Source organism: Pseudomonas sp. Pse1, assembly GCF_024519635.1.
GTDB lineage: Bacteria > Pseudomonadota > Gammaproteobacteria > Pseudomonadales > Pseudomonadaceae > Aquipseudomonas.
Genome location: NZ_JALJRO010000001.1, coordinates 173,015 through 230,180, shown reverse-complemented (window position 1 = coordinate 230,180; position 57,166 = coordinate 173,015). Strand labels below are relative to the sequence as shown.

The window sequence follows — 57,166 nt, the reverse complement described above, 5'->3', positions numbered from 1 at the left end:
GGGCGATCATGGGTAGCAGCGTCATCGCCGTATCGTAATTGCCGGCACTGACATCCAGCGCATCCACGTGGGGTTCGAGCATTTCGCAAAACGCCAGCCCGTCTTCCAGTGACAGGCCGCCTTCATAGGGTTCGACCACGCTCAGCCGATACAGGACGGGATAGTCAGGCCCCACCTCCTCGCGTATGCCACGAACCACATCAAGGGCAAAGCGTGCGCGGTTCTCCAGCGATCCTCCCCAGTTATCGGTGCGCTTGTTGGTGAACGGCGACAGAAACTGACCCAGCAGGTAACCGTGGGCTCCGTGCAACTCCACGGCATCGAAGCCTGCTGCAACCGCGCGACGAGCGCCTTGGACGTACTTGTCGATCAAACCCGGAATCTCGTGCTCCTCGATCGCACGCGGAGGCGTACCAAAGGCGCTGGTGATACCGGCAGTGGGCGCCAATGGCGGCTCATTACGCTCAGTGTTGCCTTGCGAGTTCTGCCGCCCGGTGTGATGCAGTTGCACGGCTATCTTCGCGCCTTCGCCATGTACTGCATCCACCAAATTGCTTAACCCACCAATGAACCGGTCGTGATCGATCCGAATCGGATGCCCGGCAGTGCGGCCCACTTCCCAGTCGATGGAGGTATTTTCAGTGATGATCAGACCGACTCCGCCTCGGGCCCGGGCGCGGTGATAGTCAATCAGCTTGTCGTCAACTTCGCCGAACGTACTCGCAAACTGGGTGAAGATAGGCGCCTGAACGAAGCGGTTACGCAGCTGCATCTTGCCGATCCGCCCCGGCTGGTAGAGTGCCGCAGCAGGCCCATCAGACATCACCAGAGTTGTATCGCTTGAAAGGACCATAAGCTCTCTCCTCACACTATCGTTTTTATTTTTGAGGCTTAATCATGGGAGGCAGAAGCTCAGGGGTATTGAATATTCATCGCGGTCCGTTGAAGGAAATGACTTTTCCAGCGCACCCGAATGCAAAGCCGCTCGCAGCAACATGAATGGAAGAAGCGTTCTATCGGCCAGCAGAATTATTCAATACCGCATGAATGCCAGCACATGAAACTCGTGGCTCACAACAAAAACAACAGCGACGAGGAATGTTATGAAGATGCTTGAGATCTACACCGGTCTGTTTGCCCTGACCACCTTACTGACTGGCTCCGCCTATGCGGCACCGACGCCTGAAATCAAGGCAAAGGTGGCTATTAAAGAAGTCGCTTCTTGGGAGGGGACTCCCTATAAGTCCTATCCCGCAGGTCAGCCACAGCTAACCATTCTCGAAATCACCATACCGCCCCACACTGCGTTACCTTGGCATCAGCATCCGGTTCCTAATGCCGCGTACGTAGTCTCTGGTGATTTGACGATAGAGGATAGAACGTCCGGAAAGTCTCACCAGGTAACCGCCGGGCAGGGCTTCGCCGAGTCGGTGAACTCGAGTCATCGTGGCGTGACCGGAGATAGACAGGCGGTGGTCATAGTGACCTACTCGGGGGCAGAGGGGACACCTTTGTCAATTCCTGACAAAGGAGAGAAGGCCGAGTTCGAGCATTTGGAATAACTCTAGAATCCGACAATCAATGCGACTATGAAGTGAAGCCATCAGCGACGGGTAAGAAAGCGAAAGCGCTTGTTGGCAGGATCTGACCGCTCTTCAACGCAGAGGAAAACCGATAGCGACGAGTTACGGTCGTCACTATCGGCTATCTGCTGCTGCAAGTGCACCACAGGAATGTCAGGAATTTTGGCTCAAACCGAACAGTCAGCCTTTGATCCAGCTTCCATCTTCCTGAGCATCAATTGGAATATTGAAAGTCTTGATATAGGCAGCAAGCATGCGGTAGTAGCCAATGACAATAAGGGCGTCACTCAATTCTTCTAACGAGAAGTGTTGCTGGGCATGTTTGAAAAGCACGCCGGAGGCCATTCCTTTATCAATGACGGATTTGCCGAAACGCAACAGGAGGCGCTCTGCTTCAGTGAAGGCTTGAGTGTCATCGATGCAGCCTTCGCCGATGGCCACGAACTGATCAGGTCTAACGCCGGCTACTTGAGCGATGGACACGTGCTGCTCCCACTCATAAGCCACGCCTTCATGCGCGGCGAGCAGCAGTACCAATATTTCCTTGTGGTAATCAGAGATCGTCAGGTCGCGAAAGATGGCGTTGGTCAGGTCAATGGTGGGAATAAATGCACCCGCACTGTAACCCAACATTCTAAAAAAATTAACCTTGGTGGGCAGACCCTCGAATTTCTCGCGTACCGCTACGGGCAGCTTTCTGAAATCAGGATAATCGATAGCCACTTCAGAACTGATTTTATTATTGGCGCGGGACAAACTTGACATAAGAACCTCCTAAGGTTTTCGGCGATTTAGAACTTATTACCTCAACTAATATGATGTATCCCAGCAATGAAAATTCATTTCAGGAAGAAGCGTTTCATAACCAAATTACCATTTGACCTGAACAAATATTCAGACCTTAACGTATTAAATGATGCAAGGCTGTCGACGAAAAAATCCGAAGTGTATGGTCGGCATTTCACACTTGAATGGGCACAGCTCGCGGACGAATAAATGCCATGTTAACGATGATGCACGCCAACAGGACGCCCACACATACCTGCATGGAAACCGACATCCCGCTGGCGAACGCACTGGGCTCATCCTGCGAAATCAAAATTCCAAAAACCGCTACTCCGATAACACCGCCAAGTTGTCGGGCCGACGACATCAATCCAGATGCCATGCCCGCATCGCTTTGGCTGACCGCCGCCAGCATCGAATTATTCATGGAAGGGACTGTCGAGGCGCTACCGATGCCGACGATGACCAATGCTCCATTGAGCAACCAAGCGGAGCTATCGGGTCCCACCTGGGAAAGGAGTAGAAAGCCAACGACTTGTAAGGCCAGCCCTGAAGTCATGATCTTCAGCGCGCTCACGTGCCGAGCAACGCGCGCGGATGCAAGAGAGGAAACTGTCATCACTGCGGTCAGGGGAATAAAGGCAAGCCCAGTGCGAACAGCATCGTAATGCAGGATGGTCTGAAAATAGATGCTCAGGATAAAGACCACACCGTAAAAAGTGAGGTTGATGACCCCACCCGTGAACATCATGGCTAGCAGAACATTATTGCGAGATAGCCGGGCCGGCAGCATCGGCGCGCTTACCTTGGCTTCAAGCAGCATAAACACGCACAGTGCCAGCGCCGCCAAACCCATACTGGACAGAGGGATCGCGGTCCATCCCAGACCGCTCGCCTCTGTCAATCCATAGGTCAGCAAAGACAGGCAAGTAGCGATGCTGACCTGACCGTAGACGTCGACTTTGTTATCCGTGCGCGGTGACGCAGAGGTGAAGCGCAAGGTCAGAAAGATAGCCAGCACGCCCAATGGAATATTGACGAGGAACACGCTGCGCCAGCCCAGATACTGAATCATAACGCCCCCCAACACCGGACCTGCAGCCAACGCAATACCGCCGCAGGCCCCCCACAGAGCGACTGCCGAACGGCGTTTGTCCGGATCGCTGAAATTCTGACGGATAAGCGTCAGTGAGGTCGGAATCAGGAACGCTGCACCCAGGCCCTGTACGCAACGCATGATGATGAGCATCGGCATGCTAGTCGCCAGACCACAGCCGAGGGAGGCAAGGGTAAAAACAGCAAAGCCGAACACGAATACACCCTTCGCCCCCCATTTATCGCCAAGACCTCCGCCGAGAATAAGCAATGCCGAAAACACCAGCGCGTAGCTGTTGATCACCCATTGCAGGCCGGTAAGGTTCGTACCGAACGCAGACTTCAGAGCGCCAAGGCCAACGTTGACCACGCTGACGTCCAACTGGACTACGAAAAACCCCAAACACGCCGCGATCTGAATAGCGACCAAATTCACTTTTTTTTGCATTTCAAATGCCGACACTTGACTGTAGGGGACCCATGCTAGACGTTGACTTGATATGCGTAAATCCGTAAAAGTGCAGGTATACCATGCAGATACGCATAGATCATGAACTGGGAAGACTTACGTTACTTTGTGGCAATTGCCAGCGCCGGAACGTTGTCCGGGGCCTCGCGGCAATTGGGCGTCGATCAAGCGACTGTTAGCCGCCGGCTGGCGGCGCTTGAGACAGACCTGGGTGCCCGTTTGGTCGATCGCCAACCGCGAAAGGCATTTCTTACCCCGCTGGGTCAGGAAGTCCTGACACACGCTCTGAAAATCGAAGACAGCGTATTTGCGGTCAAACGGCTTTCGCTGAGTGCGAGCAGCCAATCGCGTGCCAAAATCACAATCTCCGCTCCTCCGATCCTCGCCCGACATTTTTTCGCACCGCAACTGCTGGTTCTATCCCAGCGCCTGCCTCAGGTTCAGGTGTCGGTATTGAGCGAATCGCACGTTGCGTCCTTGTCCAAGCTGGAGGCAGACCTAGCCATTCGCCTGACGCCAGGTACCGCGGATTCAGACATTGTAAAAAGAATCGGTGAAATGCAATTCGGACTCTACTCGACCCCCTCCTACGCGAATGTCGCAAACCCGCAGCAATGGGAATTCATCGGCTATACCGAGTATCCGGTCGCTTTTGATCATAAAAACTGGTTGTACCAGACCATTGGCAACCGCCGTGTAGTCTGTGAGGTTGCCGACCTCAGCAATCAATATGAGGCCGCTTGTACGGGGATTGGAGTTGCTGGATTACCCTGCTTCCTAGCCGATCAAGATGAACGACTGCTAAGACTGTCGAGTTCCCAGAAGATGTTGAGCCTAGGAATCTTCTTGGCCCTCCACCCTGATCGTCGCAATGATCAATTAGTACGCGACACCAGTGCCGTTATCATGGAACTGATAACTGATCTTGGGCTGACTTGATAACGCTGTCTCAGCATCATCGCTTCTATCAATCCTACCTTCCTCAGTTGAGCTGGGCATTCAGATGGGAGAATCTTCCACCAATTTTACCCAGCAATCGGCGCCCAACCGGATCAGCTCATCATTGAAGTCGTAGTCGGGTTGTGCACAGAGCAGCCATGAAACTCGCCCTCACCATTGCCCAGCAAGAAATAGCATCTCGGCACTTCTGTGAGCATCCAGGCGAAGTCCTCGGTGGCCATGACCTTCGGTCCGCGGCTTTGCAGGTGACCTGGCGCAAACAGCGACTCAAGACTTTCGCACACTCAATCCCCGTTTTTTGCTTCCCATGTGGCAAGCAGAAAAAGGGCACTCGAACCTGCCAGGTTCACTGCCAGCTCTGCATGACGGGGAGCGGCCTTCACCCCGCCTTTACCTTTGCCATGTGCATCGCTCAAACGATTCCGAAGCGCCCCTAAACCCTCGATAACTGCTGTGCACCCTCCAAGGATTTGCTTGAACACAACTTCTTCATGCTGTGCCTTCGTTAGGTTTAGAAGCGTAGCGGTTTGTTTGTAGAGTTTATTTAGGTCAGGAGTCGTCTCATGATCGCCCGTTCCTGCTTCGTCAAGAATATGTTTGCATACCGATTCCAGGAGACTACGAGCCATGGTGATAGCGCCCTCGGGATCAGTTGAGCGCCTTTCAAGCGCCTTAGTCCAAGCGATACGAACGTGCTCAGCGTCAATGCGGTCCAGCGCTTCAGAGACAACGACATCTGAAGGGTGCTCCCCACCCGACTCAGCGAAGTCAACAAGTGACCTAAACTCTTCCCAAATGAATTTCCTACGCTCGGCGTAGCTTTGAAATTTTGGCTGGATGAACCCCCAAAACTGATCCAAGTTCCTGTAACGACGCACCCACGCGGGAACTAGTGAAGCTATACGAGGGTTATCAAGAACACTCTGCCGATAAAGAGGGTAATCCCGCTCATCATCGTCATTTCCGTTCCCGGTGGCACGATTGATGTAAATCGATTGCAAGCTGTCAACGTCATCAATGAGAGCCATGAATTTCGCACCTTCACCGTCTTGTATTACCAACTCGTTATAGCAGCCCGCACACGTTTGTGACCGGTCGCCGACGATCATTGGTATCAGTCGGCAAAGCCCTCGGCAATGTCAGGAATTAAGGGCCATAGCTGCTTGCCCCTCCGTCTCAAACTGACATGGAGTGAAACAGGCGCCGTGGGATTGCGCTCAGTTTTATTCGCCATCCCGCTCGTTTCTGGTATCTGAGGCTCAACCCGGCCAGCTCGACCTTGGTTTATCCATCCACTCACCTGCAACACGCGCGGCATCTGGCTCCGGTCTCTTTCAGCCCGATCAAAGCCAAGGGCCACTGAGCCCCTACACTCTCAGAGTCTTCCACATTTTTACTGACGGTTTTCACCAAGCGAAGGCGGTGTCTGATTAACAGGCCTGTACGGCCCGGTTGGCTCTTTCGTACCTACATACGAAACTGTGAGCATCCCGTATTCATAGCTACCTTCAACACCTCCAATTTCAACCTGCTCCCTACCGTTGATGAAGCCGTTGAACAGAACTACTGGATTGCCGTTGCGCGGGGTGATTGTCACCTTGGTTTTGCCTGAAGGTCGGCACGTCGTGTGCAGAAGAGCGTTCGTGTATACGAGTTCGTCACCAAAATCATACAACTTGTAATCACTGGCGCCGCCTGGCTTGAGGCAATCGATCCCCCTCAACGCGACCCCCATCACCTCGCCAGAGCGAGGTGTTCCGGACTTCTTGGCAACGAAGAAGTGGGCCTGTGCAACGATTTGTTGGTCAGCTGGCATCGGTAGAAGGTGGTCTTGAGTCCATTCCACCATCGATGTCAGAAATGGTCCAACGTATCCCGTGATTATGCTTGTGTAAGCCCCCAAGAAAACGCCACCGGTTGCAGAAACTACTGCGAGACGAGCCTTTTTAAACAGCCCAAAATCATCTGGTTTGCTGGCAGTATCCTGCTGGGTTTTCCTATTTCTACGTCTGGCCACGTTATATGTCTTCTGGTCTGTTCAATGGAGGTCATGAGGCTGAAAAGACTGAGAGTTTGACATCCTAGATCTTCATCGAGCAGCTTTCTAGGTCATCGACTATCTGGATTTTACCGTCCAGGCTTATAGCAACTCCTTCAAGCCTGAGCGCCACGCTTTGCACCGGACAACTTTTTTAAGACAATAGAGGTAACATTTCCGAAAAACTGAAAACCTTTTGAGTCTTCCATTTCTGTCATGTAGCGCTATCGCTCCGTCGCCGATGGAGATTGAATGCGCATCAAGCAGCGCCTGAGGCTGTCCGATGTTGCCCCCAAGGTAGCCGCGGTTTGTGCCACCGATTGTAGGGTTTACGGGAGTTGGACATTCACCGCGCCGCCAAACCCGTTACGGGCATCCCTAACAGCGCGGGCCAACTCGGCACCCAGATCGGGACGTTCTTCTGTCAGGCGGTTGAGCACTGAGCTTCGATTCTAGGACAGATGCGTGCTGGCATAGTGGCCGACGCGGGCCGGGGCCAACAGCGCGCGGTGCTTCCACGCCAATCCGCGCCCCAGCCCTTGAGCGGCGGCTCTATCGGAGAAGAGCGACCAGATGAGTTCCAGATCGGCTCCTACCTGCAGCCGTACGCTCAATACTGGTTCGACGTCGGCACGCGGCTCATCCTCCAGCAGCCCTGTATTCGCATCAAACCACGCAGAAAATCGCCGTAGGTATAGAGATTCAACAGGTCATCGGGCATAGCCCAGACGGTGACGGTGATCACAATCGGGTGAGCAACATCTATCAGATGAAAGTCGGTATCGGTAAAGCGAGCGCTGCGTCTCCTGTCCGAGCGTGGTCGCTACTTAGCTGAAATCAACCTACTCAAATCGCAAAAGAACATCGTTGTTGCCGGCATCCAAATCAAGAGGGGGTATGTTCGCCGAGCGAGTCCGTCCAGTTGCTGCCCTCGCTCAAAGGAGTGCTCAGCGAGATGGATATAGCGGCTCTGAAGGCTGCAGCTTCCGACGATTTGAAGCAAGGCTGGACGGTAACTAAAGCTGGCCAAGTGAAAGGTGACAACGGCGAGATTTACAAGCATAGATATGTGCTTGCGCTTAAGAAAATTCTGATGGGAATCAACTGAGCTGCTCCGCTAGTGAAGGGACGGCTTTTAGTACAGTATCCTAGTACATATACTAACCGCCCTCGCAGCTGTAACTACCAACTTTGCTGGGCTATATACATTTAGTACATTATGTGATCCTAACTGAAACTATTTAGTTGAGTTATATATAACGCCCCCTCAAGCCCACTCTGCCCTCGTCGCTAACCCAAACAACTCCCGCAGCCCTCCAATCCCCAACTTGCGATACAAACGCTTGATATAGGTGCTCGCACTCATCGGCTTCACGCCCAACTGTTCTGCAATGTCTTCCACCTCAAGCCCGCACATGATCAGCCGCAGTAGCTCCTGTTCGCGGTAGGTCAGTTCCACGTGCTGTTGTCGGATCACCCTTTCCGTCAGCAACAATGGCAGTTCATTGGCTTGCAGATAAGCGTGGTAATGCAGGCGCACGGCCTGGATCAGCAAGGGAGCGATGGTTTCCAGGTAGTGCATCTCCCCTGCTGAAAAATGCCCGTGCTCGCGACCACGGTAGAAATTCACCGAGAGCCAGCGGTTGCTTTCGCAGTGAGTCAGCAAGGCGACTCGCTCGGAAATCTGCGGTTGCTCATAGCAGATGCGCCGGTATTCGCCGTGGCTGATGTCGTCGATGGCCTGGCGCTGGACGATGATGTGGGTACCCGGCGTGCCCTGGCTCATGGCTTGCTGATTGCCATCCTGGGCGTAGAAACGTTGGGCGTATTTGTTGGAGATGACCGGCAGCGAGACCTCTCGTGCGCGGTCGGCGAACGAGAACACCTGTGGGTTGCGGCGATGGGGATAGGCAAAGATGGTGCATTGGGCCAGCGGAACGCCTGGCCCAATGACTTGCAGCAGATCTGCCGCCAGGTACTTGCTGCGGTTCAGGCCGATCCGTGCCAGCAGATTGGCCGCGTGCCCCATGTTCAGGCTGTGATCACTGCTGCTGGAGCGTAATGGCCAATACTGCATGACGATTTACCTGAGAGTCTTGAGCGCTCGAAGGCGCGACTTTACCACCCTTCAGCACGTCGCCGGCAGACCGACTCGTCCGCCGATCGGCAGGCGTAGCGCCAACAAGGCACCGAGGATCATCAGGATCGCCGCATAGGCGAAGCCGGAGCCGAAGCCCTGGGTCAGGTCTTTCAACCAGCCGATCACCAACGGGTTGACCGCTGAACCTATGTTGCCGATGGCGTTGATCACCGCGATGCCGACGGCGCGAGCCTGGAAGCTCAGGCTTTGGTCAGGGGTGGTCCAGAAAATCGACATGGCCGTGTAGGAACCGCTCGCCGCCATGCACACGCCCAGCAGTTGCAACGGTGGATAGGCGGACAACGCGGTGAGTATCCACCCCGCCGCTGCCAGCAACATCGGCAGCACCAGGTGCCAGCGGCGTTCGCGGGTGCGATCCGAATGCAGGCCCCAGACCACCATCAGAACAATGGTGCAGACCTGCGGAATGGCGGCCAGCAAGCCGATTACGCCGTTACTGCTGGCGCTGTTGAAGCTTTTCACGATCAATGGCGTCCAGACCGCGATCATCGCCAGGGTGTTGACCAGGCAAAAGTACACCACGCAGAACAGCAGGATCTGTGGCGACAACAGCTCGCTCCAGATGCTGCGCGGGCGCCCTCCGCTGCCCTGCCCCGCATCACTGCGCTCCGCAGCCAGCGCCTGCGCCAGCACTTGCTGTTCTTCCCGGTCCAGCCACTTGGCCTGTTGCGGACGGTCATCGAGGTAGTAGAACACCACGAAACCCATCAGCACCGAGGGCAAGCCTTCCAGCACGAACAGCCACTGCCAGCCTTTCAAGCCCCATATTCCGTCCATACCCAGGATCAAACCCGACAGCACCGAGCTGAATCCGGCAGTGAATGGCATGGCGATCATGAACAGCGCGTTGGCTCGGGCGCGGTAGGCCGCCGGAAACCAGAAGGTCATGTACAGCAGCACGCCGGGCAGGAACCCGGCCTCGGTGATGCCGACCAGGGTGCGTAATAAATAGAGGGAGGTGGCGTCGGTGGCCAGCGAGGTGCACGTAGACGCCAGGCCCCAAGCGATCATCAGGCTGCCGATCCAGCGTCGCGCACCGATCCGGGCCAGCGCCATGTTGCTGGGAATGCCGCAGCAGATATAGGCGATATAGAAGCAGGTCGAGGCCAGGCCAAACTGGGTGCCGCTCAGCCCGAGGTCACCCATCATGGTCAGGCCGGCGAAGCCGATGTTGATGCGATCGAGGAACGACAACACGAAGCAGACGAACAGAAAAGCCAGCAAACGCCGGGAGACTTTTTTGCACACCTGTTGGCAGCGATCGTGGGCGCCGGCCGCGGCCGAGACAACCGCAGAGGCAATATGACGGTGAGTCATCGAGGTACTTCCTGATTGTTGTTATAGGAAGGCGCGCCGGCCTGTGGACACGGGCCGGCGGCGATGGAACGAAGGTCAGAGGTCGAGCGCGGCCTGGCGCGTCAGTTCGAGGAATGCCCTGCCCTCGCCTATTTCCCGGGCGCTGAGCAGCGCCAGCTTGACCAGGAACAGCTGACGCTGGTCCTCGGCGATTTGATCGAGGGTTTCGGCAAGGTGGTCGTAGATCTGCTCGACGTCGGTGATGCTCAATGGCGGCTTGTTCATTTTATTGTCCTCACTCATGACCCAAGGCCAGGTCGACCGCTCGGCGCAAGGCGTCGTCGTCGAGTTGCTGCCAGCGTGCACAGACATGCTGATCGGGACGCGCCAGATAGGCACTGCCCGCTCGCGCGGCGTATTTTTCGCTGAAGTGGCCGTTGTGGTCTTCGATCACTGCGTCTGCGCCAACGACTGTGGACTGTCCGGCGCTGGCCACGGCCACGACCTGCAATGGCACACCGCGCTCGCGCAGGGCTTGTACCTGTTGCTGGACCTCCTCCGGCAACTGCGCCGCCTCAGTGAAATAAAGCAGGCAGAACGCGGCGCCCAGCCGATCGAAAAGATACCCCTCGTCGGCCAGCTTGATATTGAGCAAGGGCGCACCCTGATGCGGACCACCGCCGAAGCGCTGATTGTCGTCGTCCCTGCAGTTGAGGACCGAATCCACATAGTCATGGGGCCGCGATGTGCGCCAGTGATACAGCGGGCGAACGAATTCCTGGGTCAGCGAAAGCGACAGCACGGCGTCGCGCAGCAATCGATAGCCTGCAGTCGGCGGCGTCATGAAACGGGTGCTCTTGCCCGCTTCGGCGATAATTTCCCGTGCAGCCCCTACCCGCTCCTCGCTGTAGGACGTCAGCAGGCCCGGGCCGGCAAGGCCCTTGATCGACAGCGCGAGTTTCCAGCCCAGGTCGTGGCAGTCCTGGAAGCCGGTGTTGGCCCCGCGCACGCCGAAGATCGGCAACAGATGGGCGGCGTCGCCGGTGAAGATTACTCGGTTGTGGATGTAGTCCGGCAGGGTCAATGCGCGGGCCGAATACACCGAGCACCAGTCCATTTCCCACTGCGGATTTTCCACTCCGACGATCTTCAGTTGGGCGTTGATGCGCTCGCGCAGGGATTCGGGCGCGAGGGCCTGCTCAGGCGTTTCATCACGGGGCAGTTGATAGTCGATGCGCCAGATGTTGCTCGGCTCTCGGTGCATCAGCACGGTGTTGCCGGGATTCCAGTGCGGATCGAAATAGGCCAGGCGTTCGGTCGGCAGGTCCAGTTCGATCTTGATGTCGGCGATGACAAATCGCCCTTCATAGGAAGCGCCTTCCAATTGGAGGCCCATCAGGCTGCGAATGGCCGAGCGCGCGCCGTCGGCGGCGACCACCCAGTTGGCTTGCAATTGATAGGCGCCCGCCGGCGTGTCTATATCCAGTGTCGCGTAGTCAGTCGCCTGTCTCAGGCCTTCGACCTTGTTGCCCCAGCGCAGTTGCACCAGCGGATTGGCGTCGCAGGCGTCGACCAGGAACTGTTCCAGGCAAGGCTGCTGCAGGTTGGTCATCGGCGGGAAGCGGTCGTCCGGATCATGGGGCGCGTCCATGCGGAACACCCGCTGGTTGCGATAGAACGAGTTGCCCGAGCGCCAGCCCAGGCCTGCTTCGGTGACCCGCTCGGAGACCCCGACCTGCTGGAGGATTTCCAGCGAACGACGGGTGAAGACGATGGCGCGACTGCCTTCGCTGACCTGGCGTTCCGACTCCAGCACGATCGAGGGGATGCCATGGCGCGCCAGGTCCAGTGCGGTGGTCAGGCCGATTGGCCCGGCGCCGACAATCACCACCGGGTGGCGCTGGACGGGCTCGACGCCGACGCTGGCGGTGTGGGCAGGGAACACCTGGTAATCAAAATAAATAGAGCGACGAGGCTCGGCGAGGGGTGTGTGCATCGCGATGCATCTCCGGTTTTTATGGTTATGGGCGTGAGCCGGTGCGCAAGTGGAGATGACTTTAAGCGCAGCGCGCTAATGCGGATGTCCCCTTGAGGGGACAACTTGCAGGAACAGCCATCTCATACCCCACGTTATCCCGCGCTGCCCCCTGCCTTTCCGGCTCTCAGTACAGCCACAAAGCGCCGTTTCCGCCATTAACATGCGATAACGCTCAATTATTCATTGTTATCAACCAATCAAATCAGCACGAAAAACGAACATAAAATAGTACGTAATTACGTGATACATATCGTACGATATTAAGTGTAATCAAAACGACTCAGCCAGCGCCAAAAAACGCTCAAAACCAGGTGCAAATTCTTGTTTTCCAAGGTTTTTTGCTGTTTTCAACAATTTGCGCTCTACTTTCACACTGCAAACCACCCCCTTACGCCCCTTCGGAGTACGCCCCCGTTGAACAAGGTTGACCGCTATCTCAAGGCCGGTACCCGGGAGAACACCCGGCGCAGTTACCGTGCGGCGGTGGAGCATTTCGAGGTGACCTGGGGCGGTTTTCTGCCGGCCACGGGCGACAGCATCCTGCGATACCTGGCCGAATACGCCGATCAGCACACCGTCAGCACCTTGAAGCAGCGGCTGGCGGCGCTGGCGCAATGGCACATCACCCAGGGTTTTCCAGACCCGACCAAGACCCCCAGCGTGCGACAGATGATCAAGGGCATTCGCACCCTGCACCCAGCCCAGGAAAAACAGGCACCGCCGCTGCTTCTGCAGCATCTGGAACAGGCGGTCAATTGGCTGGAGAACGACGCGCAGCAGGCCGCGGCGCGCCATGACCATGGCACGGTGATGCGCAATCGCCGGGATATCGCTCTGGTGCTGATCGGTTTTTGGCGTGGTTTTCGCGGGGATGAGCTGTCACGCCTGCAGGTTGAACATATCCAGGTAGAGCCCGGCGCCGGGATCACCTTCTACCTGCCCCACAGCAAGGGCGACCGCCAGCACCTGGGCACCACCTTTCGCACCCCGGCGCTGAAGAAATTGTGCCCGGTCCAGGCCTATTCCAACTGGATCGGCGCAGCGGGGATTGCCTATGGCCCGCTGTTTCGCAAACTCGACCGCTGGGGCAACCTGGCCGAGGACGGACTCAACAGCAACAGCCTGATCCCGGTGCTGCGTCGAGTGTTCCAACGCGCCGGCGTGTCAGCGCAGCTGTACACCAGCCACTCCCTGCGTCGTGGGTTTGCGACCTGGGCGGCGGCCAATGGCTGGGACATCAAGGCGATCATGAGTTACGTCGGCTGGAAGGATGTGAAGTCGGCGCTGCGCTACGTCGATGCCTCGTCATCCTTTGGCGACCTGGCCGCCTCTGCGCAGGCCATCGAGGTTTTCAGCGAGGTGTCGAAGAACGACGAAATCAACCGGCTGGAACGGCGCTCCGCCAAGCAATAAAGATAGGTCTCGGTGTACAGCGGATCGCCTTCGAGGCGGAGGGTGCGCAGCCGTGGATCGGCGATGAACTCCGCCTCGGACACCGCCCCCATGCCCAGGCCACGGACCACCGCCTCACGCAGCGCTTCACGACTGCCAATCTCCATGGCGATCCGTGGCACCACCCCCGCCGCTGCCAGCGCGTCATCCAGCACCGCCCGGGTAGTGGAGCCCGGCTCGCGCTGCAACAGCGCCTGACCTTCCAGTTCATCGAGGCGAATCGTCCCGCGTCCGGCCAGCGGATGCTTGTAGTGCACAAATAGAATGATCGCGTGCCGCGCATAGCGCACCGCATACAGCCCCGGATCCTCATGCAGCCCGGCAAGCACCGCAATGTCGGTGCTGTAGCGCTCGAGATCGGCCAGCACCTGGGCCGAGTTGCCGACCCGGATCGACACATCGATGCGCGGATGGCGCTGCAGGTAATGGTCGACCATTTCAATCACATGGAAAGGCCCCACCGCACCGACCTTGAGCTGGCCACTGTCGAGCTGACCAGAGTCGCGCAACAAGGTGTGCGCGTCCATGTCCAGAGCGGCCATGGCCTGGGCGATCGGCAGCAATTGCCGGCCGACATCGGACAACTCGATCCGCCGCCCACGACGATGAAACAGTTCCAGGTGGTACTGGCGCTCCATGCTCTGTACCTGGGTGGTCAGGGTCGGCTGGCTGAGGCCGAGCGAGCGAGCCCCGGCGCTGAAGCTGCCGTGGCGGGCGACGGCGAGAAAGGCACGCATTTTCGCGCTGGACATCCATAGATTCCTTCAATAGTTGGCTAGCGGAACCCATATTGAATTGATCGTATGACTGTCATGTGACATTTCTAACCTCAGGCAACTCCACACAACAGCCTGGATTGCCATGAACCCTTTGCGCTCGTTTCTGCGTGTTGCCAGCTTCGCCCTGCTCTCCCTCACTGCCGTTGGCCCGGTCATGGCCAAGGATGCGCTGCGGATCGGCCTGATCCCGTCCGAAGACTCCCAAGCGATGATCGAGTCCAGCAAGCAGGTGCTCGACACCCTGCAAAGCCAGCTGGGCATGCCGGTCGAGCCCTTCGTCGCCACTGACTACAACGGCATCATCGAAGCCCTGCGTGCCGGCAAGCTCGATGTCGCCTATCTCGGTCCGTTCTCCTATGTGCTGGCGACCTCGGTGGCGGATGTCGAAGCCTTCGCGGTGGCGGTCACCCGCAAGACCGGGCAAAGCGCCTACAAGAGCGTGATCCTGACCCGCAAGGACAGCGGCATCCATGACCTGGCCGGCCTCAAGGACCATACCTTCGCCTTTGTCGATCCGAGCTCGGCATCTGGCCATCTGTTCCCCAAGGCCGGGCTGGAGCAAGCCGGCTTCGATCCGGGCAAGCTGTTCTCGCGGGTGATTTTCTCCGGCTCCCATGACGCCAGCATCCTCGCCGTGGAGAACCGCAAGGTCGACGCCGCTGCCGTGGCCGACCGGATTTTTGCCAGTGCAGTGAACAAGGGCCTGGTCAAGCAGGACGACTTCGAGCTGGTCTGGAGCTCAAAGCCGATTCCCGAGTCGCCGATGGTCTGGCGCAAGGCGCTGGATCCAGCGCTGAAGCAAAAAGTCGCCACGGCGCTGGCTTCGGTCAAGGGGCTGCCGTGGGGCGATCAAGGTGTACTGGACGGCTTTCAGCCCACCAGCGACTCAGCCTATGACGTAGTGCGGGACACCGCCAAGGTGCTCAACCTCGACTTGCGGAGCATGAAATGATCCGGGTCCGCCAATTGACCAAGCACTACGGCGCCAACCCGGTGTTGCGCGGGATTGACCTGGACGTTGAGCCGGGTGAATTCGTGGTGGTCCTGGGGCAATCCGGGGCCGGCAAGTCGACGCTGCTGCGTTGCATGAATCGCCTGGTCCGGGCCGATTCCGGAACGCTCCAGGTCGCCGGCATCGATGCCCTGGCCGCCCGTGATCCGCGCGAACTGCGGCGCCAGGTGGCGATGATTTTCCAGCATCACAACGTGGTGCCGCGCCTGAGTGTGCTGAAGAACGTGCTGACGGGGCGCCTCGGTGCCGTGTCCACCCTGAGTTCGATTCTGCAGTTGTTCCGCCACGACGACATGGTTCTGGCGATGCAGTGCCTGGAACGGGTCGAGCTGGCACACAAAGCCGGCGAGCGCACCGACGCGCTGTCCGGCGGCCAGATGCAGCGCGTGGGCATTGCCCGGGCATTGGCGCAACAGCCTCAGGTGATCCTTGCCGACGAACCGGTGGCCAGCCTCGATCCGAAGACCTCGCGCCTGGTGTTGCAGTACTTGCGTGACGCCAGCCGCGACCTGGGGATCACCGTGCTGTGCAACCTGCATCAGGTGGATTACGCCCGCGAATTTGCCGATCGGATTATCGGCCTGGCCCACGGCAGGCTGGTGTTCGACGGCACGCCCACGAGCCTGAGTGATGCCGACTTGCAGCGCATCTATCCGGGTCAGGAAGCCGACCCTACGACCGCGCCTCGATCGGTTGTCCTGCCAATCCACCGTTACGCTGAATCGAGGGGCTGAACATGCAACCACGTACTTATCACTGGGCTGTGACGCTGCCGAGCAGCACGGGTGGCTGGCTGTCGACCGCAGCGCTGGTACTCGCGGCAGTTCTGACCCTGCACTGGAGCGCCGAGGGCGCGCAGCTCAGCGTCGCAGAACTGGCCGCCGGACTGCCGCAGATCGGCGATTTCCTGTCGCGTACCATGCCGCCGGACCTGAGCATTCTGCCCAGACTGCTAGGCCCGGCCATCGAAACCCTGCAGATCGCCATCTGGGGCACCTTGCTCGGCGTATTGTTGGCGATTCCCCTGGCGTTTCTCGCGGCGCGCAACCTGAGCCGCAATCGCTGGCTGTTCCACGCCACCCGGCAAGTGCTGAACGTCACCCGCAGCATCAACGAATTGATCCTCGCCCTGGTGTTCGTGTCCGCCGTCGGCCTCGGCCCCTTCCCCGGTGTCCTCGCCCTGGCGCTGCACGGCCTGGGCATGCTCGGCAAGTTCTTCGCCGAGAGCATCGAGGAAATCGACCAAGGCCCGGTGCAAGCGCTGCAAGCGACTGGCGCGCGACCGCTGCAAGTGATCGTATTTGCCGTGTTGCCACAAGTCATCACTGCGTGGATCGCGGTGATCCTCTACCGCTTCGAGGTCAACCTGCGCTCGGCCACCGTGCTCGGCATGGTCGGCGCCGGCGGCCTGGGCTTCGAGCTGGTGAGCAGCCTTAAGCTGTTCAAATACCAGGAAACCGCGACCTGCATAATCGTTATCACCTGCATGGTGATCCTCGCCGACGCCCTGTCCAGCCGCCTACGCAACGCCATCCAGCGCCCCACGGCGCACTGACTCCCTCGCTGTTATCGGCCTGACCGATGCAACCCTGCGATCTAACGATTTGAGCTGTTGTCGGACGGCCCCGAGTATGGGGCCACTTCCGACAACAACAAAAAGGAACTCCCTATGCCTGCCCGTTTTCATAACCCGGTCGACACTCGCTTCGGCTGGGGCGGCCTCGAGGTGCTGAGCACCATCACTGAAGGCCAGGACGTCGCCCTGGTGATCTTCCCCGAAGCCCGCGCCCTCGGTCTGGTGGAGCGCATCCGCGAACTGCTGGGCGAGCGCCTGGTGTACGTCATTGAAGACATCCAGCCGAATCCGGACGTCGCCCATCTGCGCGATACCTATGAGCGTTTCTGGCAACACGCCGGGCACTGCCAGACCGTGCTCGCAGTGGGCGGTGGCAGCACCATCGATACCGCCAAGGCGTTGATCGTCGGCACCGAGTCCGGGCGTTTCGACGAGTTGCTCGGCCTGCTGGCCAGCGGTAAGCCGTTTGTACCGGCACGCTGCAAGGCGCTGATTGCCGCACCCACCACCGCCGGCACCGGTAGCGAAGTCACGCCCTGGGCGACCATCTGGGACACCGCCGCGCAGAAGAAGTACTCGCTGCACCTGGAGTGCACCTGGCCAAAGGTGGCAATCATCGACCCGCAACTGATGCTGACGGTGCCGGCCGGGGTCACGGTATCTACTGGCCTGGACGCCCTGTCCCATGCCCTGGAGTCGATCTGGAACGTCAACGCCAACCCGATTTCCGACACTTTTGCGTTGTCGGCTATCACTGACATTCTCGAATGCCTGCCGTTGCTGCTGCGCGACCTGTCCAGCCAGGCGTTGCGCACCCGCATGGCGTTGGCCGCACTCAAGGCTGGCATGGCGTTCTCCAATACCAAGACCGCGCTGGCCCACTCGATTTCCTATGAGATGACCCTGCGCCACGGCCTGCCCCACGGCATTGCCTGTTCCTTCACCCTGCCCCTGGTGCTCGGCCTTGCCTGGGGCCATGACCAGGAACGCGACCAGACCCTGCAACGGTTGTTTGGCAACGATCTGGACAAAGCCCAGGGACAGTTGCGCGACTTCCTCCACAGCCTGGGGGTGAAGACCGAGTTCGCCGACTACGGCGTCGCCGCCAAGGATGCCGAAGCGATCATCCAGTACGCCTTGCAGGGCGCTCGCGGCAAGAACTTCATCGGTGCCCGCGCGGCCTAGCCGCGTCAGCCTTTCCTGCCGCACCTGAAAAGAGTGCACCCCTGGACCGCGGTCCGTGGGGCGAACAATAATAAGGAAAAAAATCATGAACCGTGCCCAGACCCTGCCCGCTCTCGCCATCCACAGCGCCTCGTTTCGTGTCGCCCAGTGGCGCATGCTGCTTGCCGCGATGTTCTGCTACCTGTTTTTCTACACCGGTCGGCAAACCTTCGGTTTCGCCATCCCGGGGATTCAAGCCGAGTTCGGCCTGAGCAAGGAAACCCTCGGCTGGGCCTCGGCGGCGATGCTCTGGGCCTATGCGATTGGCCAGGCCATCAACGGCAACCTCGCCGACAAATACGGTGGCCGGCGCATCATGACCCTCGGCGCGGTGCTGTCCTGCTCGGCCAACTGGGTCACCAGCTTTGCCAGCGGTTTTGCCAGCCTGATTCTGCCGTGGGGCATCAATGGCTATTTCCAGGCCCTGGGTTGGGCGCCCGGCAGCCGGCTGATCTCCAACTGGTGGAGCGCCGGCGAACGCGGCAAGGTCTATGGTTTCTATGTATTCGCCGCCGGCTGTGCGTCGATCCTGTCCTACGTGACCTCGATCGTGGTGCTTGAAGTGCTGCACCTGGAATGGCGCTGGATCTTTCGCCTGCCAGTGCTGCTGATGCTCGCCGGCGGCATCATCTTCTATCTGGTGGCCCGCGAACGCCCGCAGGACCTCGGCTTCGAGCCGCTGGCCGACACCGGCGTGGCGAACGCCGACGACAAACAGCACGAGGTGGCGCAAGGCGAAGTGGAAACCTCGGCGCAACGCTACAAGGCGGTGCTGAAAAACTTCCGGTTGATCATCGCTGCGGTGTCGCTGGGCTTTCAGAACGCCGCACGCTACGGCTTGATCGTCTGGGTGCCAGTGCACTTCCTCGGCGCCGACTGGAAAAGCGGCGACAGCCTGGTCGATCCGAAGTGGATCACCGTGGCTTTGCCGGTGGGCATGGCCATCGGCGCCCTGAGCAACGGCTGGGTCTCGGACAAACTGTTCGGCTCCAAACGCTACCTGGCGATCATGCTGTACATGTTCCTCGGTGCCGCCACCAGCCTGTGGATGTGGGCCTTGCCGGCCCATAGCATGATTGGTCTGATTGCGCTGTTCCTCTGCGGCTTCTTCGTCTATGGCCCGGCCTCGAGCTTTTGGGCACTGTGCCCGGACCTGGTCGGTGCCAAGCGCGCAGGCACCGCCACCGGGGTGATGAATTTCTCCTCCTATCTGTTCGCTGGCCTGGCGGAACCGCTGATCGGCAGTATGCTCGACAGTACCGGCAACACCTCGCTGATCTTCGTCGTGGTGACCACCGCCTGCCTGTGCAGCGCAACGGTCGCGCTGTTCATTCGCCGTTAAACACAGGACCGCCCATGTACCAGTACCACAAGTGGCTACGTTCCTTTCATGCCGTGGCCAAGACCGGCAGCTTCACCCTGGCCGCCGATTACCTGTGCGTCGGCCAGCCGACGGTGAGCGAGCAGGTCAACGCCCTGGAGAAGAAGTTTTCCGTGGAGCTGTTCCACCGCCGTGGACGCTTTATCGAGATGAGCGCGGCCGGTCACCAGCTCTATGGCATCACCCAGGGCCTGTTCGGCCAGGAAGACGAAGCGGTGCAACTGCTACACAGTTTCAAACAGCGCAAGACCGGTATGCTGCGCCTCGGTGCGGTGTCGCCGCCGATTGCGATGAACCTGACCTATGAACTGATGCAGCAGCACCCGGATATCGAACTGGAAACCTCGTTCAGCCCGGAGAAAGAGACCCTCGACCGTCTGTTCAACTTCGATATCGACGTGGCAATTCTCGCCTTGTCGGAATTCGACAAGCGCTTCGACACCCGCCTGTACCGGCGCTACCCGATCATCGCCGTGGTCCGCGATGACCATCCCTGGGCTCATCAGCCGCAGGTGCGGGTCGAGGAGATCAGCGAGCAACGCTGGGTCATGCGGGAGAAAAGCTCGCGGACCCGGCAACTGGTCGAGGAAAGCTGCAAACGCCTGAACGTTGACCTGCACTGCGTGATGCAGTTGAACAGCCGCGAGGCGATTGTGCATGCCATCGCCAAGGGCATCGGCATCGGTTTTGTCTCGGCCGTGGAATACGCCGAAACCCCGGGTACCCGGCCGATCACTTTTGTCGATCATCCGTTTGCCATCGAGTACCACCTGTGTTGCCTGGGCATCCGCCGACACCGGCCGATGATCGCCGATCTGTTCGACGCCAGCCCGCCACAGAATCTCTGACTGCAAGCGCTTTACCCCTCAACCGGCTTGCCCTGCCTTGATCAGGGACGGCCCACTCACACCCGAAAAACGGAGATTTACCATGCACTATCAACACCCAACGCAGCTGCAAGCCGTGGTCCTCGACTGGGCCGGCACCGTGGTCGACTTCGGCTCATTCGCGCCGACGCAGATTTTTGTCGAGGCCTTTGCCGAGTTCGGCGTCGCCGTGTCCCTGGAAGAAGCCCGCGGCCCGATGGGCATGGGCAAATGGGATCACATCCGCACCCTATGCAATCAGCCGCAGATTGCCGAACGCTACCGTGCGGCCTTCGACCGCTTGCCCACTGATGACGACGTCACCGCCCTCTACGAGCGTTTCATGCCGCTGCAGATCGAAAAAATCGCCCTGCACTCGGCGCTGATTCCCGGTGCCCTGGAAGCCATCGCGGCGCTGCGCGAGCAAGGGCTGAAGATCGGCTCGTGCTCCGGTTACCCGGCAGTGGTCATGGCCAAGGTGGTGGAGTTGGCTCGCGAGAATGGCTACGTCGCTGATCACGTGGTGGCCACCGATGAAGTACCGAACGGCCGTCCGTACCCGGCCCAGGCCCTGGCCAACGTGATTGCTCTGGGGGTCAGCGATGTGGCGGCCTGCGTCAAGGTCGACGACACCTGGCCGGGAATCCTCGAAGGCCGTGCCGCCGGTATGTGGACCGTGGCCCTGACCTGCTCGGGCAACGCTCTGGGCCTGACCTATGAGCAGTTCCAGGCGCTGCCAGCCGAACGCCTGGCCGAAGAACGGGCGCGCATCAGCCGGATCTTCGAAGGTTCGCGCCCGCACTACCTTATCGACACCATTGCCGAATTGCCGGCCGTGATCGAGCAGATCAACGCCCGCCTGGCCCGTGGCGAAACCCCGCAAGGCGCCTGAGGCCAACCGCGCCCCTCAAACCCTTGAGGGGCGTCAGCTCAATCCTGACGCAACCACTCGATAAACAGCGCAAACAGCTCTGACTGCGAGCTGATCGCCAGCTTCAGGTAGAGGTTCTTGCGGTGCATGCGCACGGTTTCTATGGCAATGCTCATCTGCTGCGCAGTGGACTTCACCGAGTGACCGCGCAGGATCATATGCGCCACTTCCCGTTCCCGTTCGGTCAGTACATCACAACCAAAATGCTCGAAGGCCTGCTGGATGCTGCGCTTGATATCGGTCTGCGCACGAGCGGCTGAGGCGCCCTGCTCGACAATCGCCGGATTGCGCCGGGCGAACTCGCGAATGAACTCGGCGACCATCGGTTCCACCGCCCGCAGCACATCCAATTGGCTGTGACTCAGGGTCTCGCCGCCAAAGCCCTGGAACAGGCTCAGCGAGACTTTGCTCTGGTTGCCGACGTCGACGATGAAATAACTGTCTTCCGAGCAGCCGGCCTTGAGGTAGTAGGTCTTGTAGTAGTCGCTGTCGAAGAAGTGGTCCGGGGCGATTTCTTCCAGGTGATAAAACCCTTCGGCCAGCCCTTGTTCCACCGCCAGGCAAAACGGATCGAGCAAGTAGCCCACGGAAAAATAGCGGCCAATCACCGAGTCGCGGTACTGCTCGGGGATCCCTTGCAGGTACAGCGACAGCGGCGGTTGGTCCTTGCGTTCGAGGCTGATCATCACCGATTCGATCGACACCAGATGCCCGATGGCCTGCGCCAGATAGCGCAGGGCATCGTCCTGTTCGATGTGGGCGAAGGCTTGCTGGAGCCCGGCGTGCCATTGATGCAGGGCACGCCAGGGCAAGGCGATCAGGGTCTGGTCTTGGGCTTTGCTCATGCCCCGCAGTCTAGCGGGAGAGCCCCTGCCGGGCAAAGCCCCGGGACGCTGACTCATGCGCCGTCGTACAAACCGTTGGTCGTCAGTTCCTCAGCCGCTTCGAGGATGCACTCGCGCAGGGTTTCGACGATTTCATCGACCTGGGCGTGGGTGATGATCAGCGGTGGCGACATCACGTTGAGGTGCATGATCGGTCGCACCAACAAGCCCTTGGCCTGAGCCCGCACATGGATTCGCTCGCCAATATTCACCTCATCCGGGAACAGCGCCTTGCTCTGCTTGTTGGCGACGAACTCGACGCAGGCCATCAGCTTGACGCAGCGCACATCGCCCACCAGCGGCAAGTCACGCAGGGTGGCCAGGCGTTGCTCCAGGTAGCTGCCAACGTCGCCAACATGGGCCAGCAACTGCTCGCGCTCGATGATCTCGATGTTCTTCAACGCTGCAGTGCAGCACACCGGATGGCCGCTGTAGGTGAAGCCATGGGTGAAGCAACGACCCTTGCCCGGCTCGGCGATGACCTTCCAGATCCGCGAGGAGAAGATGCACGCGCCCAGCGGCAGGTAGGCCGAGGTCAGGCCCTTGGCGGTAGTGATGATGTCGGGCTGTACGCCGAACACGGCATCCGAGGCGAACCAGGTGCCGAGACGGCCGAACGAGGTCACCACTTCGTCGGCGACGAACAGAATGTCGTGGGCCTGGCACACCTCCCACATGCGCCGCAGGTAGCCCTCGGGCGGAATGATCACCCCGCCAGAGCCCATGATCGGTTCGGCGAAGAAAGCCGCGACCTTGTCGGCGCCAATACTGTGGATCTTGTCTTCGAACTCCTGCACCAGGAATTCAAGGAACTGCGCTGCATTCATGCCTTCGGGGGCGCGATACGCATTGGGGTTGGAGATGTGGTGAATCCGCTCGTGGGCGTAATCGAACTCCGGCACCCGGTCGGCGGCCTTGTTGCCGATCGACATGGTCAGGCAGGTCGAGCCGTGATAGGCGTTGTAGCGGGCGATGATGTGTTTCTTCTCTGGCTTGCCCCGGCAGTTCTGGTAGTACTGGATCAGCCGATAAGCGGTGTCGACGGCGGTCGAGCCACCGGTGGTGAGGAACACGTGATCCAGATCGCCGGGGGCCAGGCTGGCGAGCTTTTCGCAGAGTTCGATGGCCACCGCGTTGGACATGTCGGAGAACGGATTGGAATACGCCAGTTGCCGCACCTGGTCGGCAATCGCCAGGGCCATTTCCTCACGGCCCAGGCCAATGTTGGTGCACCACATGCCGCCGACGGCATCGAGGAAGCGGTTGCCCTCGGTGTCGTAGATGTAGGCGCCGTCGCCAGCGACGATGTTCAGCGCGCCCTGCTCGGCATGTTCATCGAACACGTGGTAGCCGTGCATGTGGTGGGCCTTGTCGGCCTTGACCAGTTTGGCCTGATCGAAGTGGGCAAAAAAATCGTCGGTTGGAATCGCCATAAAAAAGTACTCGCAAAAAGAAAAGTCGGCGGGTCAGCAGGCAGTCGCCCTTACTTCCCGGTTTTTACCGTGCTCCAGACCCGGGTGATCGCGCGCATGTCCTTGGCGTCCTGGGTCTTCTGGGCAAACAGCCGGGCGCGGGTGGCGTCGTCGGGGTAGATCGCCTGGTTGTCCCGCACATCGGCATTCACCAGGGCGGTCGCCGCGCTGTTGCTGTTGGCGTAGTGGATGTAGTTGGTGACGTCGGCCATGACCTGCGGTTGCAGCAGGTACTCGAGGAATTTGTGGGCGTTGGCCACGTGCGGCGCGTCGCCGGGGATGTACAGGTTGTCGAACCAGATCAGCGAGCCTTCCTTGGGAATGAAGTACGCCAGGTTGATCTTCAGCTTGGCTTCTTCGGCCCGTGCCTGGGCGGTGGCGTAGTCGCCGGACCAGGTCATGGCCATGCACACGTCGCCGTTGGGCAGGCTGGTCAGGTAGTTCACTGAGTCGAATTTCTTGATGTACGGCCGCACCGCCATCAATACGTCCTGGGCGGCCTTGAGATCGGCCGGCGCGGCGCTGCGTGGGTCGCGTCCGAGGTAGGTCAGGGCCAGCGGGATGACTTCCGTGGGCGCGTCGATCAGGGTCACGCCGCAGTCGGCGAAGCGCGAGACGACCTTGGGATCAAAAATCATCGCCAGCGAGCCGATCGGCGCATCGGGCATGCGCGCCTTGATCATGTCGACGTTGTAGGTGATGCCATTGCTGCCCCAGGTGTAGGGCGCCGAATAGGCGACGCCGGCGTCGTAGCCCTGCAGATCCTGCAGCACTTTCGGGTCGAGGTTACTCCAGCCCGGCAGTTGCTGTTTGTCCAGCGGCTGGAACACCTTGGCCTTGATCAGCGGCGGCACCAGGGAGGCGTTGAGCACCACCAGGTCGTAGCCGGAGTGACCGGTGAGCAACTTGGCTTGCACCGTCTCGTAGGCATCGAAGGTGTCGTAGATGACCTTGATGCCGCTGGCTTTTTCAAAATTCGCCAGGGTCTGTTCGCCGATGTAATCCGCCCAGTTGTACAACCGCAGGGTTTTCGCATCGTTGACATCGGCGGCATTCACCGCCAGGGACAAGGGAGCAAGCAACAGACTGGACCACACTCGAAGTGCCTTGCGCATTGCACATTCCACCTTATAAGCAGGCTCTGCTCTGGATGAGCGGACGTCCCTACTATTGGCGCAATGGGCGCGTGGCACCATACCCCGAATGGGGGTAAGCCTCAGACCGCGAGGATGCTGCAGGAAGCCTGGTACAACAGGTGCTCGGTGGTGCTGCCGATCAGTTTCTCCAAGCCGCGGGACTGGTTGCGGCCCATTACCAGCACGTCGATGTCATGCTGGTGAGCGAATTCGGCGAGTACCTGCACCGGGTCGCCGGAGATGAAGTGACGACGCTCGGCGGGCACGCCAAAGTGTTCGGCGGCGCGAACAAAGGCATTTTCCAGGTCCTGGCGCAGCGACAGGGTCAACTCGCCCAGGGTCAAACCGGCGGCGCTGACCCCGGCGAGGAAATCGACGGCAATGTCGCAGGCGCTGACCAGATGCAGCTCGGCGTCGCACTGCAGCGCCAGGCGTTCGGCCTGCTTGACGATGCGCTCGTTGAGTTGCTGGTTCTGCGCCGACTCATTGGCGCTGTCGATGGCCACCACTATCTTGCGCGGCAAGGTGCAGGCGCGGTCGCCCACCAGATAGGTCGGCACCGGGCAATAGCGCAACAGGTGCCAATCCATCGGGGTGAAGAAGGTGCGCTTGAGCAACGGCTCCTGCTGCACTTCCTTGATCAGCAAATCCGGCTGGCATTCACTGACATAGTCGAGGATGTCCTGCTTGAGATCATCGGACCAACTCGCCTGGTGCGTCACCTCGACACCCTCGCCCCGCAGCTGCTGCACCTGCTCCTCGAGCCAGTCACGCTGCTCCTGCAGGTACTCGTCCCGCGCCGTGGCCCAGTTGTCGTCCTCCAGCAGGCTCAGAATCCCCGGCGACTTGACCAGGGCAACAATGTGCAAACTCGCCCCACTGGCCCGCGCCAGCGCCCCGGCGTGCTGAATGCTCGGCGACAGGCGCAGGGCCGGGTTGATGATCAGCAACAGGCGTTGGTATTGGCTCATGGTCAGACTCCTGGGTCGTGTACCTCAAGTATTGACCAAAGGGTGCGCCTTTGGGGGGAATCGGTGTTGATCGGGGTCAAGTGGATGACTTTTCAAACAACCCCATCCCCCTGTAGGAGCGGTCTCCCGCTTACGGCTGCTCGCGATTGCCCGAAGAACGCCGCGTTCCGTCGGGATATCCGCGTCATCGTTGGCGATCATCGCGGGCAAGCCCGCTCCCACAATGATCAGTCACGCCTTCGTGGTCAGCGGATAAAGCTGTTCATCGAACTGCGCCAGGCGCGGAAACACCATCGCCCGATCATCACTCAACTGCTGCAACCGCTGCCCGTAATCAACCAAAAACTCCTGACGCGCCTCATCACTGATATACGGCACATGCCAGGCCACAAATGGCTCCAGCACATCGAACCCGACATAGGCCAACGTCCCACGCAGGAGCGGGCGCAGCATATCCTCCAGCGGCCCATGTATCGCGCCTTCGCCAAACATATGCTCGCGCCCGCCCAGGGTGACAGTCACCAATGCTTTCTTGCCCGCCAGCCCGCCCTGGTCGTAGAAGCGTTTACCGCCGTAGCAGACGCCCGACACCAGCACCCGGTCGATCCAGCCTTTGAGGATGGCCGGGGTGGAGAACCAGAAGATCGGGAAGTTGAGGATCAGCAGGTCGGCCCACAGCAGCTTGTCCAGTTCGGCCTGGATGTCTGGCGCGATTGACTGACTCTTCACCCCCAGCCGTTGTTCGAGGGCATAGACCAGGTACTCCGGGTTTTCCCGTGAGGTGAAGTCGGCGGCGCTGGCCACCGGGTTCCAGTTCATTGCGTACAGGTCGCTGACCTGCACTTCGTGGCCCTGGGCTTCAAGGGTGGTCACAGCCTGGTCGCGCAAGGCGGCGGTGAAGGACTGGGCTTCCGGGTGGGCGTGAACGATCAGTACTTTCATGGTGATTCCTTAGACTTTTTCCAGCGAAGGGTTGGAAGGTTGAGGGGTGCGACTGGCCAGTAAGCGGTCGAGCCAGTCCGGGTCCATTTGTGGCTCGGAGGAGAACAGCAAGCCGGTGTAATCCTGATGGGGCGGGGTGAAGATCTGCTGGCGTGAGCCGTGGTCGACCACCCTGCCCCGTTGCATCACCAGCACTTCATCGGCAATCGCCCGCACGGTGGCGACGTCATGGGTGATAAACAGATAGGCCACACCCAACTGCTGCTGGATGCGGTTGAGCAACTTCAGCACGCCCTCGGCCACCAGTTGATCGAGGGCCGAGGTCACTTCATCGCAGATGATCAACTGCGGATCTGCGGCCAGGGCCCGGGCGATGCAGATCCGCTGCTTCTGCCCGCCCGACAGTTCCCGGGGCTGGCGCTCCATGTAGATTGCCGGGTCGAGCTCGATCATCTCCAGCAGCTCGGCAACCCGCGTGCGCATGGCCTTGCCCTTGAGCCCCAGGTAGAAGGTCAAGGGCCGGCCGATGATGTCGACGATGCGCTGGCGCGGATTCAGGGCGGTGTCGGGGATCTGGTAGATCATCTGGATCCGCCGCAACTGCTCTTTGCTGCGCTGACGAAAATCCGCCGGCAGTGGCTGACCGTCATACAGCACCTCGCCGTAGGTCGGTGGCAGCAGCCCGGTGATCAGCCGCGCCGTGGAGCTTTTGCCGCTGCCGGATTCGCCGATCACCGCCAGAGTCTGGCCGCGGTACAGGCTCAGCGAAACATCGTGCAGCACCGGGTGCTGTCCATAGCTGGCGCAGCTGTTGCGCAGTTCCAGCAAGGGCTTTTCCTGTTGCGGCAGTGCCTTGGGTTCGGTGCGAAAACTGCGCACCGCCCACAGCGACTTGGTGTAGTCCTCCCGGGGATTGCCGAGCATGCTGCGGGTTTCGGCTTCTTCCACCAGCTTGCCGTGGCGCAGCACCATGATCCGGTCGGCCATCTGCGCGACCACCGCCAGGTCGTGGCTGATGTAAATGGCGGCGATGCCGTACGTAGCGACAGCTTGGCGAATCGCCGCCAGCACTTCGATCTGGGTGGTGACATCGAGCGCGGTGGTCGGCTCGTCGAAGATGATCAGGTCCGGGTGGCAGGCCATGGCCATGGCGGTCATTACCCGTTGCAACTGACCGCCAGAGACCTGGTGCGGATAACGCTGGCCGATCTGCTCGGGATTGGGCAGTTGCAGCACCCGGTACAGTTCCACCGCTTCGGCCTCGGCCTGGGCGCGGCTGATGGCGCCGTTGCACACCGCCGTCTCGACATGTTGATCGATCAGCCGATGGGCCGGGTTGAACGACGCGGCGGCGCTTTGCGCGACATAGGCAATCCGCAGCCCACGCAATGTGCGCAGGGCCTCCGGTTTGGCCTTGAGCAGATCGATGCCATCAAACTGCACCGAGCCACCGGTGATTCGGCAGCCGTCGCGGGTGAACCCCATGGCGGCCAGGCCGAGGGTCGACTTGCCGGCCCCCGACTCGCCGATCAGCCCCAGCACTTCACCGCGTTGCAGGGTCAGGTCGATGCCCTTGATCAGCGGGTGCCAGGCGTCGTCGTGGTGACCTTCGATGTGCAGGTCGCGGATTTCCAGCAAAGGTTTGGCAGTAGTCATGCTCAGCATTCCTTGAGACCGCTGGACTTGTGCAGCATCCAGTCGACGACGAAATTGACACTGACGGTGATCAGGGCCACGGCCAGGGCGGGCAGCAACGGACTGATGTCGCCGAAGGTGATCAGCACCGCGTTGTCCCGCACCATGCTGCCCCAGTCGGCGGTGGGCGGTTGAATGCCCAGGCCGAGGAACGACAGCGCGCTGATGAACAGGAACACGAAGCAGAAGCGCAGGCCGAACTCGGCAATCAGGGGCGCCGCGGCATTCGGCAGCACTTCGCGGGTCACCAGCCACCACAGGCCTTCCCCGCGCAGGCGCGCCGCCTCGACGAAGTCCTGCACCACCACGTTCATCGCCACCGCCCGCGACAGGCGAAACACCCGGGTCGCGTCCAGCAGCGCGATCACCAGCACCAGCGACGTCGCGGTGGTGCCCACCACACTGAGAATCAGCAAGGCGAAGATCAACTGCGGGATCGCCATCAGGATGTCCACCACTCGCGACAGGCCCTGGTCGACCCAGCCCCCCTTGATCGCCGCCACCAGGCCACCAAGGCCTCCGAGCAGGAACGCCAGCACCGTAGTCAGGAACGCGATGCCCAGGGTATTGCGCGCGCCATACACCAGGCGGCTGAACATGTCGCGTCCAAGGTTATCGGTGCCCAACAGGAACTCCCCGCCCCAGGGTGCGAAGCCCTCACCCACCACCTGGGTTTCGCCAAAGGGCGCCAGCAGCGGCGCAAACAGCGCCACCAGAATGTAGGTGAGGATCACCAGCAGGCCGAACTGGGCGCTCAGCGGCGCCCGCAGCAGTTGTTTGAACAGGCTCATGGGCTACCCCTTCGGATGCATCAGGCGTGGGTTACTGGCGATGGACAGCACATCAGCCGTGGTATTGAGCAGGATGTAAGTGGCGGCGAAGATCAGGCTGCAGGCCTGGACCACCGGGATGTCGCGCTTGGCCACCGAGTCCACCAGCAACTGGCCGAGCCCCGGATAGACGAACACCACCTCGACCACCACCACACCCACCACCAGGTACGCCAGGTTCAGCGCGACCACGTTGACGATCGGCGCCAGCGCATTGGGCAAGGCGTGGCGAAAGATGATCCGCGACTGGCTGATGCCCTTGAGCCGGGCCATTTCGATGTAGGGGCTGGCCAGCAGGTTGATCAGCGAGGCGCGGGTCATGCGCATCATCTGCGCGATGACCACCAGGCTCAGGGTTGCCACCGGCAGTATCGAGCGCTCCAGCACCGTGGCGAACGAGGCGTCCGGCGCCAGGTTGGAGATACTCGGAAACCAGTTGAGTTTCACCGCGAACACCAGGATCAGGATGTAGGCTACGAAGAACTCGGGGAACGACACGGCGCTCAGGGCCGAGGTGTTGAGCAGGCGGTCGAACCAGCTGTTGCGGTACAACGCCGCGAACATCCCCAGCAACAACGCCAGCGGCACCGAGACGGCGGCCGCCAGCAAAGCCAGGCTAAAGGTGTTGCCCAGGCGTGCACCAACCAGCTCGGCGATCGGCCGCTGGTTGGCCAGCGACACCCCGAGATCGCCTTGCAGCAGGTGCCAGATCCAGTGGCCGAAGCGGGTCAGTGGCGGCATGTCCAAGCCCAGTTGGGCACGAAACGCGGCCACGGTTTCCGGGGTCGCCGATTGGCCGAGCATGGCCTGGGCGATGTCCCCCGGCAGCATGCCGACCGCGAGGAAGATAATCACCGAGACCGCAAACAGCGACAACAACCCCAATGCCAGCCGCTGCGCCAGCAGTTTGTAAATACTGTTCATCGTGCAGTTCCTTGAAATGGGTACGCGGGTGCAGATTGCATATACCCACTGTGGGATTTCCAATGTTTGGGTGGTGTGCTTACGCCTGCCACCACCGCTCGATCACCCGCAGCCCATCCAACTCGCCATAGGGCGCTGTCTGGCCGCCATGGGCGACGCGGCTGGAACGGGCCGCCACCGAGCTGGCGAACAGCGGCACGATCGCCCCGCCGTCGTCCCTGCACAGCGCCTGCATTTCGTTGTACATCTCGCGACGCAACGGATCGTTCATCTCGCCACGGGCGGCGTTGAGCAGCTTGTTAAACCTAGGGTTGTCCCAGTGGGTCTCGTTCCACGCCGCACCCTTGGCATAACCAATGCTGAACATGCGGTCGGCGGTCAGGCTGCTGTACCAGAACGAAGTGGTGAACGGCTGCTTCATCCACACGTTGGAGAAGAACCCGTCGGCCGGCTCGCGCACCACGTCGATCTCGATTCCCGCCGCACGCGCCTGTTCCTTGAACAGCACCGAGGCATCCACCGCGCCGGTGTACGCCGCATCCGAGGCTTGCAGGCGGACCTTGAGCGAATCCAGCCCGGCCTGTTTCAAGTGGAAGCGCGCCTTGTCCGGGTCATAGCTGCGTTGCTCCAGCGCGGTGTTGATGAAACGGCTACCGGGCTGGATCGGGTGATCGTTGCCCACCAGGCCGTAGCCATACAACACCGAGGCCAGCAGGGTTTCGCGGTTGATCGCGTGTTTCATCGCCAGGCGCACGTCGTTGTTCTGGAACACCGGGCTGTCGGTGAGCATCGGGAAGGTATAGTGCTGGGCGCCCTTGGTTTCCTCGATCACCAGGTTCGGGTTGCGCTTGAGCAGGGCCACGGTTTTCAGGTCGACTTTGTTGATCACATCCACCTGACCGGTCACCAGCGCATTGACCCGCGCGGCGCCATCGGCAATGGCGATCAGCTCGGCGCTGGCGAAATGCGCGCGACCGGGTTTCCAGTAATCCGGGCTGCGCTCCAGGGTCATGCGCACGCCCGGCTCGAAATCCTTGAGCCGATAGCCACCGGTGCCGACGCCCGCCTGCCAGTCCGGCAAGCCGTCCTTGCTCGGCATGATCACCAGGTGGTAATCGGCGACCACGTAGGCGAAATCAGCATTGCCCGACTTCAGCTCGAACACGACGCTGTCGCTGCCGTTGGCACTGACCGTGGACACATCGCCCAGCACGGTCTTGGCCGCCGAGGTGGACTTCTCCCCCAGGTGATGCTGGATCGAAGCCACCACGTCATTGGCGTCGAGGCTCTTGCCATTGTGGAATGTGACGCCCGGACGCAGCTTGAAGGTCCAGACCCGCGCATCCGGAGTCGAGGTCCAGCTTTGCGCCAGTTCGGGAATCGCCGTGCCGTCGACGCCAATTTCACTCAGGGTGTTATAAACCGCCGAGAAGCCGACAAAGGTGAAGGTATCGGCCCAGGAGCCGGGGTCTCTCGAATCGGTGGTGCTGCCACCGGCCAGGCCCAGGCGCAGCACGCCGCCCGGTTTCGGCGTGGCCTCTGCAGCGAATGCGCCGAATGGCAGGCCCATGGAAAACGCCCCGGCCACGGCGGCCGCTGCAGCGCTGTATTTGAGGAAGTCGCGACGCGGGAAAGCGGATTGCTGAGTAATTTTGTTGTTGTTATCGCTCATTGGATTGCCCCTGATCACACGCTAAATGAAATTGGCACCACGCAAGACACCGGGCCTGGGCCCGGTGCACATACATTTCGATGGGTAAACCGTCACACCTGGATCGCCTTCACTTCGACGAATTCGTTCAGTCCCTCCTCCCCCCATTCCCGGCCATTGCCAGACTGTTTGTAGCCGCCGAACGGCGCCTGATAATTGAATGCCGCGCCGTTGAGGAAGCACTGCCCGGCGCGCAGTTGCCGGCCCAATTGCAGGGCGCGCTCGGCACTGCCGGCCCAGACCGCGCTGGACAGGCCGAACGGCGAGTCATTGGCCAGCTGGATCGCTTGCGCCTCATCGGCATAGGGAATCAGGCACAGCACCGGGCCGAAGATTTCTTCCTGGGCGATGCGCATGCGGTTGTCGACGTCGGCGAACAGCGTCGGGCTGACGTAGTAACCGCGCTCGAACGCCGCCGGGGTGTCGCCACCACAGAGCAGGCGCGCACCTTCCTCCTGACCCATACGGATGTAGTCGAGCACGCTGCGCCGCTGTGCAGCGGAACACATCGGCCCGAGGAAACTCTGCGGGTCCAGTGGGTCGCCCATGACCAGGCTGCGGGTTTCGGCCAACGCAATGTCCACGGCCTCGGCATAGCGGCTGGCCGGCAGCAGCATGCGGGTCAAGGCGGTGCAGGTTTGTCCGGAATTGATCATCACGTCCTGCACGCCATAACGCACGGCGGCAGCGAGGTCAGCGTCCTCGGCGATCAGCAGCGGCGACTTGCCGCCCAGCTCCAGACAGACCCGCTTGACCGAGGGCGCAGCGGCCTGGGCCACTCGCACCCCGGCGCCGGTGGAGCCGGTGAACGACAGCATGTCGACGTCCGGGTGCCGGGCCAGGGCTTCGCCGACCTTGGAGCCCGGTCCGCTGACCAGGTTGAACACCCCGGCCGGCAAGCCGACGTCGGCAATCATCTGTGCCAGCAGAAACGCATGCAGCGGGGTTTCCTGGCTTGGCTTGAGCACCACGGTGCAGCCCGCAGCCAATGCCGGCGCCAGCTTGCCGATTAACTGGTGCAGCGGGTAATTCCACGGGTTGATAAAAGCGCAGACGCCCACCGCTTCACGGATTACCAGCGAGTTGCCGACTTCCCGCACTTCGTCCATCAGTCCAGCCAATTCGACGTACTGCTCAAGCCCGGCAATCGGTCCGTCGACCTGCACTGCGCGGCACCACTGCACCGGCATGCCCAGTTCAGCGGTGATCACCGCCGCCATCTCATCGGCACGGCTGCGCAACTGCTCGGCCAACGCCCGAATGTAGCTGGCGCGAACGCTGGACGGGGTACGCGACCAACTGGCGAACGCCTTGCGTGCAGCCGCTACGGCGGCATCGACATCGCGCTCATCGCCCAGCGGTACGCTGCCGGCAATCTCTTCGGTGGCCGGGTTGATCACCTCGGCGATGCCCTGTCCCGACGGGGTTTGCCAGCGGCCATCGATAAACAGTGTCTTGTGATTAAGCATGTGGCCGAGCCTCCATCAACTCCTGGGCACAACGGGCAATGCGCTGACAGGCATCGCGCAACGGCGCTTCTGCCACCACCAGCCCCAGGCGGATATGCCCGGCGGCACTCGGGCCAAAGGCCTCACCGGCGAGCACCGAGACGCCGTGGCGATCCAGCAGGCGATCGGCGAACGCCTGGGCGCTGAGGCCGGTGGCGCGGATATCGAGCATCACGAACATCCCGCCGTCGGGCTTCAAGGCGCTCACCCCGGGGCAGTCGGCGAGGTTGGCGCAGACCAGGTCGCGGCGCTGGCGATAGGCGTCACGCATCGCCGTCAGTTCTGGCAGATCACTCTCCAGGGCGATCACCGCCGCGTCCTGAACGAAATCCGGCGAGCCGTAGAGCATGCACAGCGCCAGATTTTCCAGGTGCGTGGCCAGTGCCGGCGGCGCGACCACCCAGCCCACACGCCAGCCGGTCATGGCGTGGGATTTCGACAGGCTGTTGAGGGTCGCGGTGCGCTCGGCCATACCCGGCAGGCTCGCCGGGCTGACGTGCTCGCCGTCGAACAACAGTTCGCTGTAGACCTCGTCGCTGATCAGCCACAGGTCGTGGCCGATGCACAATTCGGCCAGCGCTTGCCAGGTAGCGCGCGGCAGGCTCGCCCCCGACGGGTTATGCGGGCTGTTCAGGGCCAGGGCGCGGGTCCGCGGGGTGATGCGCGCGGCAACGTCTTCGGGCAACACCCGAAAGCCGTTTTCCGAGCGTACCGGCACCGGCACCACCACCGCGCCACAGGCGCCGAACACCGCTTCATAGGTCACGTACATCGGCTCGGCGACAATCACTTCATCGCCTGGATTGAGCACGCATTGGGCGACGCTGAACAGCGCACACTGGGCGCCGGCCAGTACCGTCACCTGATCCGCCGAGACCACCTGGCCACTGCGCTGCTGATGCCTGCGGGCGATGGCTGCACGCAAGGCGGGCTTGCCGCGCACATCGGCGTAATGGGTGTTGCCGGCCAGAAGGCTGTCGATGGCGCCCTGGACGATGGGCTGTGGGGTATCGAAGTCTGGATCGCCCACCGACAGCAGCAAAATGTCCTGGCCCTGTCTGCGCAAGGCCAGGGCGCGGTAGTGAATGTCCCAGGCGGCAGCGCCGTCGCCGGCGATGCGTTGGGTCAGATCGGAAAAACGCATGCGGGTGTCCTCCTCGGATCAATGGGCACAAGCGTGCTTGAGTTCGATCAGCGTCACGCCGTTGCGCTTGAAGCCGTGGCGCAGATCGGTCTGCAGTTCGGCCAGGCTTTGTGGCTGGCTCACGGTGCAACCGAAGGCACGGGCCAGCGCGGCGAAATCCGGGTTGCGTGGCAGTACGCCTATTGGCTCGATATCCAGGCCGAGCATGTCGTCGCGGATCTGTCCCAGGGCGTCGTTGTTCCACAGCAGCACCACCAGCGGGCTGTCCAGTTCTTCGACGGCCGTGGCCAGTTCCTGCGCGGTGTAGAGGAAGCCGCCGTCACCCACCAGCACCAGGCCGGGACGCTGGGGCGCGCCGAACTTGGCGCCGATCCCGGCCGGCAGGCCGTAGCCCAAGGTGCCGTAGCCGGTCGGGTGCAACCAACTGCGCGGCGCCAGCGAATCAAAGGCGTAGTTACCGGTGTAGGCCAGTTGGGTCATGTCGGTGCTGATAAAGGCGTTGTCCGGCAACTCGGCGGCGATGCGTTGCAAGATCGCCTGATGGATCGACTGCAACGGACCGTGGCCGCTTTTTACCGCTTCACGCAATGCCGCCACAGAGGCAATCGCCGCACTGGCGTCACGCACCTGCGCGGGCAGGCGCTCAAGCAACGCAGACAGGGTTTGCCCGGCGTCACCGTGCAAGGCCACGGCACAGGGGTAGAAATCGTTGAACTTGCGCGGGTCGATATCCACCCGCAGCACGTCGCCATTGACTGGCAGGCGCTCGCGCCAGAAATCGGTGTCGGCCATCTCGGTGCCGACCGCCAGCACCACATCGGCTTCGGCGATCAGCTTCCAGCCCGGCTCCACGCACAGCGACGAACCGGCATTCAGTGGCGCATCGGGTGGCAGCAGGCCTTTGCCAGCGACGCTGGTGAACAGTGGCGCGGCCAATCGAGTGCTGAGTTCTTGCAGTTGCGATGCGGCATTCAAGGCACCGCCACCGGCGATGATCATCGGCCGTTTGGCGCTTTGCAGTTTGGCGACGGCCTGTTCGAGCACAGCGACGGCTGGCGTGCCGCGACCGGGACGACGCACCACCTCGTTGCTCCAGTCGCGGGCGATCGGTGCTGCCAACACGTCCAGCGGTACGGAAATGTGCACCGGGCGCGGACGCTCGCTGTCGAACACCGCATAAGCGCGGGCGATCAATTCGGGCAGGTCTTCGGCGGTCAGGGCCACCGCCGAAAACGCAGTGATAGGCGCGGTCATGGCGCGCTGATCCTGGCACTCGTGGAGGATGCCCCAGCCCTTGCCGAGGCTGGCGGTGTGGTTGACGCTGGAAATCACCAGCATCGGGATCGAGTCGGCATAAGCTTGGCCGATCCCAGTGGCGGCGTTGGTGACGCCGGGACCGGTGATGACGAAACACACGCCCGGCTTGCCGCTGACCCGCGCATAGCCGTCAGCCATGAAACTGGCGCCCTGCTCGTGGCGGGTCAGGACGTGGCGAATGCCGCTGCCGGGCAACCCGCGATACAGCTCCAGGGTGTGCACCCCGGGAATACCGAAGACGGTGTCGACCCCATAATTAGCCAGCAGGCGCACCAGGGCCTGGCCGCCGGTCAAGGATGTCTGTTGCATGTTCTGTTCCTCACGCATGGCCGAGGCGAATCAACGCGTCGACCGCAGTCGTGCCAGCGGCGCCGACCAACAATGGGTTCACATCGAGTTCCAGCAGTTGCCCGGCGTTTTCGCAGGCGTAGTCGGCGACCGCGCGAATTGCCGCGACCAGACTGTCGAGGTCCGCCGCTTCACGGCCGCGAAAGCCTTGCAGCAAGGCGGCGCTGCGCAGACTCAGCAGCGCGTTGCGGATCGCACCGTCGGTGGTTGGCAGCAACAGGCAGCGGCTGTCCTTGAGCAACTCGACCAACACGCCGCCGGCGCCGATCACCAGGGCCAGGGCGAAATCGCTCTCGCGCTTGATCCCGACAATCAGCTCGGCCAGCGGTGGCTGGGCCATCGGTTCCAGCAGCAGATGCTCGACCGCCACGTCAGGCGCGTAGGCTTTGATACTGGCGGTCATCTTTGTCAGGGCGGCGTCAAGAGCGGCTTCGTCCTTTAGATTGAGCGCCACGGCACCGGCCTCGGTCTTGTGCGGCAGTTGCGCACTGACGGCCTTGAGTACCAGCGGATAACCGAGCTTTTGCGCATCCTTAAGTGCATTGGCCGGCGTGCTCAGCACGCCGTTCGGCGTCGGCAGGCCAAAGGCGCGCAACGCTTGCTTCGAATCCCATTCGTTGAGCAACCGGCCTTCGCCGGTGAGGGCTTGCGGGCACACCGGCACACGCGCCGATTCGCCCAGCGCCAACAAGGCTTGGCGATTTTGCTGATAACCGGCAATCCGCCCCCAGGCAGCCAGGCCATCCTCCACCCCTTGCAGGGCCGCTACGCCTTGGGCGTGCAGACGTTCACGGGCGTGAGGCGGCAGCAGTTCGGGGAAGGCCGAGGTGACGAAACCGGTCTTGCCATGGCGTAGCAGCGCCTTGCAATACAGGTCCAGCAGCAGGTCACATTCCTTTCGCTCGCCGGTGAATTCGGCCGGGTAATCGAGTACCAGCATTGCCGCATCCGCTTCGGTGCGCAGGGCACTGTCGAGCATGCGGTTCAGGGCTTCGCCGTCACCCCAGATCGCCGTGGTGAAGTCCAACGGGTTAACCAGGTTGGCGTAGCTCGGCAGCACCTGCGCCAGTTCGCCGACTTGTCCGTTGTCGAGCTTGGGCAGCGTCAATTCATTGCGTTCAGCGTAATCGGCGATCAGTCCCGCATCGCCGCCAGAACAGGCCAGCGCGATCAGGCTGTTGCCCGCCGGCAGGTTGCCGCAGGCCGCCGCTTTCAGGGTTTCGACAAAGCTCACCGGACCGCTGACGCGGATCACCCCGAGGCGCTCGAACAGCGCGTCATACAAGGTATCGGAGCCAGACAACGAGCTGGTGTGACTTAGGGCCAGCTCGGCACCGATCTGCGACACCCCGGTTTTCAGGGCAATGATCGGGATGCCTTTCTCCAGTGCCTTGTGCGCGGCGCGGGCAAATCCCGGGACATTTTTCAGACCTTCCAGGTGCAAGCCGATGGCGGTGACGCGCGGCTCGTCGAGCAGCACGTCCATCAATTCGGCGACGCCCAGTTGCGCCTGGTTGCCCACCGAAGCCATGTAGGCCACCGGCAGCGAGCGATCGCTCATCGACAGGTTGTAGGCGAAGTTGCCGCTCTGGGTCAGCACCGCCACCCCCTTCTCCACCGCCTTGCCGCCATGGGCCACCGGCCACAACGCCGAGCTGTGCAAGTAATCCAGCAGGCCGTAGCAGTTGGGGCCGAGCAAGGCCATCTCGCCAGCGGCCTGCAGCAATTGTTGCTGCAAGGCCTGGCCTTCGGCTCCGGATTCGGCAAAGCCGGAGGCATAGCAGATCGCTCCGCCGGCACCGATGGCCGCCAGTTCGGCGACGCAGGTCAGGGTCAGCTCGCGGTTGGTGGCGATGAACACCGCGTCCGGGCCACAGGGCAGCTCGGCGATGCTGCGCACGCACGGCACGCCTTCGAGGCTGTCGTGCTGCGGGTTGACCAGCCACATTTGTCCAGCGTAGCCGCCTTCGGCACAGCGTTTGAGGGCACGGGCCATGCTGCGGCCGCCGACAAACGCCACGTGCTGTGGTGCGAGCAGGCGTTTGAGGTTGTCACGAATCATCTGGGACATGGCAGTTCTCCGGAACCGATCAACGCAGCAGTGGGCGCAGCAGCTCTCGGGAAATGATGTGGCGCTGGATTTCCGACGTGCCTTCCCAGATCCGCTCGATCCGCGCGTTACGCCAAATGCGTTCCACCGGTCCCTCGTCCATCAAGCCCATGCCGCCGAAAATCTGCACCGCCTCGTCGGCCGCGCGACCCAGCACTTCACTGGCGAACAGCTTGGCCATGCCGGCTTCGCCGTCGGTCATGCTGCCCTGATCCATTTTCCAGGCGGTGTGCAGGGTCAACAGTTCGGCCGCACGGATTTGCGTGGCCATGTCCGCCAGCTTGAACGACACGCCCTGATAGCTGCCGATCGGCTGGCCGAACTGTTGGCGGTCCGCCGCCCATTGCAGCGACACATCGAGTGCGCGCTGTGCCTGGCCGACGCAGTTGGCAGCGACCATCACCCGGCCAGCGGTCAGCCAGGCGTTGGCCACTTCCCAGCCCTTGCCCACTTCGCCAAGGACTTTGGACGCCGGCACGCGGCAGTCGTCGAAGAACATCTCAAAGGTGTGATAACCACGGTTGCTCACGCACTTGGGACCGCGGCGGATGGTCATGCCCGGGGTGTCGCGGTCCACCAGGAACGAGGTCACGGCGTTGCGTTTTCGGCCGTTGTGCTCGTAGGTGTCAGTGACTGCGAAGACAATGGCGAAATCGGCGTGGCCGGCATGGCTGATGAAGTGCTTGCTGCCATTGAGGATGAAATCGTCGCCGTCACGCACGGCGCGGGTCTTGATCGCGTTGGCGTCGGAGCCGGCGCCCGGTTCGGTGAGGGCGAAGCAGTCGATCTTCTCGCCCTGGATGCACGGCAACAGGTAGTCGTTGATCTGCTCGTCTTTACAGGCCATGAGGATTTTCGACGGCCGTGCGACGAACACATGCAGCGCCCAAGAGACCTTGGACAGTTCGCGCTCGATCAGCGCCTGGGACAGGTAGTCGAGGCCGCCACCGCCGACTTCTTCGGGCATGTTGAACGCATAGAAGCCCGCGGCAATCGCCTTGCCACGGATCTGTGCGGCCAACTCGGGCGACACTTCGTCAGCGCGGTCGACCGCTTCTTCATGGGGCAGCAATTCCTTGGCGACAAAGCTGCGGACCGCTTCCACCAACATTTCTTGTTCTTGGGTCAGTTGGAAATTCATGGTGTTACCTGTTGTGCGTGTGCTGTAGGAGTTCGGGTTGATCAGCGACCGACAAAACGCGCGGGGCGTTTTTCCATGGCGGCGCGCAGGGCTTCGTTGCCGTCCTCGCTGCGACCGCAGAGCAGACCGGCATCCAGTTCGGCCTGCAGCTGATCGGCGAGGCTGCGTTCGGCGCCTTCGCGGATGAGCTTCTTGGTCTGCGCAAAGGCGAAGGTCGGGCCGTTGGCCAGGCGCGTTGCCAGCTCGGCGGCGACACTCTGCAGCTGCTCGTCGGCGCAGACTTCACCCACCAGGCCAGCCGCCAGGGCGCGATCGGCACCCCAGAGTTCGTCGAGGAACAACAGGCGCTTGGCCTGCTCGCTGCCGATCAGCCGCGGCAAGTGCCAACTGGCGCCAGCGTCTGGCGAATAGGCCATGCCGGTGTAGCCGGCCTTGAAACGTGCCGATTGCGCGGCGATGCGCAGGTCGCAGCACAGGGTCAGGTCCATCCCGGCGCCCACTGCCGTGCCGTTGATGGCGGCGATGGTGGGTTTTTCCAGGCTGTGCAGACGGGTCATCAGGGCGTGGGCGGTTTGTGTCCAGCCGTAGGTTTCCAGAGCGCCGCGAGCTTCGGCTTCGGCCCATTCATCCAGGTCGGCGCCGGCACAGAAGCTGCGACCACTGCCGGTCAACACCACCACGCGCACGGCCGGGTCGGCGTTGTGGGCGTCGAGCAAGGCATGCAGGGCTTTCAGGCTCGGGATATCCAGCGCATTGCGCTGGGCGGGACGGTTGAGGGTGATCCAGGCAACGCCTGCTTCGACCTGGCTGAGCAGGGACGACTGAGTAGTCATGGGAATCCTCGAATTATTGTGTTTGGCGTGAGGTGCTGCGACTTGAGATCATACTAAACGAGTGTTCAGTAAGGCGGCAATCGCCGGCCAAATCCGCTGTAACAGTTTGCGAAAACAAGTAAGCACTTGAATTTCATGGGTTAATTGATACTGCTAGAAGGCAGGCCGCCGGCCCTGTTACAACTTTGTACAACTGGCCACAGAAACGCGGCGACTCTGGCAAGTTTTCAGCGCTGACGTACACTGATAGACCCGGTTCAACGGATCGAGGGCGGTCTTCGCCACACCGGTAGCGTCTACTGATCTGAGTGATGCCAGTATGAAAACGCTTACGTCCCTGGGTAGCTGTTTCTTAGCCTGTGCCCTGTGCAGCGACTGGGCCAGTGCGGCCGTCAATAACCGGTACTACGCCACCGGTTACGACTGCGCCGTCACGGCGATCAGCATCGAAAAGCTGATTTGTCGCGACCCGCAACTGGCGCGCATGAATCTCGAATTGATCCGCCTGTACCGCCTGGCCCTCACTGATCAGCGCTCGCAACCGCCACCCGACAAAATTGTCACCGACCAGCGTTTCTGGCTGCTGGCCCGTGATCAGTGCGCCAACGCCATTTACCCCAAGGTCTGCACCATTGAACGCTATGCCGAGCGGGCGTTCGAGTTGCGCCGCGGCTCGGCCATCGTCCGGACCAAAGACCCGGATCGCCTGACCGAAGGCCCGGTGGCGTTTCGCTGCAACGGACAACACGCGCCCATCACCGCCACTTACTTCAATGCCGGGCCGAATGTGGTCTATCTCAAGTGGGCGGACACCTCGATCACCCTGAGCCAGGTCTCCAGTGAAACCGGCACGCGCTACAGTAACCAGGGCAACGAGGACAATTACAGTTTCTGGCAGAACGGTGCTCTGGCGATGTTGTACCGGCCTGGCGCGCCGTCAGTCATCTGCAACCTCGAACCGGTGGGATAAACAGGAGGTATCGATGCGCCAGATACTCAGCAAGGAACCCTGGTGGGCCGTCCCGCCCCAACCCGGACAGGATGAATCGGATCTGGACTGGGGCTGGCTGGTGACCTGGAATGAAGGCGAACCGCGCTTCGAGTTCGTCAAGCAACGGCCGTCAGACAATGAGATCCGCAATCGCAAGAGTTGCCGGATTACCTCACCGGAATAATCGTACGCGGGCCTGCCTCGGATGCCGGCCCGCTGCGCAGGTTTCAGACATTCACAATCCGCTCGAATCCGCCAAAGATCATCCGTTGGCCGTCGAACGGCATTTGATTGCCCTCGGCCTGCAGGCGCGGGTCGGCCATGAATGTGGCCATGGCGCTGTCGCGGGTCGGGCGGTCAGGCCAGATAATCCAGGAGAACACCACGGTCTCCCCCTCTTCGCACTTCACCGCCATCGGGAACGAGGTCACCTTGCCTTCCGGCACATCCTCGCCCCAACACTCACTGACATTCAGCGCGCCGTTCTCTTTGAAGATCACCGCCATGCGCTCGGCGTGCTGGCGAAACTCTTCGCGTTTGGCGGTTGGCACCGCGATAACAAATCCATCGACGTAGGACATGGTCGTTCTCCTGATCAATATGGGGGGGTGCTGATTAGTCGGCTGGCGTTGCGGCGGATCGACACCCGCCGCCCATCGCCCGACCAGCGGCAGCCTCAACAGGCGTTAATTAAAACGATCCACATCTCTTAATACTTGAAGATTAGTACTTTCAATTTTTTCACATTAGTTTCACCTCCGCCCCACCTGCCGCTCGGCAAAGTACCAACTATTAATCGGCCATTAATGGCATCCAGCCAATTGAACTGATTGTTTATAGACAACCAATGACGGGTGAACTCCGTGACCAATAGCGCGTTGTCGACAACGTTCTTACAAACACTTCGCAAACATCCTCTCTTAAAATGGATACTCGTCTTATGGGGACTCGGTCTAGCCGTTCTGGTCATGGGACTGATGCTGTGGCCAAGGTCGCCGACCCTGCTTGCGCAAGGCAATCATCTGGCCGAGAGCCGTCTCATTGAACAGTGGCAGGCTGGCGAACTGGTGGTGCTGGTACGACATGCCGAACGCTGCGACCAGTCGAACAACCCCTGCCTGGGTCCGCCAGACGGCATTACCCGTGTCGGAGAGCTGGCCTCTGCCAATGTCGGCAAGGCCCTCAGTCTATTAGGGCTGGAGCGCACGGACGTGTTGACCAGCCCCACCACCCGGACCGTGCAAACCGCACATTCGATGTTCTCTCGCGAGGTCACCCAGCAGGAATGGCTCGCGGCCTGCGGCACCACCCTGCGCGACGAAGTCGTGGCGCACAAAAGCGCCCGGCGCAATCTGGTGCTGGTAACCCACAGCGGCTGCATCAGCGAATTCGAAGCGCAAAATGGTTTCAGGCGGGCCATGAAGGCCGCCTACACCAGTGCGTTGTTTGTGACGATCAAACCGGATGGGCAACTTGAGGTGCTGGGCACTTTGAATACCGAAGACTGGCCCATCGTGCTGAATAAACAAATAGCCAAGAATTAGACCGGTTTATCGATGGAATTAACTGTGCTTACAGCATTTGGACAGTTTTCATTTCCTAGAATCCAACCCGCCATGTAACCAACTTTTACAACCTTACAGCGTGCTGCTGTGCGGTTGTGTTCATGCCTTTTGCCAACAAGGTTGCCTCATGAAGAGCACGTGCACCTCGCTCACGTCGTTGCGCTCGGCGGATGACACTGTCTTGACCTCCCGACGCTGGGCGTTGGGCGGACTGATACTGGCCTTCGCCCTGTTCTACCTGTTGCCCTTGATGTTCCATGGTCTGTGGATTCCCGACGAGCCACGCTATGCGCAGATCAGCCAGGAGATGCTGCAGACTGGCAATTGGGTAGCGCCGCACTTCATGGGTTTTCGCTACTTCGAAAAGCCGGCGGCCGGCTACTGGATGATCGCCCTGGGCCAGGCGATCTTCGGCGAAAACCTGTTCGGGGTGCGTATCGCGTCCGCCCTGAGCACCGGGTTCAGCGTGTGGCTGGCGTACTGGCTGGCCAGCCGGCTGTGGAGTGACCCACGCAAGTCATTCGCTGCGGCGCTGCTCTATATGAGTTTTGGCCTGATCGCCGGCCAGGCGGGCTACGCCAACCTCGACCCGCAATTTACCCTCTGGGTCAACTTGAGCCTGGTGGCGCTGTGGCTGGCCCTCGACAGCCAAACGTCACCTGGCCGCCTGGGTGCCTGGACCCTGCTCGGCATTGCCTGCGGCATGGGGGTCATGACCAAGGGTTTTCTCGCCTGGTTGCTGCCCGTGGTGGTGGCCGTGCCTTACATGCTCTGGCAACGGCGTTTTGCCGAACTGTTGCGCTATGGGCCGGTGGCGCTGATTGCAGCAGTTGCCGTGAGCCTGCCCTGGGCGTTGGCAATCCATAGCCAGGAACCGGACTTCTGGCGCTTCTTCTTCTGGAATGAGCATATTCGCCGTTTTTCCGCCGACAACGCCCAGCACCTGCGTCCCTGGTGGTTCTTCCTGCCGATCATGGTGGCGGCGAGTCTGCCATGGGCAGCCCTGCTGCCGACCACGCTGGCCCAGGCCTGGAACACCCGTCGGCAATCCACGGTCGGCTTTCTATTGCTCTGGTTCTTGCTTCCCCTGGGCATTTTCAGCCTGAGCAAGGGCAAGCTGCCCACCTACATCATGCCGTGCCTGTTGCCGCTGGCGTTGTTGATGGCCCGTGCCCTGATCGACCGGGTCAACCAAGGCAAAAGCCGGGTACTGCGCATCAACGGTCTGCTCAACGTGACCATTGCCAGTGTGGCGCTGGTGGGCCTGGTTTATCTGCAACTGCGCAAGCCGATCTTTGGCCACGGGGAGATGTTTACCCTGTCCCTGGGTTTTATTGTGCTGGTCGGCTGGATTCTCGCCAACGCCCTGCAGGCACTGCGTCCGTTACAGTTCTGGGCCGCTCCGGCGCTGGGCATCTGGCTGCTGGTGGCGCTGCTGCCGGCGTCGATGCCGGCTTCGCTGGTGCACGACAAAATGCCCGATCAGTTTATTGCCGAACATCAGCGGGTATTGAGTGAAACCCGTTCGTTGCTGAGTAACGACCTGGGCGCCGCTTCCGCCCTGTCGTGGCGCCTGAATCGGGCGCAAGTCGACCTGTACAACACGGTCGGCGAACTCAAGTACGGCAGCTCCTTTCCCGAGGCCGAGGCACGCAAAGTCGACCTGGCCGGCATACAGCAATGGATGAGCGCAGCGCGCAAACAGGGTTCGGTTGGTGTGGTGATGCGGGTCAACAGTGCCCTTGAGGAACAGGAAGTGTTGCTGCTGCCCACCGATGGCCAACGCTATGAACGGGGCAACCTGCTGATCCTGATTTTCCCGCAGCAGCCTTGAAAATTGCTCCCTGGGCGCAATAGCGGATAGTCATGATTGACGTCGACAACAAGGTGCCGCTGGCCATGCAAAACCACGGTGTGCCGTTGGTCCAGGCGGGGGCGGAGTCGAGGGACATCACAAACTCTAACAACAAGCATTCCCATTCGCACTCATGCACCATTCAATCGAATGCAAATACAAACAACATTGATTAACGATTTATTTGACGTTTTTTTCTCATCACCCACACTAAATTGCCAGCCCACGAAATTCATGCGAATGATTCGCATTTTTTGCGCAAGCTGCACGGACTGCGGAACGGAAAGTGAGGCTTGCCCAACGATTCCATCACCACCGCAGGAGCTTGCCCCCTTATGAATCCTCGCCTCCCCGCGCGCCTCAAGGCCGCCTTTCTCGTTACCGCCCTGCTCGGCGCAGGCCATGTTTATGCGGCGCCCAGCGCTGAAGGGATCGTGGTCTACAACGCCCAGCACGAAGGCCTGACCAAGGCCTGGGTCGAAGGGTTTACCCGTGAAACCGGGATAAAGGTCACCCTGCGCAACGGCGATGACAGCGAGATGGGCAACCAACTGGTGCAGGAAGGTGCGGCCTCCCCGGCCGATGTATTCCTCACCGAGAACTCGCCGTCGATGGTACTGGTGGAGAACGCCGGGCTGTTCACCCCGGTAGCGCCTGCGACCCTGGAGCAAGTCGGCGCGCCCTATCGTCCGGCCCACGGTAAATGGGTCGGTATTGCTGCGCGTTCAACGGTGTTTGTCTACAACACCAGCAAGCTCAGCGAGGCCGCATTGCCCAAGTCCCTGATGGATCTTGCCGATCCGGCCTGGAAAGGTCGCTGGGCCGCCTCGCCGGCCGGCGCCGACTTCCAGGCAATCGTCAGCGCGGTGCTGGAACTCAAGGGCGAAGCCGCGACCCTCGAATGGCTCAAGGGCATGAAGGCCAACGCCACGGCCTATCGCGGCAACAGCGCGGTGCTCAAGGCGGTGAATGCCGGGCAGATCGACGGCGGCGTGATCTACCACTACTACAGCTTCGTCGACCAGAACAAAACCGGGGAAAACAGCAAGAACACCACGCTGCACTACTTCAAGCACAAGGACCCGGGTGCCTTTGTCAGCCTGTCCGGCGGCGGCGTGCTGGCCTCCAGCAAACATCAGGAAGAAGCCCAGGCGTTCCTCAAGTGGATCACCGGCAAAGACGGTCAAGCGATTCTCAAGGACGGAAAATCCTTCGAGTACGCAGTCGGCAAAGACGCCGAGTCCAATCCGAAGCTGGTGCCGCTGGCGCAACTGGACGCACCGGCCATTGACGTTTCCCGACTCAATAGCAAAAAAGCCGTTGAACTGATGACTCAGGCAGGGTTGTTGTAAGCCCATGTCCAAGCCCGTTTCGCTAGCGGATAGCCGCGACGCTGCCCGCACGGCAACGCCCGTGACCCTACGCCCGGTTTCCCGGCATCGCGTCGGCGGCTGGGTGATTGCGGCGTCGATCCTGGTGTCGTTGCTGGCGTTGATCCCCCTGGCGTTCGTCATCGGTGTTTCGCTGCAGACCGGCTGGGCGACCATCGTCCAGCTGGTTTTCCGTCCACGGGTCGGCGAATTGCTGATCAACACTGCCCTGTTGGTGTTGATCACCCTGCCACTGTGCATTGTGCTCGGCGTGGCGTTGGCGTGGCTGACCGAGCGCACCGACCTGCCAGGACGGCGCCTGTGGTCGGTGCTGGCAATTGCGCCGATCGCGGTGCCGGCCTTCGTCCACAGCTACGCCTGGGTCAGTCTGGTGCCGCCGATCCACGGTTTGTTTGCCGCGGTCCTGGTGTCGGTGATCGCCTATTTCCCGTTCCTCTATTTACCCGTGGCCGCCACCCTGCGCCGGCTGGACCCGGCAATAGAAGACGTGGGCGAATCCCTTGGGCTGAAACCCTGGGCGGTGTTCTTTCGCCTGGTGCTGCCGCAATTGCGTCTGGCGATCTGCGGCGGCGCCTTGCTAGTGGGCCTGCATCTGCTCGCCGAATACGGCCTGTACGCGATGATTCGCTTCGACACCTTCACCACGGCGATCTTTGATCAGTTCCAGTCATCGTTCAACGGCCCGGCCGCCAATATGCTGGCCGGCGTATTGGCGTTGTGCTGCCTGGTGCTGCTGACAGTGGAATCGGCGGCACGGGGCAAGGCGCGTTATGCCAGGGTCGGTTCCGGCAGCGCGCGTATCCAGCGCACCCAGCTATTGCGCGGCAAGAGCAGAGCCGTGGCGCTGGGGTTACCGATCATCACCAGCGCGCTGGCCCTCGGCGTGCCGTTGCTCACCTTGGGGCAGTGGCTGCTGGCCGGTGGCACCGAGGTGTGGCGCATGGCCGAGATCCTTCCGGCATTGCAGCAGACATTCTTGCTGGCTGGCTTTGGCGCACTCATTACCACGGTGGCGGCGGTGCCGGTGGCCTGGCTGTCGATTCGCGCTCCGGGCCGACTGCATCGCCTGCTGGAAAGCTGCAACTACATCACCAGTTCGTTGCCCGGCATTGTCGTCGCCCTGGCGCTGGTGACAGTGACCATCCACTACGCCCGGCCCATTTACCAGACCACCGTGACCGTGCTGCTGGCGTACCTGTTGATGTTCCTGCCGCGAGCATTGGTCAGTTTGCGCGCCGGCATCGCCCAGGCCCCGGTGGAGCTGGAAAACATCGCCCGCAGCCTCGGTCGCTCACCGAGCCAGGCGCTGTGGCTGATCACCTTGCGCCTGGCCGCACCCGGTGCAGCGGCTGGCGCGGCCCTGGTGTTCCTGGCAATCACCAACGAACTGACCGCCACGCTGCTGCTGTCACCCAGCGGCACGCGCACCCTGGCCACCGGCTTCTGGGCGATGACCAGTGAAATCGACTACGCGGCGGCAGCGCCTTATGCGCTGATGATGATCCTGTTGTCGATGCCCCTGACCGCTCTTCTCTATCACCAATCCAAACGTACGGCAGGCCGATGAACGCCCTTGAACTCAACGCCCTCTACAAGACTTTCGGCAGCCTGCCGGCGCTGGACGACGTCAATCTTTCGGTGCCGGCGGGCAGCCGCACGGCCATCGTCGGCCCTTCGGGCTCGGGCAAAACCACCTTGCTGCGAATGATCGCCGGCTTCGAGTTTCCCGACACTGGCAGCATCCGGCTCAGCGGCCAGACCTTGGTGGACGCGACCACTCAGGTGCCAGCCCATCAGCGCTCAATCGGTTATGTACCGCAGGACGGTGCGCTGTTCCCCCATATGACGGTGGCCGGCAATATCGGCTTCGGCCTGTCCGGCACGGCGACGGCAAAGCAGCAACGCATCGCCGAACTGCTGGAGAGCGTGGTGCTGGAACCCCACATGGCCAAGCGTTGGCCCCACGAATTGTCGGGCGGCCAGCAACAGCGTGTGGCGCTGGCCCGGGCGCTGGCTCAGCGGCCGCGACTGATGCTGCTGGATGAGCCCTTCTCGGCGCTGGACACCGGTTTGCGCGCCTCGATGCGCAAGATGGTTGCCAAACTGCTTTCAGACGCCGGCGTCACCACCATTCTGGTGACCCACGACCAGGCCGAGGCGTTGTCGTTCGCCGATCAGTTGGCGGTGATGCGCCAGGGACGACTGGTCCAGGCCGGACAGCCGATGGACCTGTACCTGCGCCCCCACGACAGCCAGACCGCGTTTTTCCTCGGCGATGCGGTGGTGATGCCGGCCCGGGTCGAAGACGGCTGGGCCACCTGCGACCTGGGCCGGGTCCAGGTCAACAATCCGCTCCATCGCGGCCCGGCGCACATCATGTTGCGTCCGGAACAGTTGCATCTGGTGCCGCACTCGGGCCCGGCGCACCAGGCTAACGGCTGCCTGGGGGTGGTCACCGACCGCGATTTCGGCGGCAATGTCTGCACCTTGACCGTCGAGTTGCATACCCGGCTTTGCCCGCTGCACGGTCATCCCGGTAACCGCTCGCTGCTGGTGCGCAGCTCGGGCATCGGTGCGCCACCAACCGGCAGCACGGTACACATATCTGCCCTGGGTGACGCCCATGTGCTGGCCGACACGGTGGTCCACGACAATGACGCCATTACCTCACAAGTCACTTTATAAAACAGCTGTAATGCACTGTTTATAAGGACTAAAGATCGAAACGATCGACCGCGCGCCGGCGCTCGTTATCGTCGCGCACGTCGTAACTGGCAGTGGTCTGGATGTTGCTGTGGTGCGCCAGCTTCTGCGCGATCGACAGGTCGTGCTCCTCGATCACCCGGGTAATGAATGAACGGCGGAAGTCGTGGGGCATGATTTTCACCCCGACCTGGGTGCCACGCTGACGGGCGATGTAGTAGATCGCGTGCTTGGTGATGCGTTCGCGGGTGATGTGGCTGCCGCGGCGAATTCGGTTGAACAGAAAACCATCGTCTTCCTGGCCTTCCACCAGAAATGAGCGACGCAGGTCGAGCCAGGCCTGGAGCTTGTCGAACGCCCAGGTCGGGGCGTACTTGATCAACTGTTTATTCCCCTTGCCGGTCACCTGCAGGCTGCGCTCGCTGAAGTCGACCTGGGCCAGATCGAGGTTCACCGATTCGGACTTGCGCATTCCCGAGCCATATAACAAGGCAATCACTGCCGCGTCGCGCAGGCCCTGGGGGCGCGGGTCGGCGGCGCACACGGCCATCAGGTCGTGGATCAGCGTGCGCTTGAGGTTGCGCCCCTGGGACAGGCGCGTCCCGGCGATGCCCTTGACCGAGCGGATTTTCAGCAGGTGATCCTGGCTGATCAGGCTCATGCGCCAGGCTTCGTTCATCACCCCGCGTACCGCATTAACGTACAAGGACGAGGTATTGGGCGCGTAACCGTCACTGCGCAGCGCTGCCACCAGGGCCACCACGTCTTCGGGCTGCAACTGATGCCAGGGGATGTCGTCCATGTTGACTTCATCGAAACCCAGACGGTCAGCGGCATCCTGCAGCACGTAGCGGATGGTCATCTGGCTGGAGGGAGCGAGCCGCGCCAGGTACAGGGATAACGGATTGGCACGCGGGGCATGTTGGACTGGAGTAGCGGGTAACTCGGACAAACGAACAGGACCTTGAATAAACACGGCTCGGATGGATTCGAGCGCTGATTGAAAACTATAGATGACCGGCAAGGATAAACCGCGAAATCCATGCTGTCTGCGCCAGTCCCTGTCTGGCAGAAATTTCCGATGAAACAATCCACTTCAGCCGAAGTCTGAACACTTGCTGTAAAGCTGCACGCTAAACGATTTGAACACCGTTTTTTCATGTCACTTTCACATTTTTGCGCTTACTCTCAGCGCCACCGCAACAACTGGCCGATTAACCACAACTGCCGCCTCGATGAAACTAAAGTTAATCAATGTGCATTTTCAAAAAATCGGCTAAATCTCTGATATGTATTATTTTTCTCGATCCAAGTCGTAAGGGACATTGTCTTGAAAGCCTGTTTCGCGCGCAGCCACCTGCCGACCTGCCTTGCCACAATGCCCGACACCGAATGGAACTCGGCACACCGTTGTGTCAGCGGTGCCCCCGAACACACCCAGGACTCAATCCATTGAAGCCATATCCAATTAACTGCGTATCGATCGTCATTCCGGTCTTCAACGAAGAAGAAAGTTTGCCCGAGTTGCTGCGGCGCACTGAAGCGGCGTGCGAGCAACTCAAGCAGGACTATGAAATCGTCATGGTCGATGACGGCAGCCGCGACACCTCCGCGCACTTACTCGAAGCCGCCGCTGAACGCGAGGGCAGCAAGGTGGTGGCGGTGATTCTCAACCGCAATTACGGCCAGCATGCGGCGATCATGGCCGGCTTCGAGCAGTGCCGGGGCGACGTGGTGATTACCCTGGACGCCGACCTGCAGAACCCGCCGGAAGAAATTCCGCGCCTGGTGGCCCAGGCCGAACTGGGCTACGACGTGGTTGCCACGGTGCGCAACAATCGCCAGGACTCGGCCTTGCGCCGTTATCCGTCGAAGCTGATCAACCTCGCCGTGCAGCGCTCCACCGGCGTTGCCATGAGCGACTATGGCTGCATGTTGCGGGCCTATCGGCGCACGGTGGTCGACGCCATGCTGGCCTGCCGCGAGCGCAGCACCTTTATCCCTATTCTCGCCAACAGCTTCGCCCGCCATACCACCGAGATTCTGGTGCAGCACGCCGAGCGCGAGCACGGCGAATCGAAATACAGCGCCATGCGCCTGATCAACCTGATGTTTGACCTGATCACCTGTATGACCACCACCCCGCTGCGCCTGCTGAGCATCATCGGCTTCAGCATGGCCGCGCTGGGCATGCTCTTCGCCTTCAGCCTGATCGTGTTGCGCCTGGTGTTTGGTGCCGACTGGGCCGGTGACGGCATGTTCGTGCTGTTTGCCATTCTCTTCGTGTTCACCGGCGGCCAGTTCATCGGCATGGGCCTGCTGGGCGAGTACCTGGGGCGCATGTACGGCGATGTCCGTGCCCGCCCGCGCTTTTTCATTGAAAAGGTTCTGCGCAGCCAACCTGCTCCGCGAGCCCCTGCTGTCACCGTCGACGGTTTGACTTCCACTCCTACTGACCAGGTTACGCCATGAGTACCAAAGCTGTTGTCTTCGCCTATCACGACATTGGCTGTGCTGGTATCGAAGCCCTGCTCGACGCCGGCATCCAGATCGCCGCAGTGTTCACCCACGCCGACGATCCCAAGGAAAATACCTTCTACGGCTCGGTCGCTCAGCTCTGTGCGCGCAAAGGCATCACCGTACATGCCCCGGAAGATGCCAATCACCCGTTGTGGGTCGAGCGCATTGCCAAGCTCAACGCCGACTACCTGTTCTCCTTCTACTACCGCAACCTGCTGAGCGAAGCGCTGCTGGCCACCGCGAGCAAAGGTGCATTCAATCTGCACGGCTCGTTGCTGCCGGCCTACCGTGGTCGCGCACCGGCCAACTGGGTCCTGGTCAACGGTGAAAGCGTCACCGGCGTGACCCTGCACCGCATGGTCAAGCGTGCCGATGCCGGTGCCATCGTCGCCCAGCAACAGGTTGCCATCGAGCGTCAAGACAGCGCCCTGACCCTGCACGGCAAGCTGCGTGAAGCGGCCTCGAGCCTGCTTCGCGATACCTTGCCGCTGCTGATTCAGGGCAAGACCACTGAAACCCCACAGGACGAGTCCAAGGCCAGCGTCTATGGCCGACGCACCGCCGCCGACGGCAAGCTGGACTGGAAGCTGCCAGCGGAGCAACTGTTCAACCTGGTGCGCGCCGTGACCCAGCCTTACCCAGGCGCATTTTGTGCGGTGGGCGAGCACAAGCTGATTGTCTGGAGCGCCGAGGTGGTCAAGGGCAACGAAGGCCAGGCACCGGGCCGGGTGATCAGTGTCGAGCCGCTGCGCATTGCCTGCGGTGAAGACTCGCTGGTGGTCGTTTCCGGGCAGCGCAATGACAACGGCCTGTTCCTCGGCGGCCCGCAACTGGCCGACGAACTGGGGCTGGTCGACGGTTCGCTGCTGCGCGGTGCCGAGTCCGGGCGCAAGCCACGTCGCACGAGGGTGCTGATCCTCGGCGTCAACGGCTTCATCGGCAACCACCTGTCCGAGCGTCTGCTGCGTGACGAGCGCTACGAGGTCTACGGCCTGGATATTGGCTGCGACGCCATCGAGCGCTTGCGCAATCACCCGAATTTCCATTACGTCGAAGGCGATATCAGCATTCACTCCGAGTGGATCGAGTATCACATCAAGAAATGCGACGTGGTCCTGCCACTGGTGGCCATCGCCACCCCCATCGAATACACCCGCAACCCATTGCGCGTGTTCGAACTGGATTTCGAGGAAAACCTCAAGCTGGTGCGCTACTGCGTCAAGTACAACAAGCGCGTGGTTTTCCCGTCGACCTCCGAAGTCTATGGCATGTGCCAGGACCAGAACTTCGACGAAGACAGCTCCAACCTGGTGGTCGGGCCGATCAACAAGCAACGCTGGATCTACTCGGTGTCCAAGCAACTGCTGGACCGGGTGATCTGGGCCTACGGCCAGAAAGGCCTGAACTTCACGCTGTTCCGTCCGTTCAACTGGATGGGCCCGCGCCTGGACCGCCTCGATTCGGCGCGTATCGGCAGCTCCCGGGCGATCACCCAGTTGATCCTCAACCTGGTGGAAGGCACGCCGATCCGCCTGTTCGACGGCGGCGAACAAAAACGCTGCTTTACCGACATTGCCGATGGCATTGAAGCCTTGGCGCGGATCATCGACAACGACAACGACGCCTGCAACGGCCAGATCATCAACATCGGTAACCCGGATAACGAAGCCAGCATTCGCCAGTTGGGCGAAGAGCTGCTGCGCCAGTTCGAGGCGCATCCGCTGCGCGGCAACTTCCCGCCTTTCGCCGGCTTCCGCGAAGTCGAGAGCAAGGCGTTCTACGGCACCGGTTATCAGGACGTGGCTCACCGCAAGCCGAGCATCGCCAACGCCAAGCGCCTGCTGGACTGGACGCCGACGGTTGAAATGAGCGAGACCATCGCCAACACGCTGGACTTCTTCCTGCGCGAAGCCATGCTCGAAATCGCGGACAAGCGCTGATGCAGGCAGGCCTTCGCATTGATGTCGACACCTACCGGGGGACCCGTGACGGGGTCCCCCGGTTGTTGGAGTTGCTGGACGAAGCTCAGGTCAAGGCGACGTTTTTCTTTAGCGTTGGCCCGGACAACATGGGGCGCCACTTGTGGCGCCTGATCCGTCCGCAATTTCTCTGGAAAATGCTCCGCTCCAACGCCGTCGGCCTGTATGGCCTGGACATCTTGCTGGCCGGCACCGCATGGCCGGGTAAGCCGATCGGTCGTGATCTCGGCCATCTGATGCGCCAGACTGCCGCCGCCGGTCATGAAGTCGGCCTGCACGCCTGGGATCACCATGGCTGGCAGGCCAATGCCGGGCGCTGGAGTGACGCGCAGTTGAGCGAGCAGATTCGGCGCGGGGTCGAGACCCTCAGCGACATTCTCGGCCAGGCGGTCGATTGCTCGGCGGCGGCCGGTTGGCGTGCCGATGAGCGAGTGATCGAGGCCAAGCAGCGCTTTGGTTTTCGCTACAACAGTGACTGCCGCGGGCACAGCCTGTTCCAGCCACGACTGACGGACGGCAGCCTCGGCGCCGTGCAAGTGCCGGTCGACCTGCCGACCTTCGATGAAGTGGTCGGGCCGCTGGTATCCGTCGAAGCATTCAACGCTTTTATTCTCGAGCGCTTCAGCCCCAAGAAGCTGAACGTCTACACCATCCACGCAGAGGTCGAAGGGATTCTGATGGCTGATCATTTCCGAGCATTGCTCAAGGATGCGCGTGCGCGTGACATCCTGTTCCAACCCCTGGGCCAGTTGCTGCCCGCCGACCCCGCCGGCCTGCCGGCAGGCCAGGTGCAGCGCGGCACCCTCGAAGGCCGTGAAGGCTGGCTGGGAGTGCAAGGCGCATGACCAGACGCTGGGCGTTGCCCCTTCTGCTGTTGGCCTTCGGCCTGTTCTACCTGCTGCCGACCGTCACCCACAGTTTGTGGATTCCCGATGAAGCTCGCTATGCGCAAATTGGCCAGGAAATGCTCCTGAGCGGGCATTGGGCGTCGCCGCATTTCATGGGCATCCGCTATTTCGAGAAACCGGTGGCCGGCTACTGGATGATCGCCATCGGCCAGGCGATTTTTGGCGACAACCTGTTCGGCGTGCGCATCGCCTCGGCGCTGAGTACCGGCTTGAGCGTGTTGCTGGCCTACATGATTGCCCGGCGCCTGTGGAATGACCCACGCAAGAGCCTGACCTGCGCCCTGCTCTACATGAGCTTCTGCGTGGTGGTCGGCCAGGCCGGCTATGCCAACCTCGATCCGCAATTCACCTTCTGGGTCAATCTGAGCCTGGTGGGGCTGTGGTTTGCCTGCGACAGCCAGACGCCGCGAGCGCGCGTCGGTTTCTGGGCGCTGACCGGATTCGCCTGCGGCATGGGCTTTATGACCAAGGGTTTTCTCGCCTGGTTATTGCCGGTGCTGGTGGCATTGCCCTATTTGCTCTGGCAAAAACGCCTGCGTGAACTGCTGACCTACGGCGGCATCGCCGTGCTGGTCGCGGTGCTCGTGAGCCTGCCCTGGGCCCTGACGATCCACGCCCAGGAGCCGGACTTCTGGAATTTCTTCTTCTGGCATGAACACATCCGCCGCTTCTCTGGCGAGGATGCGCAACATGCCGAACCCTTCTGGTATTACCTGCCGTTGCTGGTCGCTTTCAGCCTGCCCTGGGTCGCGCTGCTGCCGGTGGCGTTCAAGCAAGCCTGGCAGGAGCGTCGTCAGGCAAGCATTGGCTTCCTGCTGATCTGGCTGCTGATGCCGCTGCTGTTCTTCAGCGTCGCCAAAGGCAAGTTGCCAAGCTACATCTTCCCCTGCCTGCTGCCGTTGGCCCTGCTGATGGGCCACGCCCTGGTGGATCGCCTGGCAGCCAGGCAAACCCGCGCCATCAGCGTCAACGGCGTGTTGAACCTGGTGCTTGGCCTGCTGGTGTTGCTGGCCCTCGTGTATTTCCAGATCAAGAAGCCGCTCTACCACAACGAGCCAAGTCACCTGGTACTGGTGTTTGTCGCGCTGCTCGGCTGGATCCTCTGCAGTGCCGTGCAAGCCCTGCGGCCGTTGCAGCTGTGGGCGGCGCCGGTGTTGGGCAGTTGGTTGTTCGTCGCACTGGTGCCAGCGGGTCTGCCCAATTCCGTGGTCTACAACAAGACCCCGGACCAGTTCATCGCCGATCACGTTGCCGAACTCAGCCAAAGCACCCATCTGCTGAGCAATGACCTCGGTGCTGCGTCCGCCCTGGCCTGGCGCCTCAAGCGCCCGGACGTGGAACTCTACAACACCGTCGGCGAAGTGAAATATGGCTTGGCGTATCCTGACACCCTGCATCGTCGGGTCGACTTCCTCAAAGTCAGCCAATGGATGGCCGATGCACGCAAGGAAGGCCAAGTCGGCGTGGTAATGCGCATCAACGGCGAGGAACACTATGAAATCGACCAGTTGCCCCAGGACTTCAAGCGGTACGACCAGGGCAACCTGGTGATCCTGATCTTCGCCAAGAGTCAGCCATGAGCCTGCTGTGGATACTCCTCGCCTGTCTGCTGACCTGCCTCGGCCAGGTGGCCCAGAAGTACGCGGTGGAAAGCTGGCGCGACCAGCCCTCCACCCTGCTGGCCAAATTGCGCTCGCCGTGGTTGTGGCTGGCCCTGGCGAGCCTGGGTCTGGGCCTGCTGGTGTGGTTGCTGGTGCTGCAACGCCTGGACGTCGGCGTCGCCTACCCGATGCTCAGCCTGAACTTTGTGCTGATTACCCTGATCGCGCGGTTTGTCTTTCACGAAAGCGTTGATCGCCGGCACTGGATCGGCGTCGCCGTGGTCATTGCCGGCGTGGCGCTGCTGGGAGGCCAGCTATGAGCAGGCGCGGTATCGGCTTTGCCCTGGGCAGCGTGCTGTTGGTCAGCAGCGCCCAGTTGGGCATGCGCTGGAGCATGAGCCATTTGCCGCTGCCGACCCAGTGGCTGGCAGTCCTGGAATCCGGCGCGGTCGACCTGCTGGCGGTTGGCGTGGTGCTGGCCTCGATCCTGGCCTATGCGCTGTCGATGCTCTGCTGGCTGCTGGCCCTGCGCGACTTGCCGCTGGGACGTGCCTACTCGCTGCTGAGCATCAGCTACGCCCTGGTCTACCTGCTGGCCGCCAGCCTGCCGCTGTTCAACGAACCCTTCAGCCTGTCCAGAACCCTGGGAGTGGCTTTGGTCATTCTTGGGGTTGTCATCATCAATTCTCGCGGCAATCGCCCTTCAGACGTCAGGAACGCCTCATGAAAATCAGTGTAATCGGCAGTGGCTACGTGGGCCTGGTGCAGGCAGCTGTGCTGGCCGAAGTCGGCCATGACGTGGTGTGCATGGACATTGACGAGCACAAGATCGAGCTGCTCAAGCAAGGCCACGTGAGTATTTTCGAACCCGGCCTGTCGACCCTGGTACGCGACGGCATGGAGTCCGGCCGGTTGCGTTTCACCTGTGATGAAAAGCTGGCGATCCAGCATGGCCGGGTGCTGTTTATCGCGGTGGGCACGCCTTCCGATGAAGACGGCTCGGCGGACCTGCGTTACGTATTGTCGGTGGGGGACGCAGT

Annotated in this window: 51 protein-coding genes and 2 pseudogenes (2 of these 53 cut by a window edge); 25 read left to right on the top strand and 28 right to left on the bottom strand. The window is 61.1% G+C overall.

All coding sequences use genetic code 11. The annotated features are described in order from the left end of the window. Positions 1–853, bottom strand: the 5' portion of a protein-coding gene (locus tag NR126_RS01000; RefSeq protein ID WP_256829469.1) for an FAD-dependent oxidoreductase. The gene continues 1,043 nt to the left of window position 1, outside the view; only the first 853 of its 1,896 coding nucleotides appear in the window; its start codon is at positions 851–853; its stop codon lies beyond the left edge, outside the window. A gap of 250 nt (positions 854–1,103) precedes the next feature. On the opposite strand from NR126_RS01000, the gene NR126_RS00995 reads away from it, so the two are divergent. Next, positions 1,104–1,562, top strand: a complete 459-nt coding sequence (locus NR126_RS00995) for a cupin domain-containing protein (protein ID WP_122598254.1) — start codon at positions 1,104–1,106, stop codon at positions 1,560–1,562. Positions 1,563–1,763: 201 nt separating this feature from the next. Here NR126_RS00995 and NR126_RS00990 read toward each other — a convergent pair whose 3' ends face one another. Together NR126_RS00990 and NR126_RS00985 are read right to left on the bottom strand one after the other, a co-directional pair. Continuing rightward, entirely contained in the window at positions 1,764–2,348 is a 585-nt protein-coding gene (locus NR126_RS00990) for a carboxymuconolactone decarboxylase family protein (RefSeq protein ID WP_256829468.1), read from the bottom strand. A gap of 196 nt (positions 2,349–2,544) precedes the next feature. Continuing rightward, positions 2,545–3,912, bottom strand: coding sequence for an MFS transporter (locus NR126_RS00985; protein WP_256829467.1), 1,368 nt, complete (start codon positions 3,910–3,912; stop codon positions 2,545–2,547). Positions 3,913–4,014: 102 nt separating this feature from the next. On the opposite strand from NR126_RS00985, the gene NR126_RS00980 reads away from it, so the two are divergent. Continuing rightward, complete coding sequence (locus NR126_RS00980) at positions 4,015–4,872, top strand: LysR family transcriptional regulator (RefSeq protein ID WP_256829466.1); 858 nt, start codon at positions 4,015–4,017, stop codon at positions 4,870–4,872. Between the two features lie 60 nt (positions 4,873–4,932). On the opposite strand, the pseudogene NR126_RS00975 reads toward NR126_RS00980, so the two are convergent. The 3 genes and pseudogenes from NR126_RS00975 to NR126_RS00965 all read right to left on the bottom strand — a co-directional run. Further along, positions 4,933–5,171 (bottom strand): annotated as a pseudogene (locus tag NR126_RS00975) (M20/M25/M40 family metallo-hydrolase); the annotation flags it as partial. A gap of 6 nt (positions 5,172–5,177) precedes the next feature. After that, positions 5,178–5,921: an abortive infection family protein gene (locus NR126_RS00970; protein ID WP_256829465.1), complete on the bottom strand. Its 744-nt coding sequence runs from the start codon at positions 5,919–5,921 to the stop codon at positions 5,178–5,180. Between the two features lie 365 nt (positions 5,922–6,286). Further along, complete coding sequence (locus NR126_RS00965) at positions 6,287–6,910, bottom strand: hypothetical protein (protein WP_256829464.1); 624 nt, start codon at positions 6,908–6,910, stop codon at positions 6,287–6,289. Positions 6,911–7,886: 976 nt separating this feature from the next. On the opposite strand from NR126_RS00965, the gene NR126_RS00960 reads away from it, so the two are divergent. Next, on the top strand, positions 7,887–8,039 hold the full coding sequence (locus NR126_RS00960) for a hypothetical protein (RefSeq protein ID WP_256829463.1): 153 nt from the start codon (positions 7,887–7,889) through the stop codon (positions 8,037–8,039). A gap of 159 nt (positions 8,040–8,198) precedes the next feature. Here NR126_RS00960 and NR126_RS00955 read toward each other — a convergent pair whose 3' ends face one another. The 4 genes from NR126_RS00955 to NR126_RS00940 all read right to left on the bottom strand — a co-directional run bounded on the left by NR126_RS00955 (position 8,199) and on the right by NR126_RS00940 (position 12,384). Further along, entirely contained in the window at positions 8,199–9,008 is an 810-nt protein-coding gene (locus tag NR126_RS00955; RefSeq protein ID WP_027618856.1) for a helix-turn-helix transcriptional regulator, read from the bottom strand. A 51-nt stretch (positions 9,009–9,059) separates the two neighbouring features. Further along, complete coding sequence (locus NR126_RS00950) at positions 9,060–10,409, bottom strand: MFS transporter (RefSeq protein WP_256829462.1); 1,350 nt, start codon at positions 10,407–10,409, stop codon at positions 9,060–9,062. Between the two features lie 75 nt (positions 10,410–10,484). Further along, entirely contained in the window at positions 10,485–10,673 is a 189-nt protein-coding gene (locus NR126_RS00945; RefSeq protein ID WP_027618858.1) for a hypothetical protein, read from the bottom strand. Positions 10,674–10,683: 10 nt separating this feature from the next. Further along, entirely contained in the window at positions 10,684–12,384 is a 1,701-nt protein-coding gene (locus NR126_RS00940; RefSeq protein ID WP_256829461.1) for an FAD-dependent monooxygenase, read from the bottom strand. A 711-nt stretch (positions 12,385–13,095) separates the two neighbouring features. Here NR126_RS00940 and NR126_RS00935 point away from each other — a divergent pair. Next, positions 13,096–13,671 (top strand): annotated as a pseudogene (locus tag NR126_RS00935) (Tn3 family resolvase); the annotation flags it as partial. A 44-nt stretch (positions 13,672–13,715) separates the two neighbouring features. On the opposite strand, the gene NR126_RS00930 reads toward NR126_RS00935, so the two are convergent. Next, a complete protein-coding gene (locus tag NR126_RS00930) occupies positions 13,716–14,630 on the bottom strand; it encodes a LysR substrate-binding domain-containing protein (protein WP_256829460.1) in 915 nt (304 codons plus the stop codon). Between the two features lie 109 nt (positions 14,631–14,739). Between NR126_RS00930 and NR126_RS00925 the strand changes: the two genes are divergently transcribed. From NR126_RS00925 to phnX, 7 genes are all read left to right on the top strand, one after another. Next, the gene (locus NR126_RS00925; RefSeq protein WP_027618861.1) at positions 14,740–15,609 is read left to right on the top strand and encodes a phosphate/phosphite/phosphonate ABC transporter substrate-binding protein; all 870 of its coding nucleotides are present in this window, start codon (positions 14,740–14,742) and stop codon (positions 15,607–15,609) included. Beyond that, the gene (phnC, locus tag NR126_RS00920) at positions 15,606–16,403 is read left to right on the top strand and encodes a phosphonate ABC transporter ATP-binding protein (protein ID WP_256829459.1); all 798 of its coding nucleotides are present in this window, start codon (positions 15,606–15,608) and stop codon (positions 16,401–16,403) included. The genes NR126_RS00925 and phnC overlap by 4 nt, the downstream gene beginning before the upstream one ends. Before the next feature lie 2 nt (positions 16,404–16,405). Continuing rightward, the gene (gene phnE, locus NR126_RS00915) at positions 16,406–17,224 is read left to right on the top strand and encodes a phosphonate ABC transporter, permease protein PhnE (RefSeq protein ID WP_027618863.1); all 819 of its coding nucleotides are present in this window, start codon (positions 16,406–16,408) and stop codon (positions 17,222–17,224) included. Between the two features lie 114 nt (positions 17,225–17,338). Next, the gene (gene psrA, locus NR126_RS00910) at positions 17,339–18,430 is read left to right on the top strand and encodes an iron-containing alcohol dehydrogenase PsrA (RefSeq protein WP_256829458.1); all 1,092 of its coding nucleotides are present in this window, start codon (positions 17,339–17,341) and stop codon (positions 18,428–18,430) included. A gap of 85 nt (positions 18,431–18,515) precedes the next feature. Next, the gene (locus NR126_RS00905; protein WP_027618865.1) at positions 18,516–19,811 is read left to right on the top strand and encodes an MFS transporter; all 1,296 of its coding nucleotides are present in this window, start codon (positions 18,516–18,518) and stop codon (positions 19,809–19,811) included. A gap of 14 nt (positions 19,812–19,825) precedes the next feature. Then, the gene (locus tag NR126_RS00900; protein WP_027618866.1) at positions 19,826–20,698 is read left to right on the top strand and encodes a LysR substrate-binding domain-containing protein; all 873 of its coding nucleotides are present in this window, start codon (positions 19,826–19,828) and stop codon (positions 20,696–20,698) included. An 82-nt stretch (positions 20,699–20,780) separates the two neighbouring features. Continuing rightward, on the top strand, positions 20,781–21,608 hold the full coding sequence (gene phnX / locus NR126_RS00895; protein WP_256829457.1) for a phosphonoacetaldehyde hydrolase: 828 nt from the start codon (positions 20,781–20,783) through the stop codon (positions 21,606–21,608). A gap of 38 nt (positions 21,609–21,646) precedes the next feature. Here the strand turns inward: phnX and NR126_RS00890 are convergent, their stop codons facing one another. From NR126_RS00890 to NR126_RS00820, 15 genes are all read right to left on the bottom strand, one after another. Continuing rightward, positions 21,647–22,492 carry a helix-turn-helix transcriptional regulator gene (locus NR126_RS00890; protein WP_256350777.1) on the bottom strand — a complete coding sequence of 282 codons (846 nt, stop codon included), beginning with the start codon at positions 22,490–22,492 and terminating at the stop codon, positions 21,647–21,649. Positions 22,493–22,545: 53 nt separating this feature from the next. Beyond that, on the bottom strand, positions 22,546–23,964 hold the full coding sequence (locus tag NR126_RS00885; RefSeq protein ID WP_256829456.1) for an aminotransferase: 1,419 nt from the start codon (positions 23,962–23,964) through the stop codon (positions 22,546–22,548). A gap of 50 nt (positions 23,965–24,014) precedes the next feature. Further along, positions 24,015–25,118, bottom strand: a complete 1,104-nt coding sequence (locus tag NR126_RS00880; protein ID WP_105754205.1) for a polyamine ABC transporter substrate-binding protein — start codon at positions 25,116–25,118, stop codon at positions 24,015–24,017. A gap of 101 nt (positions 25,119–25,219) precedes the next feature. Further along, positions 25,220–26,110, bottom strand: coding sequence for a universal stress protein (locus NR126_RS00875; protein ID WP_105754206.1), 891 nt, complete (start codon positions 26,108–26,110; stop codon positions 25,220–25,222). Positions 26,111–26,341: 231 nt separating this feature from the next. Further along, positions 26,342–27,052, bottom strand: a complete 711-nt coding sequence (locus NR126_RS00870) for an NAD(P)H-dependent oxidoreductase (RefSeq protein WP_027618872.1) — start codon at positions 27,050–27,052, stop codon at positions 26,342–26,344. Positions 27,053–27,061: 9 nt separating this feature from the next. After that, positions 27,062–28,708, bottom strand: a complete 1,647-nt coding sequence (locus NR126_RS00865) for an ABC transporter ATP-binding protein (RefSeq protein ID WP_256829455.1) — start codon at positions 28,706–28,708, stop codon at positions 27,062–27,064. Positions 28,709–28,710: 2 nt separating this feature from the next. Continuing rightward, positions 28,711–29,538 carry an ABC transporter permease gene (locus tag NR126_RS00860; protein WP_027618874.1) on the bottom strand — a complete coding sequence of 276 codons (828 nt, stop codon included), beginning with the start codon at positions 29,536–29,538 and terminating at the stop codon, positions 28,711–28,713. Between the two features lie 3 nt (positions 29,539–29,541). Continuing rightward, complete coding sequence (locus NR126_RS00855; protein WP_256829454.1) at positions 29,542–30,501, bottom strand: ABC transporter permease; 960 nt, start codon at positions 30,499–30,501, stop codon at positions 29,542–29,544. 79 nt (positions 30,502–30,580) lie between these two features. Further along, positions 30,581–32,173 carry an ABC transporter substrate-binding protein gene (locus NR126_RS00850; protein ID WP_105754208.1) on the bottom strand — a complete coding sequence of 531 codons (1,593 nt, stop codon included), beginning with the start codon at positions 32,171–32,173 and terminating at the stop codon, positions 30,581–30,583. 92 nt (positions 32,174–32,265) lie between these two features. Further along, positions 32,266–33,681, bottom strand: a complete 1,416-nt coding sequence (locus tag NR126_RS00845) for an aldehyde dehydrogenase family protein (protein WP_105754209.1) — start codon at positions 33,679–33,681, stop codon at positions 32,266–32,268. Then, complete coding sequence (locus tag NR126_RS00840) at positions 33,674–34,864, bottom strand: pyridoxal phosphate-dependent aminotransferase (protein WP_256829453.1); 1,191 nt, start codon at positions 34,862–34,864, stop codon at positions 33,674–33,676. Before NR126_RS00840 ends, NR126_RS00845 begins: the two co-directional genes overlap by 8 nt. 18 nt (positions 34,865–34,882) lie before the next feature. Further along, complete coding sequence (locus NR126_RS00835) at positions 34,883–36,490, bottom strand: 5-guanidino-2-oxopentanoate decarboxylase (RefSeq protein WP_027618879.1); 1,608 nt, start codon at positions 36,488–36,490, stop codon at positions 34,883–34,885. A 10-nt stretch (positions 36,491–36,500) separates the two neighbouring features. Then, positions 36,501–38,591, bottom strand: a complete 2,091-nt coding sequence (locus NR126_RS00830; RefSeq protein ID WP_256829634.1) for an acetate--CoA ligase family protein — start codon at positions 38,589–38,591, stop codon at positions 36,501–36,503. A gap of 28 nt (positions 38,592–38,619) precedes the next feature. Further along, entirely contained in the window at positions 38,620–39,780 is a 1,161-nt protein-coding gene (locus NR126_RS00825; RefSeq protein ID WP_027618881.1) for an acyl-CoA dehydrogenase family protein, read from the bottom strand. A gap of 41 nt (positions 39,781–39,821) precedes the next feature. Further along, a complete protein-coding gene (locus NR126_RS00820; protein ID WP_027618882.1) occupies positions 39,822–40,613 on the bottom strand; it encodes an enoyl-CoA hydratase/isomerase family protein in 792 nt (263 codons plus the stop codon). A 319-nt stretch (positions 40,614–40,932) separates the two neighbouring features. Here NR126_RS00820 and NR126_RS00815 point away from each other — a divergent pair, with 319 nt between their 5' ends. Then, on the top strand, positions 40,933–41,583 hold the full coding sequence (locus NR126_RS00815) for an MliC family protein (protein ID WP_256829452.1): 651 nt from the start codon (positions 40,933–40,935) through the stop codon (positions 41,581–41,583). Between the two features lie 13 nt (positions 41,584–41,596). Then, complete coding sequence (locus tag NR126_RS00810; RefSeq protein ID WP_027618884.1) at positions 41,597–41,788, top strand: hypothetical protein; 192 nt, start codon at positions 41,597–41,599, stop codon at positions 41,786–41,788. 43 nt (positions 41,789–41,831) lie between these two features. On the opposite strand, the gene NR126_RS00805 is transcribed toward NR126_RS00810, so the two are convergent. Then, the gene (locus tag NR126_RS00805) at positions 41,832–42,185 is read right to left on the bottom strand and encodes a DUF1428 domain-containing protein (RefSeq protein ID WP_027618885.1); all 354 of its coding nucleotides are present in this window, start codon (positions 42,183–42,185) and stop codon (positions 41,832–41,834) included. A 282-nt stretch (positions 42,186–42,467) separates the two neighbouring features. On the opposite strand from NR126_RS00805, the gene NR126_RS00800 reads away from it, so the two are divergent. The 5 genes from NR126_RS00800 (at position 42,468) to NR126_RS00780 (ending at position 49,100) form a co-directional block, all read left to right on the top strand. Further along, on the top strand, positions 42,468–43,148 hold the full coding sequence (locus NR126_RS00800) for a histidine phosphatase family protein (RefSeq protein ID WP_256829451.1): 681 nt from the start codon (positions 42,468–42,470) through the stop codon (positions 43,146–43,148). 148 nt (positions 43,149–43,296) lie between these two features. Further along, a complete protein-coding gene (arnT, locus tag NR126_RS00795; protein ID WP_256829450.1) occupies positions 43,297–45,003 on the top strand; it encodes a lipid IV(A) 4-amino-4-deoxy-L-arabinosyltransferase in 1,707 nt (568 codons plus the stop codon). A 356-nt stretch (positions 45,004–45,359) separates the two neighbouring features. Further along, positions 45,360–46,376 (top strand): iron ABC transporter substrate-binding protein, encoded by a 1,017-nt coding sequence (locus NR126_RS00790; RefSeq protein ID WP_105754214.1) that lies wholly within the window; start codon positions 45,360–45,362, stop codon positions 46,374–46,376. Positions 46,377–46,380: 4 nt separating this feature from the next. Then, positions 46,381–47,982: an iron ABC transporter permease gene (locus NR126_RS00785; RefSeq protein ID WP_081786360.1), complete on the top strand. Its 1,602-nt coding sequence runs from the start codon at positions 46,381–46,383 to the stop codon at positions 47,980–47,982. Further along, positions 47,979–49,100, top strand: a complete 1,122-nt coding sequence (locus NR126_RS00780) for an ABC transporter ATP-binding protein (protein WP_256829449.1) — start codon at positions 47,979–47,981, stop codon at positions 49,098–49,100. The genes NR126_RS00785 and NR126_RS00780 overlap by 4 nt, the downstream gene beginning before the upstream one ends. A 28-nt stretch (positions 49,101–49,128) precedes the next feature. Here the strand turns inward: NR126_RS00780 and xerC are convergent, their stop codons facing one another. After that, entirely contained in the window at positions 49,129–49,980 is an 852-nt protein-coding gene (xerC, locus tag NR126_RS00775; protein ID WP_256829632.1) for a tyrosine recombinase XerC, read from the bottom strand. 590 nt (positions 49,981–50,570) lie between these two features. Here xerC and arnC point away from each other — a divergent pair. The 7 genes in view from arnC to NR126_RS00740 are tightly spaced (each overlapping or abutting the next) and all read left to right on the top strand, a layout consistent with a single transcriptional unit that may run on beyond the window. Next, positions 50,571–51,590, top strand: a complete 1,020-nt coding sequence (gene arnC, locus NR126_RS00770; RefSeq protein ID WP_027618893.1) for an undecaprenyl-phosphate 4-deoxy-4-formamido-L-arabinose transferase — start codon at positions 50,571–50,573, stop codon at positions 51,588–51,590. After that, a complete protein-coding gene (arnA, locus tag NR126_RS00765) occupies positions 51,587–53,578 on the top strand; it encodes a bifunctional UDP-4-amino-4-deoxy-L-arabinose formyltransferase/UDP-glucuronic acid oxidase ArnA (RefSeq protein ID WP_105754217.1) in 1,992 nt (663 codons plus the stop codon). The genes arnC and arnA overlap by 4 nt, the downstream gene beginning before the upstream one ends. After that, the gene (arnD, locus tag NR126_RS00760; RefSeq protein ID WP_256829448.1) at positions 53,578–54,462 is read left to right on the top strand and encodes a 4-deoxy-4-formamido-L-arabinose-phosphoundecaprenol deformylase; all 885 of its coding nucleotides are present in this window, start codon (positions 53,578–53,580) and stop codon (positions 54,460–54,462) included. The genes arnA and arnD overlap by 1 nt, the downstream gene beginning before the upstream one ends. Then, positions 54,459–56,105: a lipid IV(A) 4-amino-4-deoxy-L-arabinosyltransferase gene (arnT, locus tag NR126_RS00755; protein ID WP_256829447.1), complete on the top strand. Its 1,647-nt coding sequence runs from the start codon at positions 54,459–54,461 to the stop codon at positions 56,103–56,105. Before arnD ends, arnT (NR126_RS00755) begins: the two co-directional genes overlap by 4 nt. Then, complete coding sequence (gene arnE, locus NR126_RS00750; RefSeq protein WP_105754220.1) at positions 56,102–56,446, top strand: 4-amino-4-deoxy-L-arabinose-phosphoundecaprenol flippase subunit ArnE; 345 nt, start codon at positions 56,102–56,104, stop codon at positions 56,444–56,446. The genes arnT (NR126_RS00755) and arnE overlap by 4 nt, the downstream gene beginning before the upstream one ends. Then, the gene (gene arnF, locus NR126_RS00745; RefSeq protein WP_027618898.1) at positions 56,443–56,853 is read left to right on the top strand and encodes a 4-amino-4-deoxy-L-arabinose-phosphoundecaprenol flippase subunit ArnF; all 411 of its coding nucleotides are present in this window, start codon (positions 56,443–56,445) and stop codon (positions 56,851–56,853) included. Before arnE ends, arnF begins: the two co-directional genes overlap by 4 nt. Further along, positions 56,850–57,166 carry the 5' portion of a UDP-glucose/GDP-mannose dehydrogenase family protein gene (locus tag NR126_RS00740; protein ID WP_105754221.1) on the top strand. The gene runs 1,060 nt beyond the window's last position, so 317 of the gene's 1,377 nt are visible here — the first part of the coding sequence; it begins with the start codon at positions 56,850–56,852; its stop codon lies off the right edge, out of view. Before arnF ends, NR126_RS00740 begins: the two co-directional genes overlap by 4 nt.

Excerpts from the sequence above, each read along its gene's own strand:
- NR126_RS00995 (WP_122598254.1), top strand. The coding sequence starts at position 1,104 with ATGAAGATGCTTGAGATCTACACCGGTCTGTTTGCCCTGACCACCTTA.
- NR126_RS00990 (WP_256829468.1), bottom strand. The coding sequence starts at position 2,348 with ATGTCAAGTTTGTCCCGCGCCAATAATAAAATCAGTTCTGAAGTGGCT.
- NR126_RS00985 (WP_256829467.1), bottom strand. The coding sequence starts at position 3,912 with ATGCAAAAAAAAGTGAATTTGGTCGCTATTCAGATCGCGGCGTGTTTG.
- NR126_RS00980 (WP_256829466.1), top strand. The coding sequence starts at position 4,015 with ATGAACTGGGAAGACTTACGTTACTTTGTGGCAATTGCCAGCGCCGGA.
- NR126_RS00970 (WP_256829465.1), bottom strand. The coding sequence starts at position 5,921 with ATGGCTCTCATTGATGACGTTGACAGCTTGCAATCGATTTACATCAAT.
- NR126_RS00960 (WP_256829463.1), top strand. The coding sequence starts at position 7,887 with ATGGATATAGCGGCTCTGAAGGCTGCAGCTTCCGACGATTTGAAGCAA.
- NR126_RS00955 (WP_027618856.1), bottom strand. The coding sequence starts at position 9,008 with ATGCAGTATTGGCCATTACGCTCCAGCAGCAGTGATCACAGCCTGAAC.
- NR126_RS00950 (WP_256829462.1), bottom strand. The coding sequence starts at position 10,409 with ATGACTCACCGTCATATTGCCTCTGCGGTTGTCTCGGCCGCGGCCGGC.
- NR126_RS00945 (WP_027618858.1), bottom strand. The coding sequence starts at position 10,673 with ATGAACAAGCCGCCATTGAGCATCACCGACGTCGAGCAGATCTACGAC.
- NR126_RS00940 (WP_256829461.1), bottom strand. The coding sequence starts at position 12,384 with ATGCACACACCCCTCGCCGAGCCTCGTCGCTCTATTTATTTTGATTAC.
- NR126_RS00930 (WP_256829460.1), bottom strand. The coding sequence starts at position 14,630 with ATGTCCAGCGCGAAAATGCGTGCCTTTCTCGCCGTCGCCCGCCACGGC.
- NR126_RS00925 (WP_027618861.1), top strand. The coding sequence starts at position 14,740 with ATGAACCCTTTGCGCTCGTTTCTGCGTGTTGCCAGCTTCGCCCTGCTC.
- phnC (WP_256829459.1), top strand. The coding sequence starts at position 15,606 with ATGATCCGGGTCCGCCAATTGACCAAGCACTACGGCGCCAACCCGGTG.
- phnE (WP_027618863.1), top strand. The coding sequence starts at position 16,406 with ATGCAACCACGTACTTATCACTGGGCTGTGACGCTGCCGAGCAGCACG.
- psrA (WP_256829458.1), top strand. The coding sequence starts at position 17,339 with ATGCCTGCCCGTTTTCATAACCCGGTCGACACTCGCTTCGGCTGGGGC.
- NR126_RS00905 (WP_027618865.1), top strand. The coding sequence starts at position 18,516 with ATGAACCGTGCCCAGACCCTGCCCGCTCTCGCCATCCACAGCGCCTCG.
- NR126_RS00900 (WP_027618866.1), top strand. The coding sequence starts at position 19,826 with ATGTACCAGTACCACAAGTGGCTACGTTCCTTTCATGCCGTGGCCAAG.
- phnX (WP_256829457.1), top strand. The coding sequence starts at position 20,781 with ATGCACTATCAACACCCAACGCAGCTGCAAGCCGTGGTCCTCGACTGG.
- NR126_RS00890 (WP_256350777.1), bottom strand. The coding sequence starts at position 22,492 with ATGAGCAAAGCCCAAGACCAGACCCTGATCGCCTTGCCCTGGCGTGCC.
- NR126_RS00885 (WP_256829456.1), bottom strand. The coding sequence starts at position 23,964 with ATGGCGATTCCAACCGACGATTTTTTTGCCCACTTCGATCAGGCCAAA.
- NR126_RS00880 (WP_105754205.1), bottom strand. The coding sequence starts at position 25,118 with ATGCGCAAGGCACTTCGAGTGTGGTCCAGTCTGTTGCTTGCTCCCTTG.
- NR126_RS00875 (WP_105754206.1), bottom strand. The coding sequence starts at position 26,110 with ATGAGCCAATACCAACGCCTGTTGCTGATCATCAACCCGGCCCTGCGC.
- NR126_RS00870 (WP_027618872.1), bottom strand. The coding sequence starts at position 27,052 with ATGAAAGTACTGATCGTTCACGCCCACCCGGAAGCCCAGTCCTTCACC.
- NR126_RS00865 (WP_256829455.1), bottom strand. The coding sequence starts at position 28,708 with ATGACTACTGCCAAACCTTTGCTGGAAATCCGCGACCTGCACATCGAA.
- NR126_RS00860 (WP_027618874.1), bottom strand. The coding sequence starts at position 29,538 with ATGAGCCTGTTCAAACAACTGCTGCGGGCGCCGCTGAGCGCCCAGTTC.
- NR126_RS00855 (WP_256829454.1), bottom strand. The coding sequence starts at position 30,501 with ATGAACAGTATTTACAAACTGCTGGCGCAGCGGCTGGCATTGGGGTTG.
- NR126_RS00850 (WP_105754208.1), bottom strand. The coding sequence starts at position 32,173 with ATGAGCGATAACAACAACAAAATTACTCAGCAATCCGCTTTCCCGCGT.
- NR126_RS00845 (WP_105754209.1), bottom strand. The coding sequence starts at position 33,681 with ATGCTTAATCACAAGACACTGTTTATCGATGGCCGCTGGCAAACCCCG.
- NR126_RS00840 (WP_256829453.1), bottom strand. The coding sequence starts at position 34,864 with ATGCGTTTTTCCGATCTGACCCAACGCATCGCCGGCGACGGCGCTGCC.
- NR126_RS00835 (WP_027618879.1), bottom strand. The coding sequence starts at position 36,490 with ATGCAACAGACATCCTTGACCGGCGGCCAGGCCCTGGTGCGCCTGCTG.
- NR126_RS00830 (WP_256829634.1), bottom strand. The coding sequence starts at position 38,591 with ATGATTCGTGACAACCTCAAACGCCTGCTCGCACCACAGCACGTGGCG.
- NR126_RS00825 (WP_027618881.1), bottom strand. The coding sequence starts at position 39,780 with ATGAATTTCCAACTGACCCAAGAACAAGAAATGTTGGTGGAAGCGGTC.
- NR126_RS00820 (WP_027618882.1), bottom strand. The coding sequence starts at position 40,613 with ATGACTACTCAGTCGTCCCTGCTCAGCCAGGTCGAAGCAGGCGTTGCC.
- NR126_RS00815 (WP_256829452.1), top strand. The coding sequence starts at position 40,933 with ATGAAAACGCTTACGTCCCTGGGTAGCTGTTTCTTAGCCTGTGCCCTG.
- NR126_RS00810 (WP_027618884.1), top strand. The coding sequence starts at position 41,597 with ATGCGCCAGATACTCAGCAAGGAACCCTGGTGGGCCGTCCCGCCCCAA.
- NR126_RS00805 (WP_027618885.1), bottom strand. The coding sequence starts at position 42,185 with ATGTCCTACGTCGATGGATTTGTTATCGCGGTGCCAACCGCCAAACGC.
- arnT (WP_256829450.1), top strand. The coding sequence starts at position 43,297 with ATGAAGAGCACGTGCACCTCGCTCACGTCGTTGCGCTCGGCGGATGAC.
- NR126_RS00790 (WP_105754214.1), top strand. The coding sequence starts at position 45,360 with ATGAATCCTCGCCTCCCCGCGCGCCTCAAGGCCGCCTTTCTCGTTACC.
- NR126_RS00785 (WP_081786360.1), top strand. The coding sequence starts at position 46,381 with ATGTCCAAGCCCGTTTCGCTAGCGGATAGCCGCGACGCTGCCCGCACG.
- NR126_RS00780 (WP_256829449.1), top strand. The coding sequence starts at position 47,979 with ATGAACGCCCTTGAACTCAACGCCCTCTACAAGACTTTCGGCAGCCTG.
- xerC (WP_256829632.1), bottom strand. The coding sequence starts at position 49,980 with ATGACCATCCGCTACGTGCTGCAGGATGCCGCTGACCGTCTGGGTTTC.
- arnA (WP_105754217.1), top strand. The coding sequence starts at position 51,587 with ATGAGTACCAAAGCTGTTGTCTTCGCCTATCACGACATTGGCTGTGCT.
- arnD (WP_256829448.1), top strand. The coding sequence starts at position 53,578 with ATGCAGGCAGGCCTTCGCATTGATGTCGACACCTACCGGGGGACCCGT.
- arnT (WP_256829447.1), top strand. The coding sequence starts at position 54,459 with ATGACCAGACGCTGGGCGTTGCCCCTTCTGCTGTTGGCCTTCGGCCTG.
- arnE (WP_105754220.1), top strand. The coding sequence starts at position 56,102 with ATGAGCCTGCTGTGGATACTCCTCGCCTGTCTGCTGACCTGCCTCGGC.
- arnF (WP_027618898.1), top strand. The coding sequence starts at position 56,443 with ATGAGCAGGCGCGGTATCGGCTTTGCCCTGGGCAGCGTGCTGTTGGTC.